This window comes from Amorphoplanes friuliensis DSM 7358, from assembly GCF_000494755.1.
Classification (GTDB): domain Bacteria; phylum Actinomycetota; class Actinomycetes; order Mycobacteriales; family Micromonosporaceae; genus Actinoplanes; species Actinoplanes friuliensis.
Genome location: NC_022657.1, coordinates 6,484,252 through 6,537,500, shown reverse-complemented (window position 1 = coordinate 6,537,500; position 53,249 = coordinate 6,484,252). Strand labels below are relative to the sequence as shown.

52 protein-coding genes, 2 rRNA genes and 1 pseudogene (1 of these 55 running past the window's edge) are annotated in these 53,249 nt (G+C 69.3%); 33 read left to right on the top strand and 22 right to left on the bottom strand.

Going from position 1 to position 53,249, the window contains the following annotated elements; genetic code table 11:
- Window positions 1-6 precede the first annotated feature (6 nt).
- The 4 genes from AFR_RS30140 (at window position 7) to AFR_RS30120 (ending at window position 7,445) form a co-directional block, all read left to right on the top strand.
- Window positions 7-3,117: ribosomal RNA gene (locus AFR_RS30140) — 23S ribosomal RNA — on the top strand.
- A 92-nt stretch (window positions 3,118-3,209) separates the two neighbouring features.
- A 5S ribosomal RNA gene (gene rrf, locus AFR_RS30135) occupies window positions 3,210-3,326 on the top strand.
- 2,215 nt (window positions 3,327-5,541) lie between these two features.
- Window positions 5,542-6,465 (top strand): tetratricopeptide repeat protein, encoded by a 924-nt coding sequence (locus tag AFR_RS48500; RefSeq protein ID WP_023560596.1) that lies wholly within the window; start codon window positions 5,542-5,544, stop codon window positions 6,463-6,465.
- Window positions 6,462-7,445 (top strand): HAD-IIA family hydrolase, encoded by a 984-nt coding sequence (locus tag AFR_RS30120; RefSeq protein WP_023560595.1) that lies wholly within the window; start codon window positions 6,462-6,464, stop codon window positions 7,443-7,445. The genes AFR_RS48500 and AFR_RS30120 overlap by 4 nt, the downstream gene beginning before the upstream one ends.
- Before the next feature lie 78 nt (window positions 7,446-7,523).
- Here AFR_RS30120 and AFR_RS30115 read toward each other — a convergent pair whose 3' ends face one another.
- The 5 genes from AFR_RS30115 to AFR_RS30090 form a co-directional block, all read right to left on the bottom strand.
- Window positions 7,524-8,198, bottom strand: a complete 675-nt coding sequence (locus AFR_RS30115; protein ID WP_041841250.1) for a response regulator transcription factor — start codon at window positions 8,196-8,198, stop codon at window positions 7,524-7,526.
- 149 nt (window positions 8,199-8,347) lie between these two features.
- Window positions 8,348-9,631 (bottom strand): sensor histidine kinase, encoded by a 1,284-nt coding sequence (locus AFR_RS44125; protein WP_023560593.1) that lies wholly within the window; start codon window positions 9,629-9,631, stop codon window positions 8,348-8,350.
- A 5-nt stretch (window positions 9,632-9,636) separates the two neighbouring features.
- Entirely contained in the window at window positions 9,637-10,458 is an 822-nt protein-coding gene (locus AFR_RS30100) for an ABC transporter permease (RefSeq protein ID WP_023560592.1), read from the bottom strand.
- Window positions 10,451-11,341, bottom strand: coding sequence for an ABC transporter ATP-binding protein (locus AFR_RS30095; protein ID WP_023560591.1), 891 nt, complete (start codon window positions 11,339-11,341; stop codon window positions 10,451-10,453). Before AFR_RS30095 ends, AFR_RS30100 begins: the two co-directional genes overlap by 8 nt.
- Window positions 11,342-11,430: 89 nt before the next feature.
- Window positions 11,431-11,766, bottom strand: coding sequence for an SCP2 sterol-binding domain-containing protein (locus tag AFR_RS30090; protein ID WP_023560590.1), 336 nt, complete (start codon window positions 11,764-11,766; stop codon window positions 11,431-11,433).
- Between the two features lie 122 nt (window positions 11,767-11,888).
- On the opposite strand from AFR_RS30090, the pseudogene AFR_RS47335 reads away from it, so the two are divergent.
- The 14 genes and pseudogenes from AFR_RS47335 to AFR_RS30020 all read left to right on the top strand — a co-directional run.
- Window positions 11,889-12,383, top strand: a pseudogene (locus AFR_RS47335) (phasin family protein); the annotation flags it as partial.
- Between the two features lie 341 nt (window positions 12,384-12,724).
- A complete protein-coding gene (locus AFR_RS30080) occupies window positions 12,725-13,084 on the top strand; it encodes a hypothetical protein (protein WP_023560588.1) in 360 nt (119 codons plus the stop codon).
- Window positions 13,085-13,113: 29 nt separating this feature from the next.
- Window positions 13,114-13,974 (top strand): TlyA family RNA methyltransferase, encoded by an 861-nt coding sequence (locus AFR_RS30075; RefSeq protein WP_023560587.1) that lies wholly within the window; start codon window positions 13,114-13,116, stop codon window positions 13,972-13,974.
- Complete coding sequence (locus AFR_RS30070) at window positions 13,971-14,858, top strand: NAD kinase (RefSeq protein WP_041841249.1); 888 nt, start codon at window positions 13,971-13,973, stop codon at window positions 14,856-14,858. Before AFR_RS30075 ends, AFR_RS30070 begins: the two co-directional genes overlap by 4 nt.
- 133 nt (window positions 14,859-14,991) lie before the next feature.
- Window positions 14,992-16,749 carry a DNA repair protein RecN gene (gene recN / locus AFR_RS30065; protein WP_023560585.1) on the top strand — a complete coding sequence of 586 codons (1,758 nt, stop codon included), beginning with the start codon at window positions 14,992-14,994 and terminating at the stop codon, window positions 16,747-16,749.
- Between the two features lie 73 nt (window positions 16,750-16,822).
- Window positions 16,823-18,142 carry an IS607 family element RNA-guided endonuclease TnpB gene (tnpB, locus tag AFR_RS30060; protein ID WP_052359509.1) on the top strand — a complete coding sequence of 440 codons (1,320 nt, stop codon included), beginning with the start codon at window positions 16,823-16,825 and terminating at the stop codon, window positions 18,140-18,142.
- Between the two features lie 212 nt (window positions 18,143-18,354).
- Window positions 18,355-19,533 (top strand): putative cytokinetic ring protein SteA, encoded by a 1,179-nt coding sequence (gene steA / locus AFR_RS30055; protein ID WP_023560583.1) that lies wholly within the window; start codon window positions 18,355-18,357, stop codon window positions 19,531-19,533.
- Window positions 19,534-19,560: 27 nt separating this feature from the next.
- Window positions 19,561-20,490 carry a copper transporter gene (locus AFR_RS30050; protein WP_023560582.1) on the top strand — a complete coding sequence of 310 codons (930 nt, stop codon included), beginning with the start codon at window positions 19,561-19,563 and terminating at the stop codon, window positions 20,488-20,490.
- A gap of 267 nt (window positions 20,491-20,757) precedes the next feature.
- Complete coding sequence (locus tag AFR_RS30045; RefSeq protein ID WP_023560581.1) at window positions 20,758-21,624, top strand: hypothetical protein; 867 nt, start codon at window positions 20,758-20,760, stop codon at window positions 21,622-21,624.
- Window positions 21,621-23,279, top strand: a complete 1,659-nt coding sequence (murJ, locus tag AFR_RS30040; RefSeq protein WP_023560580.1) for a murein biosynthesis integral membrane protein MurJ — start codon at window positions 21,621-21,623, stop codon at window positions 23,277-23,279. Before AFR_RS30045 ends, murJ begins: the two co-directional genes overlap by 4 nt.
- The gene (locus AFR_RS30035; RefSeq protein WP_023560579.1) at window positions 23,276-24,406 is read left to right on the top strand and encodes a glycosyltransferase family 4 protein; all 1,131 of its coding nucleotides are present in this window, start codon (window positions 23,276-23,278) and stop codon (window positions 24,404-24,406) included. The genes murJ and AFR_RS30035 overlap by 4 nt, the downstream gene beginning before the upstream one ends.
- Window positions 24,403-27,159: a hypothetical protein gene (locus tag AFR_RS30030; protein ID WP_023560578.1), complete on the top strand. Its 2,757-nt coding sequence runs from the start codon at window positions 24,403-24,405 to the stop codon at window positions 27,157-27,159. The genes AFR_RS30035 and AFR_RS30030 overlap by 4 nt, the downstream gene beginning before the upstream one ends.
- 129 nt (window positions 27,160-27,288) lie before the next feature.
- Entirely contained in the window at window positions 27,289-29,007 is a 1,719-nt protein-coding gene (gene pyrG, locus AFR_RS30025; RefSeq protein WP_023560577.1) for a CTP synthase, read from the top strand.
- The gene (locus AFR_RS30020; protein ID WP_023560576.1) at window positions 29,004-29,600 is read left to right on the top strand and encodes an NUDIX domain-containing protein; all 597 of its coding nucleotides are present in this window, start codon (window positions 29,004-29,006) and stop codon (window positions 29,598-29,600) included. Before pyrG ends, AFR_RS30020 begins: the two co-directional genes overlap by 4 nt.
- Window positions 29,601-29,619: 19 nt before the next feature.
- Here the strand turns inward: AFR_RS30020 and AFR_RS47515 are convergent, their stop codons facing one another.
- Entirely contained in the window at window positions 29,620-32,022 is a 2,403-nt protein-coding gene (locus AFR_RS47515; RefSeq protein WP_023560575.1) for an MsnO8 family LLM class oxidoreductase, read from the bottom strand.
- 208 nt (window positions 32,023-32,230) lie between these two features.
- Between AFR_RS47515 and ald the strand changes: the two genes are divergently transcribed.
- The 6 genes from ald (at window position 32,231) to AFR_RS29980 (ending at window position 37,361) form a co-directional block, all read left to right on the top strand.
- Window positions 32,231-33,346, top strand: a complete 1,116-nt coding sequence (ald, locus tag AFR_RS30005; protein WP_023560574.1) for an alanine dehydrogenase — start codon at window positions 32,231-32,233, stop codon at window positions 33,344-33,346.
- Between the two features lie 8 nt (window positions 33,347-33,354).
- Window positions 33,355-34,266, top strand: a complete 912-nt coding sequence (locus AFR_RS30000) for a site-specific tyrosine recombinase XerD (protein ID WP_023560573.1) — start codon at window positions 33,355-33,357, stop codon at window positions 34,264-34,266.
- Between the two features lie 112 nt (window positions 34,267-34,378).
- Complete coding sequence (locus AFR_RS29995; RefSeq protein WP_023560572.1) at window positions 34,379-35,311, top strand: ParA family protein; 933 nt, start codon at window positions 34,379-34,381, stop codon at window positions 35,309-35,311.
- A gap of 1 nt (window position 35,312) precedes the next feature.
- Window positions 35,313-35,996 (top strand): zinc metalloprotease, encoded by a 684-nt coding sequence (locus AFR_RS29990; protein WP_023560571.1) that lies wholly within the window; start codon window positions 35,313-35,315, stop codon window positions 35,994-35,996.
- 16 nt (window positions 35,997-36,012) lie between these two features.
- Entirely contained in the window at window positions 36,013-36,621 is a 609-nt protein-coding gene (locus tag AFR_RS29985) for a YdcF family protein (RefSeq protein ID WP_023560570.1), read from the top strand.
- Between the two features lie 38 nt (window positions 36,622-36,659).
- Complete coding sequence (locus tag AFR_RS29980; protein WP_023560569.1) at window positions 36,660-37,361, top strand: glycosyltransferase family 2 protein; 702 nt, start codon at window positions 36,660-36,662, stop codon at window positions 37,359-37,361.
- Here AFR_RS29980 and AFR_RS29975 read toward each other — a convergent pair.
- Together AFR_RS29975 and AFR_RS29970 are read right to left on the bottom strand one after the other, a co-directional pair.
- Window positions 37,339-38,025: a hypothetical protein gene (locus AFR_RS29975; protein ID WP_148308109.1), complete on the bottom strand. Its 687-nt coding sequence runs from the start codon at window positions 38,023-38,025 to the stop codon at window positions 37,339-37,341. The genes AFR_RS29980 and AFR_RS29975 overlap by 23 nt on opposite strands.
- Before the next feature lie 57 nt (window positions 38,026-38,082).
- Entirely contained in the window at window positions 38,083-38,589 is a 507-nt protein-coding gene (locus AFR_RS29970) for a hypothetical protein (protein ID WP_023560567.1), read from the bottom strand.
- A 19-nt stretch (window positions 38,590-38,608) separates the two neighbouring features.
- On the opposite strand from AFR_RS29970, the gene AFR_RS29965 reads away from it, so the two are divergent.
- On the top strand, window positions 38,609-39,427 hold the full coding sequence (locus AFR_RS29965) for a transglutaminase-like domain-containing protein (RefSeq protein WP_041841247.1): 819 nt from the start codon (window positions 38,609-38,611) through the stop codon (window positions 39,425-39,427).
- Here AFR_RS29965 and AFR_RS29960 read toward each other — a convergent pair.
- Together AFR_RS29960 and AFR_RS29955 are read right to left on the bottom strand one after the other, a co-directional pair.
- The gene (locus tag AFR_RS29960) at window positions 39,399-39,866 is read right to left on the bottom strand and encodes an HAD domain-containing protein (protein WP_202964102.1); all 468 of its coding nucleotides are present in this window, start codon (window positions 39,864-39,866) and stop codon (window positions 39,399-39,401) included. The genes AFR_RS29965 and AFR_RS29960 overlap by 29 nt on opposite strands.
- A gap of 121 nt (window positions 39,867-39,987) precedes the next feature.
- Window positions 39,988-40,653: a hypothetical protein gene (locus tag AFR_RS29955; protein ID WP_148308108.1), complete on the bottom strand. Its 666-nt coding sequence runs from the start codon at window positions 40,651-40,653 to the stop codon at window positions 39,988-39,990.
- A gap of 412 nt (window positions 40,654-41,065) precedes the next feature.
- Between AFR_RS29955 and AFR_RS29950 the strand changes: the two genes are divergently transcribed.
- Window positions 41,066-41,434, top strand: a complete 369-nt coding sequence (locus AFR_RS29950) for a DUF4259 domain-containing protein (protein ID WP_023560563.1) — start codon at window positions 41,066-41,068, stop codon at window positions 41,432-41,434.
- A gap of 155 nt (window positions 41,435-41,589) precedes the next feature.
- On the opposite strand, the gene AFR_RS45450 is transcribed toward AFR_RS29950, so the two are convergent.
- The 3 genes from AFR_RS45450 to AFR_RS29940 all read right to left on the bottom strand — a co-directional run bounded on the left by AFR_RS45450 (window position 41,590) and on the right by AFR_RS29940 (window position 43,448).
- Window positions 41,590-42,255: a hypothetical protein gene (locus AFR_RS45450; protein WP_148308107.1), complete on the bottom strand. Its 666-nt coding sequence runs from the start codon at window positions 42,253-42,255 to the stop codon at window positions 41,590-41,592.
- A gap of 354 nt (window positions 42,256-42,609) precedes the next feature.
- Window positions 42,610-42,789 carry a hypothetical protein gene (locus tag AFR_RS29945; protein ID WP_041841246.1) on the bottom strand — a complete coding sequence of 60 codons (180 nt, stop codon included), beginning with the start codon at window positions 42,787-42,789 and terminating at the stop codon, window positions 42,610-42,612.
- A gap of 305 nt (window positions 42,790-43,094) precedes the next feature.
- Complete coding sequence (locus AFR_RS29940) at window positions 43,095-43,448, bottom strand: antibiotic biosynthesis monooxygenase (protein WP_023560561.1); 354 nt, start codon at window positions 43,446-43,448, stop codon at window positions 43,095-43,097.
- Between the two features lie 328 nt (window positions 43,449-43,776).
- Here AFR_RS29940 and AFR_RS45440 point away from each other — a divergent pair, with 328 nt between their 5' ends.
- Complete coding sequence (locus AFR_RS45440) at window positions 43,777-44,046, top strand: hypothetical protein (protein WP_084298194.1); 270 nt, start codon at window positions 43,777-43,779, stop codon at window positions 44,044-44,046.
- A gap of 105 nt (window positions 44,047-44,151) precedes the next feature.
- On the top strand, window positions 44,152-44,631 hold the full coding sequence (locus AFR_RS29935) for a hypothetical protein (RefSeq protein ID WP_023560559.1): 480 nt from the start codon (window positions 44,152-44,154) through the stop codon (window positions 44,629-44,631).
- Between the two features lie 114 nt (window positions 44,632-44,745).
- Here the strand turns inward: AFR_RS29935 and AFR_RS29930 are convergent, their stop codons facing one another.
- On the bottom strand, window positions 44,746-45,282 hold the full coding sequence (locus AFR_RS29930) for a hypothetical protein (protein ID WP_148308106.1): 537 nt from the start codon (window positions 45,280-45,282) through the stop codon (window positions 44,746-44,748).
- Window positions 45,283-45,564: 282 nt separating this feature from the next.
- Here AFR_RS29930 and AFR_RS29925 point away from each other — a divergent pair, with 282 nt between their 5' ends.
- Together AFR_RS29925 and coaD are read left to right on the top strand one after the other, a co-directional pair.
- Window positions 45,565-46,203: a DUF5984 family protein gene (locus AFR_RS29925; protein ID WP_023560557.1), complete on the top strand. Its 639-nt coding sequence runs from the start codon at window positions 45,565-45,567 to the stop codon at window positions 46,201-46,203.
- A gap of 4 nt (window positions 46,204-46,207) precedes the next feature.
- On the top strand, window positions 46,208-46,609 hold the full coding sequence (gene coaD / locus AFR_RS29920; protein ID WP_023560556.1) for a pantetheine-phosphate adenylyltransferase: 402 nt from the start codon (window positions 46,208-46,210) through the stop codon (window positions 46,607-46,609).
- Between the two features lie 52 nt (window positions 46,610-46,661).
- Here coaD and AFR_RS46895 read toward each other — a convergent pair whose 3' ends face one another.
- From AFR_RS46895 to AFR_RS29905, 3 genes are read right to left on the bottom strand one after another with little or no spacing between them, the layout of a single operon-like run.
- Window positions 46,662-47,036 (bottom strand): hypothetical protein, encoded by a 375-nt coding sequence (locus tag AFR_RS46895; protein ID WP_158510583.1) that lies wholly within the window; start codon window positions 47,034-47,036, stop codon window positions 46,662-46,664.
- An 8-nt stretch (window positions 47,037-47,044) separates the two neighbouring features.
- The gene (locus AFR_RS29910; RefSeq protein ID WP_023560554.1) at window positions 47,045-47,962 is read right to left on the bottom strand and encodes a DNA-3-methyladenine glycosylase family protein; all 918 of its coding nucleotides are present in this window, start codon (window positions 47,960-47,962) and stop codon (window positions 47,045-47,047) included.
- Window positions 47,959-48,324, bottom strand: coding sequence for a VOC family protein (locus AFR_RS29905; protein ID WP_023560553.1), 366 nt, complete (start codon window positions 48,322-48,324; stop codon window positions 47,959-47,961). The genes AFR_RS29910 and AFR_RS29905 overlap by 4 nt, the downstream gene beginning before the upstream one ends.
- 57 nt (window positions 48,325-48,381) lie before the next feature.
- Here AFR_RS29905 and AFR_RS29900 point away from each other — a divergent pair, with 57 nt between their 5' ends.
- Window positions 48,382-48,852 carry a MarR family winged helix-turn-helix transcriptional regulator gene (locus AFR_RS29900; RefSeq protein ID WP_023560552.1) on the top strand — a complete coding sequence of 157 codons (471 nt, stop codon included), beginning with the start codon at window positions 48,382-48,384 and terminating at the stop codon, window positions 48,850-48,852.
- Window positions 48,853-48,917: 65 nt separating this feature from the next.
- Here the strand turns inward: AFR_RS29900 and AFR_RS29895 are convergent, their stop codons facing one another.
- A complete protein-coding gene (locus tag AFR_RS29895; RefSeq protein ID WP_023560551.1) occupies window positions 48,918-49,532 on the bottom strand; it encodes a TetR family transcriptional regulator in 615 nt (204 codons plus the stop codon).
- 63 nt (window positions 49,533-49,595) lie between these two features.
- Here AFR_RS29895 and AFR_RS29890 point away from each other — a divergent pair, with 63 nt between their 5' ends.
- Window positions 49,596-50,516 carry an NmrA family NAD(P)-binding protein gene (locus AFR_RS29890; protein WP_052359508.1) on the top strand — a complete coding sequence of 307 codons (921 nt, stop codon included), beginning with the start codon at window positions 49,596-49,598 and terminating at the stop codon, window positions 50,514-50,516.
- A gap of 20 nt (window positions 50,517-50,536) precedes the next feature.
- On the opposite strand, the gene AFR_RS29885 is transcribed toward AFR_RS29890, so the two are convergent.
- On the bottom strand, window positions 50,537-51,295 hold the full coding sequence (locus tag AFR_RS29885; RefSeq protein WP_023560549.1) for a hypothetical protein: 759 nt from the start codon (window positions 51,293-51,295) through the stop codon (window positions 50,537-50,539).
- Between the two features lie 275 nt (window positions 51,296-51,570).
- Between AFR_RS29885 and AFR_RS46890 the strand changes: the two genes are divergently transcribed.
- The gene (locus tag AFR_RS46890; RefSeq protein WP_158510582.1) at window positions 51,571-51,726 is read left to right on the top strand and encodes a hypothetical protein; all 156 of its coding nucleotides are present in this window, start codon (window positions 51,571-51,573) and stop codon (window positions 51,724-51,726) included.
- 48 nt (window positions 51,727-51,774) lie between these two features.
- On the opposite strand, the gene AFR_RS29880 is transcribed toward AFR_RS46890, so the two are convergent.
- The 3 genes in view from AFR_RS29880 to AFR_RS29870 are tightly spaced (at most 33 nt apart) and all read right to left on the bottom strand, a layout consistent with a single transcriptional unit that may run on beyond the window.
- Window positions 51,775-52,209: a hypothetical protein gene (locus AFR_RS29880; RefSeq protein WP_023560548.1), complete on the bottom strand. Its 435-nt coding sequence runs from the start codon at window positions 52,207-52,209 to the stop codon at window positions 51,775-51,777.
- Window positions 52,206-52,640: a MarR family winged helix-turn-helix transcriptional regulator gene (locus AFR_RS45435; protein ID WP_023560547.1), complete on the bottom strand. Its 435-nt coding sequence runs from the start codon at window positions 52,638-52,640 to the stop codon at window positions 52,206-52,208. The genes AFR_RS29880 and AFR_RS45435 overlap by 4 nt, the downstream gene beginning before the upstream one ends.
- Window positions 52,641-52,673: 33 nt before the next feature.
- A protein-coding gene (locus tag AFR_RS29870) for a quinone oxidoreductase family protein (protein ID WP_023560546.1) crosses the window boundary here: on the bottom strand, window positions 52,674-53,249 show its 3' portion. 414 nt of this gene lie beyond the right edge of the window; the window shows 576 of its 990 coding nt (coding positions 415-990); its start codon lies off the right edge, out of view — the gene reads right to left on this strand; its stop codon occupies window positions 52,674-52,676.

Genomic DNA, 53,249 nt, shown 5'->3' with positions numbered 1-53,249 from the left:
TCTGTAGGTTAAGTTGTCAAGGGCGAACGGTGGATGCCTTGGCACCAGGAGCCGATGAAGGACGTGGGAGGCCGCGATAGGCCTGGGGGAGCTGTCAACCAAGCTATGATCCCAGGGTGTCCGAATGGGGAAACCTAGCACGAGTCATGTCGTGTTACCTGCATCTGAATTCATAGGGTGTATGGGGGGAACGCGGGGAAGTGAAACATCTCAGTACCCGTAGGAAGAGAAAACAACAGTGATTCCGTGAGTAGTGGCGAGCGAAAGCGGATCTAGCCTAAACCTGTGGCGTGTGATACCTGTCAGGGGTTACGTCATGGGGGTTGTGGGACCCAATTATCGCATCTGACAGTGTGGTGAAGAGTTATAAAGTCGCATGTTAGTCGAACGACGTGGGAAAGTCGGCCGTAGACGGTGAGAGCCCGGTAGACGAAAATGTGTGGCCTCTTTTTGGTGTTCCCGAGTAGCGGCGGACTCCTGTAATCTGCCGTGAATCTGCCAGGACCACCTGGTAAGGCTGAATACTTCCTGGTGACCGATAGCGGACGAGTACCGTGAGGGAATGGTGAAAAGTACCCCGGGAGGGGAGTGAAATAGTACCTGAAACCGTTCGCCTACAATCCGTCAGAGCCTTTCGGGGTGATGGCGTGCCTTTTGAAGAATGAGCCTGCGAGTTAGTGGCATGTGGCGAGGTTAACCCGTGTGGGGTAGCCGTAGCGAAAGCGAGTCTGAAGAGGGCGTTTTTAGTCGCATGTTCTAGACCCGAAGCGGAGTGATCTAGCCATGGGCAGGTTGAAGCGTGGGTAAGACTGCGTGGAGGACCGAACCCACCAACGTTGAAAAGTTGGGGGATGACCTGTGGTTAGGGGTGAAAGGCCAATCAAACTCCGTGATAGCTGGTTCTCCCCGAAATGCATTTAGGTGCAGCGTCGCGTGTTTCTTGCCGGAGGTAGAGCACTGGATGGTCTAGGGGGCCCACAAGCTTACCGAAATCAGCCAAACTCCGAATGCCGGTAAGTGAGAGCGTGGCAGTGAGACTGCGGGGGATAAGCTTCGTAGTCGAGAGGGAAACAGCCCAGATCACCAGCTAAGGCCCCTAAGCGTGTGCTAAGTGGAAAAGGATGTGGGGTCGCACAGACAACCAGGAGGTTGGCTTAGAAGCAGCCATCCTTTAAAGAGTGCGTAATAGCTCACTGGTCAAGTGGTTCCGCGCCGACAATGTAGCGGGGCTCAAGCACACCGCCGAAGCTGTGGGATTCACATATTAACTTAGCTTCAATCCTTGAGGTTGTTGTTCAGGTGTGTGGATCGGTAGGGGAGCGTCGTGTGGCGGGTGAAGCGGCGGAGTGATCCAGCCGTGGACGCTACACGAGTGAGAATGCAGGCATGAGTAGCGAATGAAGGGTGAGAAACCCTTCCGCCGGATGACCAAGGGTTCCAGGGCCAGGCTAATCCGCCCTGGGTGAGTCGGGGCCTAAGGCGAGGCCGAGAGGCGTAGTCGATGGATAACGGGTTGATATTCCCGTACCCGCAAAGGAGCGCCCAAGACGAACCTTTCCATGCTAACCGCTTGATTTGCCGGCGGCCTTCGGGTCAATGGTGAGGAGACCGGGACCCTGGTTGGTAGTAGTTTAGCGATGGGGTGACGCAGGAAGGTAGCTGATCCCGGCCGGTGGTTGTGCCGGGGTAAGCGTGTAGGCCGTGCCATAGGCAAATCCGTGGTGCATTAAGGCTGAGACGTGATGCCGAGCCGATTCAGGTGAAGTCAGTGATCCTATGCTGCCGAGAAAAGCCTCTAGCGATGTTCCGAGCGGCCCGTACCCCAAACCGACACAGGTGGTCAGGTAGAGAATACCGAGGCGACGGGCGAACTGTGGTTAAGGAACTCGGCAAATTGCCCCCGTAACTTAGGGAGAAGGGGGGCCGGACGCGTGAAGCCCCTTGCGGGTGGAGCGTGGTATGGCCGCAGAGAGCAGGGGGAAGCGACTGTTTACTAAAAACACAGGTCCATGCCAAGTCGTAAGACGATGTATATGGACTGACGCCTGCCCGGTGCTGGAACGTTAAGGGGACCTGTTAGCCGGCAACGGCGAGGCGGAGAACTTAAGCGCCAGTAAACGGCGGTGGTAACTATAACCATCCTAAGGTAGCGAAATTCCTTGTCGGGTAAGTTCCGACCTGCACGAATGGCGTAACGACTTCCCCACTGTCTCAACCACAGGCCCGGCGAAATTGCAGTACGAGTAAAGATGCTCGTTACGCGCGGCAGGACGGAAAGACCCCGGGACCTTTACTATAGCTTGACATTGGTATCCGAATGTAATTGTGTAGGATAGGTGGGAGCCTGTGAAGTCCGGACGCCAGTTCGGGTGGAGGCAATCTTGAAATACCACTCTGTTGGATTTGGGTATCTAACTTGCGGCCCTGATCGGGTCGAGGGACAGTGTCTGGTGGGTAGTTTAACTGGGGCGGTTGCCTCCTAAAAGGTAACGGAGGCGCCCAAAGGTTCCCTCAGCCTGGTTGGCAATCAGGTGTTGAGTGTAAGTACACAAGGGAGCTTGACTGTGAGACTGACAGGTCGAGCAGGGACGAAAGTCGGGACTAGTGATCCGGCACTTGCGTGTGGAAGCGGTGTCGCTCAACGGATAAAAGGTACCCCGGGGATAACAGGCTGATCTTCCCCAAGAGTCCATATCGACGGGATGGTTTGGCACCTCGATGTCGGCTCGTCGCATCCTGGGGCTGTAGCAGGTCCCAAGGGTTGGGCTGTTCGCCCATTAAAGCGGTACGCGAGCTGGGTTTAGAACGTCGTGAGACAGTTCGGTCCCTATCCGCCGTGCGCGTTGGATACTTGAGAAGGGCTGTCCCTAGTACGAGAGGACCGGGACGGACGAACCTCTGGTGTGCCAGTTGTCCCGCCAGGGGCACGGCTGGTTGGCTACGTTCGGAAGGGATAACCGCTGAAAGCATCTAAGCGGGAAGCTCGCTTCGAGATGAGGTATCCCACCACCTTGAGTGGGTAAGGCTCCCAGCTAGACTACTGGGTTGATAGGCCGGAGATGTAAGCCTAGTAATAGGTTCAGTCGACCGGTACTAATAGGCCGAGGGCTTAACTACCCTAAACTTTGTGCTACGCGTCCACTGTGTGATTCACAGCAAACAACCACCCCAAGTGTTTTGGGTTGGATGGTTGTGTCGCTGATAGCTGTTTCGGTGGTTATAGCGGAGGGGAAACGCCCGGTCTCATTCCGAACCCGGAAGCTAAGCCCTCCAGCGCCGATGGTACTGCACTCGGGAGGGTGTGGGAGAGTAGGACGCCGCCGGACTCAACGTACAGTCGAGGGCCTTCCCCATTGGGGTTGGCCCTCGACTGCTTTTGTGCGTCCGGCCCCTAGTAGCGTTGGATGGGCTCGCGCGCAGCGCCCCCATCAGCAAGTTGATCCACCCCGTTGTGAACCTTGATGTGCTCCGGCGGCCCCGTGAACTGAGGGCCACGCCGAACTTGGAAGGACTTGACCCGTGAACCCAGGACCGCAGGACGGCGGCTCCAGCAACCGCGACGACGAAGGCCGGAACGGCCGCGGTCGCGACGGAGGCTCCGACGCGAACCCCCGTGGTGACCGGGGAGACCGAGCCCCGCGCAGCGAAGGCGGCTTCCGCTCCGGCAGCGATCGGGGCGCCCCGCGCAGCGGCGACCGTGACCGCGGCGGTTACTCCGGCGGCGGCAACCGCGCCGGCGGCGACCGGGGCGGCTACCAGGGTGGCGGCGACCGCGGTGGTTACCGCGGCAGCAGCGACCGTCCCCAGGGTGGTGGCTCCCGTGGCGGTGGTGACCGTCCCCAGGGCGGCGGGTTCCGCAGTGGTGGTGACCGTCCGCAGGGTGGTGGCTTCCGTAGTGGTGGCGACCGTGACCGTGGTGGTTACCAGGGTGGCGGCGACCGGGGCGGCTTCCGTGGCGGCGACCGCGACCGCGGTGGTTCGTCCGGCGGCTATCAGGGTGGCGGCGACCGTGGTGGTTACCGCGGCAGCGGCGACCGTCCCCAGGGCGGTGGCTTCCGTAGCGGTGGTGATCGTCCGCAGGGTGGCGGCTTCCGTAGCGGTGGCGACCGTGACCGTGGTGGTTACCAGGGCGGCGGCGACCGCGGCGGCTTCCGTGGCGGAGATCGTCCCCAGGGTGACCGTCCCCAGGGTGGCGGCTTCCGCAGTGGTGGCGACCGTCCCTCGGGCGGCGACCGTGGTGGCTATCAGGGTGGTGGCGACCGGGGCGGATACCGCGGTGGTGACCGTCCGCAGGGTGACCGTCCCCAGGGTGGCGGCTTCCGCAGTGGTGGCGACCGTCCCTCGGGCGGCGACCGTGGTGGTTACCAGGGCGGTGGCGACCGTGGCGGCTTCCGTAGTGGTGGTGACCGTGACCGTGGTGGTTACCAGGGTGGCGGCGACCGCGGTGGGTTCCGTGGCGGCGATCGTCCCTCGGGCGGCGACCGTGGCGGGTACCAGGGTGGTGGCGACCGGGGCGGATACCGCGGTGGTGACCGTCCGCAGGGTGGTGGCTTCCGTAGTGGTGGCGACCGTGACCGTGGTGGCTATCAGGGTGGCGGCGACCGCGGCGGCTTCCGTGGCGGCGACCGTCCCCAGGGCGACCGTCCTCAGGGTGACCGTCCCCAGGGCGGTGGCTTCCGTAGCGGTGGCGACCGCGGCGGCTATCAGGGCGGCGGCGACCGCGGTGGGTTCCGTGGTGGCGACCGTCCCTCGGGCGGCGACCGTGGCGGGTACCAGGGTGGCGGCGACCGCGGCGGCTTCCGCAGTGGTGGCGACCGTGACCGTGGTGGTTACCAGGGTGGCGGCGACCGCGGCGGGTTCCGGGGCGGAGACCGCTCCGAGGGTGGCCCGCGCAGCAGCTTCCAGGGCGGGTCCGGTGGTGGCTACCGCGGCGACCGGCCCCAGGGTGACCGTCCGCAGGGCGACCGTGGCGGGTACCAGGGTGGTGGCGACCGGGGCGGCTTCCGTAGCGGTGGTGACCGGCCGGGCAACCGCACCGGTGGCGGCTACCGCGGTGACCGTGACCGTCCGCAGGGCGACCGTCCGCAGAGTGACCGTCCCCAGGGCGGCGGCTTCCGTGGTGGCGACCGTGACCGTGGTGGTTACCAGGGTGGTGGCGACCGGGGTGGCTTCCGCACCGACCGCGCCCCCCGCGAGGACCGTGGACCGCGCGAGGACCGTGGACCGCGCGACGGCGGCTTCCGCTATGACCGCGGACCGCGTGACGACCGTGGACCCCGGGACGACCGTGGACCGCGCGACGATCGCGGACCCCGTGACGATCGCGGACCGCGTGATGACCGTGGGGCCCGGGACGACCGCGGACCACGCGACGAGCGTTCGCGTGACGACCGTGGGCCTCGGGGTGAGGGCACGTTCGTCGAGCGCGAAGAGCAGGCCGCCTTCCAGGCGCCCGAGCTTCCCGAGGACATTGCGGCGACCGACCTCGACAAGGAGGTGCGCTCCGAGCTGCTGAGCCTCTCGCGGGACACCGCCGACCGGGTGGCACGGCACCTCGTGGCCGCCGGGCAGATCATCGACGAGGACTCGGAGCTGGCGCTTCAGCACGCCATCGCGGCCCGGCGCCTCGCGTCGCGAATCGCGGTTGTGCGGGAAGCCGTCGGGCTGGCCGCGTACGCCGCGGGGGACTGGACCACGGCGATCGCGGAGCTGCGGACGTACCATCGGATGACGGGCCGGCAGACCCACCTGGCCGAGCTGGCCGACTGTGAGCGGGCGCTGGGACGGCCGGAACGGGCGATCGATCTTTACCGGGGTGCCGACAAGGAGACCCTGGACAAGGACGGTGCGATCGAGCTCCTGATCGTGGCGGCCGGCGCCCGTGGTGACCTCGGTCAGCACGAGGCGGCCGTGGCGATGCTGCAGGTGCGCGAGCTGACCTCGGACGAGAACGCCGAGTGGGCGGTCCGGCTGCGGTACGCCTACGCCGACGCGCTGCTGGCCGCCGGCCGGCGCGACGAGGCGCGGGAGTGGTTCGCCCGGGCGGCTGCCGCCGACCAGGACAGCCTGACCGACGCGGCCGAGCGTCTGCTCGAACTCGACGGCGTCACCATCGAGGGTGACGACAACGACGACGACGAGGAAGAGCTCGCCGAGGCCACCGCCTCCGCTGCCGACGTCGACGACGACGAGCAGGGTTCCGGCGACGAGCAGGTCGAGGACGAGAGCCAGCCCGGCGAGGCGTTCCTCGACGACAACGTGGCCGACGACGATGACGCCCTCGACGAGGATGACGAGGACGATCTGGTGGTCGAGGCCAAGGCGGACGACGACCTGGTCGACGCCGCGGAGGGTGACGAGGACCTCGACGAGAACCCCGAGGACGCCGACGTCGCCGACGAGGACCTGAGCCGGACCGAGCCCGCCGCCGACGTGGCGAAGGGTGACAAGGAGACCGGGGCGTGAGCCTGGTCGAGACGTACGACCTGGTCATCTTTGACCTGGACGGCGTCATCTACCTGATCGACAAGCCGATCGACGGTGCGGCCGAGGCGGTCGAGCGACTGCGCTCGGCCGGCACGGCGATCGCGTACGCGACGAACAACGCGTCGCGGCGCGCCGCCGACGTCGCCGCCCTGCTCGAGGGCATGGGCGTGTCCGCCGCCGCCGGCGAGGTCCTCACCTCGGCCGGCGCGTCGGCCGCGATGCTCGCCGAGCGGCTGCCCGCGGGTGCGCCCGTGCTGGTGGTCGGGGCGGAGGCGCTGCGGGCCGAGGTCCGCGACGCCGGCCTGACCGTGGTGGACAAGCTCGAGGACAAGCCGGTCGCCGTGGTGCAGGGCTTCGGCCCGGACGTCGGCTGGAAGCTCCTCGCCGAGGCGTCGCTGGCCGTTCGTGCCGGTGCGCTGTGGATGGCGACCAACACCGACCGGACCCTGCCGAGCCCGCGGGGTCCGCTGCCGGGCAACGGTTCGCTGGTCGGCGTCCTGCGCACGGCCCTGAACCGCGAGCCGGACGTGGTCGTGGGCAAGCCGGCACCGGCGCTGTTCGAGACGGCGGCGTCGCTGTCGAAGTCGCAGCGTCCGCTGGCCGTCGGCGACCGCCTCGACACCGACATCGAGGGTGCGGTCGGTGCCGGCATGGACAGCTTGCTCGTGCTGACCGGTGTCAGTGGCCCCGCCGAGCTGCTCCAGGCGCCGCCGGAGCGTCGCCCGACGTTCGTGTCGGCCGACCTGTCGGGTCTGTTCGGCGACGCCGACGCCGCCCGCATCCCGGTCACCGCCGACACCCTCGGCGGCTGGCAGGTGGCGGACGGCAAGCTCACCGGATCGGGTACGCCGGTGGATGCCCTGCGCCTGCTCACCGGCGTGTACTGGAACGGTGGTGAGGTCAAGGCCTGCTCCGACGAGGCCCGCGACCTGCTCACCGGCTGGGGTCTGCCCGCCTGATCGACGCTTCACCGACGGCCTGTTCCGCGCCCCCACCCGGGGCGCGGGACAGGCCGTCTGTCGTCAAGCGCGTCAGCGCTAGTCGACCAGACCGGACTGGTACGCGAAGACGACGAGCTGGGCGCGGTCGCGGGCCTGGAGTTTGACCATCGCCCGGCTGACGTGGGTGCGGGCCGTGGCTGGGCTCACTACCAGGCGTGAGGCGATCTCCTCGTTGTTGAGACCTTCACCGACCAGGCCCACGATCTCCCGTTCGCGCTCGGTGAGGGCGCCCAGCCGCGGGTGCGGGCGCAGCACCCGCGCCGGCCGCGACGCGAACTCCCGGACAACCCGGCGCGTGACCGACGGCGACAGCAACGCCTCACCCGCCGCCACGAGGTGGATGGCCCGGATCAGCTCGGCGGGCTTGGTGTCCTTGGTGAGAAAGCCGCTGGCGCCGTGCCGCAGGGCGTCGAAGACGTAGGCGTCGATCTCGAACGTGGTCAGCACGATCACCCGGGTCCCGGTCAGCTCCGGGTCCGCGGCGATCCGGCGGGTGGCCTCGATGCCGTCGATGCCGGGCATCCGCACGTCCATCAGCACCACGTCGGGAAGCTCCTTCCGGGTGACCTCGACGGCGTCGAGCCCGTCGGCGGCCTCACCGGCGACAACCAGGCCGTCCTCGCTCTCCAGCAGCGCCCGCAACCCGATCCGCACCAGGTCCTGGTCGTCGGCGATGACCACCCGGACAGGCCTTCCCCCGGCGCCGCTCACGGCACGGCCTTCGTCCGTCGGTGGTGGTGTGCGGATGTCATCGCGCGCCCGGGGGCGTGGAGTTCACGGTGTTGCCTCCGTCTGGTCGGGATGGCTGCGGTGCTCATCGTGCGTTGCCATGCAGTCCGGTGATTGGCCGTCGATGGGGATCAAGGGGGAACCGGGAGTTCGGCGGTGACGGTGAAGCCGCCCTCGGGGGTGGGGCCCGCGGAGAGGGAGCCGCCGAGGGCGGAGACGCGTTCCTGCATGCCGGACAGGCCGTGGCCCGGGGTGACGGTGGGGTAGGCGTCGCGGCCGGTGTCGTTGACCGAGACGGTGACGTGGTCGTCGGTGCGCGTGATCGAAACCGATGCCGAGGCGGGGCCTGCGTGGCGCAGGACGTTGGTCAGGGACTCCTGCACGATGCGGTAGGCCGCCAGGTCGATCGCCACCGGCAGGTTGGCCAGCGGCCCGATCACATCGACCTTCACCGGGACGCCCACGGCACGGGTGCGGTCGACCAGGGCGGGCAGGCGGGCCAGGCCGGCGACCGGCGAACGGTCGTCGAAGTCGTCGCCGCGGCGGACGGCACCGAGGGTCGCGCGCAGTTCATCGAGGGACTCACGGCTGGTGCGGCTGATCGCGGCGAGAGCAGCCTCCACCGGCGAGGGCTGCGAGGGCTGCGTAGGTTGCGTGGCCTGCGAGGGCTGCGAGGGCTGCGAGGGCTGCGAGGGCTGCGAGGGCTGCGAGGGCTGCGAGGGCTGCGAGGGCTGCGAGGGCTGCGAGGGCTGCGAAGGTTGCGGGGGCAGCGGGGGCTGGGAAGGTTGCGGGGCCAGCGGGGCCTGTGAGGACTGCTTGGCCAGCAGGTGTAGGGCGATCTCCGCTTGCATCGTGATGGCTGCTAGGCCGTGGCCGACGACGTCGTGGACCTCCTGGGCTACGCGCAGGCGTTCGGCGTCGGCTTGGCGGCGGGCTTCGTCGCGGCGGCTCTGGAGCTGTTGCTCGCGTCCGGAGCGGACTGTCACGCCGACTGCGAGGGGGCCGGCGATCCAGGCCAGCTGGGGGATCACTGCGTCCAGTCCGAGGCCGCCGCCGGTCAGGCCGCCGATGGCGACTGCGGCGTACACCGCGGAGGCGGCGATGGCGGCCTGGCGGAACGGGCGGTGCGCCCCGACGGTGTAGACCGCCACGGCCAGGCTGAGCAGGATCGGCCCGAACGGGTAGCCGCCCACCAGGTAGACGCTGACCGCCGCCGCGCAGACCGTCAGGGCCGTGGTCGGGGCCAGCCGCCGCAACGCCATGGCGAGCGCTGCCGTGATCACCAGGGCGTAGGCCCACGCGGAGATCGACGTGATGTCCTGGTTGCGGCCGGCGGGTGCCGTGCCGACCAGACCGATGGCCAGCAGTCCCGTGGCCAGCAGCCCGTCGAGCAGGTAGCTCCGCGCACCTCTCATGGCGTTCACAGGATGTCACGACGGCGCAGCAGCAGGCCGCCCAGCGCGGCGAAGGCCAGCAGGTAGGCGATCAGGACCACCACCGCCTGCCCGCTGCCGACGACGGCCTCGACGCCGGGGGTGTCCGCGCCGGCTCCTAGCGCGGCGACCAGGGAGCCGGCGTTCGGGCCGGGCAGGACCTTCTGGGCCTGGGCGACCCAGTCGAGCAGGGGTGCGGCGATCAGCGCGAGCAGGTTCTGCACGGCGAGCAGCCAGACCAGGCCCAGGCCGACCGGCAGTGCCACGCCGCGCAGGGCGATGCCGAGCAGCGTGCCGAAGACCGTCCACATCGCCGCGATGAGCCAGCCGGCGGCGATGCCGGCCAGCAGGTCACCGGCGCCCGGCCAGCTGATCGCCCGGTCCTCGGCCAGGGCGATGACCACACTGGCCAGCGCGCCGGCGGCGAAGACGCTGAGCACCCCGGCCAGGGCCGCCCCAACGACGGTGACGAGTTTGGCGGCGTGGACCCGCAGGCGGGACGGGTCCTGGGTCAGCACGGTCTTCCAGGTGCCCGAGGCGTATTCGCCGCCGGCCGTGAGCACACCGAGGATCAGCATCAGCGCGCCCAGGAAGACCGGCAGACCACCGATCGAGTTGCCCACCAGCTGATCCGGCAGCAGCGCCGCCAGGCCGCGGTCGGCGCGCGGGCCGCCGGTGCCGCCCGCGTAACCGGCCCACGGGATCAGGTAGGTGAAGGTCAGGCTCAGGACGACCGCGATCGCGAGCAGGGCCCAGGTCGCCGGGCGGCGTACGAGTTTGAGGGTCTCGGCGCGCAGGTGGTCAGTCATTGCCGTTGCCTCCGGTCAGGGCGAAGAAGGCCTGTTCCAGGCTGCGTTCCTCGGGGCGCAGCTCGCTGACTGCGATGCCCGCGCCGACCAGTGTGGCGTTCACCTCGGCCGCGCGGTCTGGTGTGACGGCCAGATCGAGGCCGCCGTCGGTGATGCGGACGGCGGCCGCGCCGAGCAGGGTTCGGGCGCGGGCCGCGGCGGCGTCCAGGGGAGTGGCGACCAGCCGCAGCGTGCGGTCACCGCGCAGCTCGGCGACGGTGCTCTCGGCGATCAGCCGCCCGCCCGCGATGATGCCGACGCGATCGCACAGCTCCTGGACCTCGGTCATCAGGTGGTTGGAGAGCAGCACCGTGCAGCCGGACGCACCGAGGCGGCGCACGAGCAGCCGCATGTCCGCCATCCCGGCCGGGTCGAGACCGTTGGTGGGCTCGTCGAGGATCACCAGGCGCGGGTCCTTGAGCAGGGCGGCGGCCACACCGAGACGCTGCTTCATGCCGAGCGAATAGGTGCTGTAGCGGTCGCGGGCGCGGCCGGTCAGGTCGACCTGCTCGAGCACCACGGCGACCCGGTCCGGTGTGACACCGGCATGACGGGCCATCACCCGCAGGTTGTCGCGGCCGCTGAGATAGGGATAGAAGGCCGGCCCCTCGATGAGGGCCCCGACGCCGTCGAGGCGCCCGGGTGGTTCGCCGAACAGCCGCACCTCACCCGCCGTCGGGCGGATCAGGCCGAGCAGCATGCGCAGGGTGGTGGTCTTGCCGGCACCGTTCGGGCCGAGGAAGCCGTAGACCTCGCCCGCGTGCACGGTCAGGTCCAGCGTGTCGACGGCGGTCAGGGCGCCGAAGCGTTTGGTGAGGCCGCGCGTCTCGACCGGTGGTGTCATGGGAGCCATCGTGGCCCCTGCCGCCGGGCGGCCGCGTCGTCCTCAGTGCGGGTTCTCGCGTACGCCTCCCGACGTACACGAGGGTGGGTCTAGAGGAGTTTGCGCAGCTTGAGCAGGTCGAAGGGGTTGGCCTTGATCGAGACCTGGCGGGACGCGACGGCCTTGGTCACGTCGAGCTTGCCGGTCACCAGGGCGATCAGGTCGTCGCTGGCGGCGGTCAGGGCGATCTTGGCCTTCGGGTCGTCGCCGTCGGTGATGTCGACCAGGCGGCCGCCGGTGAGCCGGGCGTGGAACGCCGTGCCGAGATCGGTCACGCGGCAGGCGAGGGTGCGGTCCAGATCGAGCTTGCCGCGGGTCTCCGCGTTGGCGTCCAGCCGGGCGGCAAGATCGTGCAATGCCTGCCGGCACTCGTCCACGCTGGCCACTTCGGTTACCTCCTGGTGCGACACGACCTCGACGCACCGCACGGTACCCCAATGCACCTGCGGGTAAGCCCGGTAGCGTGACAGCTGCGAAAAGCGTGGCGGGAGTTGGAGAGGAGCGACACATGCAGGACGCATGGCGGGCGTATCTGGAGCTGGCGCTCGGATTGACCGAGGCCCCCCGTAAGAAGGCCCAGCAGGTCGCGGGCGACCTGGTCAACCGCGGCGGCGCAACGGCGGTGCAGTTGCAGGGCCTGGTCGAGGACCTGATGTCGACCGGCGTGGCCAACCGCGAGGCGCTGACCAACATCGTGCGCTACGAGGTGGACCGTGCGCTCGGCCTCGTGGGGCTGGCGACGGCCGACGAGGTGTCCGACCTGACCACGCGTGTGCGTGACCTGGAGCGGCAGCTGCGCGAGGCGCGCTCGGGTGCCGCAGAGGCCGACGAGGTGACGCTGGCCGAGCCGGGCCCGGCCGAGGTGGTTCCGCCGGCGAAGAAGGCCGTGGCCAAGAAGGCGGTCGCGAAGAAGGCGGTCAAGGCGACCCCGAACGCGATGCCCGCGGCAGCGGCGGCACCGGCGAGCAACGCGCCGGTAAAGACGGCACCGGCCAACGCGCCAGTCAAGACGGCCAAGACGGCTGCGAAGTCGGCACCGCCGGCGAAGAAGGCAGCGGGCACGACCACGTCGGCGGAGACGCCGGCCGGGACCGCGGCCGCGCCGACCGCGGCGGTGAAGGAAGCCGCGGCCGCGACCGAGCTGCCGCCGGCCAGGAAGACCGCCGCCAAGAAGGTCCCGGCGAAGAAGGCGGTCGCCAAGAAGACGGCGCCGGCCGCCGAGGTGACGCCCGCGACCGTGGCCTCCAACGTCGCCCCGGGCAAGACCGCCAAGGCCGCGAAGGCCACCGTCGCCAAGAAGGCGGCTCGCAAGTCCACTGACCCCGCCGCGCCGGAGGCCACGCCGTGACGTACCCGAACCAGCAGCCGCCCGTGAACCCGCGTCCGGGCCCGCCGTCCGGCGGTTTCCGCCCGGGACCGCCCCCGGGAGGCTTCCGCCCGGGCCCGCCGCAGCCCCAGGCTCAGCCCCAGGCCCCGGCCTACCGCCCCGAGCCGCAGCACAGCCCGCAGCAGCCCCAGCAGTACAGCCCGCAGCAGCCCCCGGCGGTCAGCCCGCCGGACGGTGGCGGCACCGGCCATCCCGCCGTCGACGCCGTGCTGCAGTCGCTGGCCAATGCCGCCGCCCTCGCCCCGGCCGACCAGATCGCCGAGTACGAGGCTGCGCATCAGGTGCTGCAGGAGACTCTGGCGAGCATCGACCGCTGAGCCCGTACCGATGAGAAGGTTTTGATCTGATGGCCCGCCGTGCGCGTCTCGACACCGAGCTCGTCCGCCGCAAGCTGGCCCGGTCGCGGGAGCAGGCGGCCTCGCTGGTCGCGGCCGGCCGCGTGCAGGTGCGTGGCACCGTGGCGCAGAAGGTCGCCACGATGATCGACCCCGCCGATCCGGTGATCGTGACCGGCGACGATCCGGCCACTGAGTACGTGTCCCGGGGCAGCCACAAGCTCGCCGGGGCGCTCGCGGCCTTCGACGGCCTGGTGGTCAAGGGGCGGCGCTGCCTGGACGCGGGCGCCTCCACCGGGGGTTTCACCGACGTGCTGCTGCGCGAGGGCGCCGGGCACGTCTACGCCGTCGACGTCGGCTACGGGCAGCTGGCCTGGCCGTTGCGCACCGATGAGCGGGTTTCTGTCATGGAACGCACCAATGTGCGCACTCTGACACCCGACATGCTCGGCGGGCCGGTCGATCTCACGGTGGCGGATCTGTCGTTCATCTCGTTGCGGCTGGTGCTGCCCGCGCTGGCCGCCTGCACCGGGCCCGACGGTGATCTCGCGCTGATGGTCAAGCCGCAGTTCGAGGTCGGCAAGGAACGTGTCGGCTCCGGCGGGGTCGTGCGCGATCCGCTGCTGCGGGCCGAGGCGGTCCTCGACGTGGCCGCCACCGGCGCTCAGCTGGGGCTGGGTGTCGCCGGGGTCGCCGCGAGCCCGCTGCCGGGGCCGAGCGGGAACGTCGAGTTCTTCCTGTGGTTCCGTCGCGGTGCGCCGCCCGCGGACGAGAGTCACGTCCAGGCCGTGGTCGCCGCCGGCCCGTCCGGCGCGGTAGCCTCCGCCGGGCCGGCATTGCCGCCGGTTTCGCCCCCTCTGGAGGATTCGTGACGCGGTCCGCGTTGTTGGTCACCCACACCGGTCGACGGCAGAGCACACAGCATGCCCAGACCGTTGCCCGTGATCTGGTCGAGGCCGGTTTTGAGGTACGCGTCATCGCGCAGGAGGTCGCCGACCTCGAGCTGCCCGCCGGTGTGACCCCTGTCGACGACCCGACGGCCGCGGAGGGCGCCGAGATCGTCATCGCGCTCGGTGGCGACGGGACGTTCCTGCGCGCCGCCGAGCTGGCCCGCCCGGCCAAGACGCCGCTGCTCGGGGTCAACCTCGGCAAGGTCGGCTTCCTGGCCGAGGCCGAGCTGAGCACGATCGACCAGACGGTGCGCGACATCGTCGCCGGCGACTACACCGTGGACGAACGCCTCACCCTCGACGTCCGCGCCGAGTACGACGGGCGGCTCATCGCCGACTCGTGGGCGCTCAACGAGGTCAGCGTCGAGAAGGGCCAGCGGGCCCAGATGCTCGAGCTGCTCGTCGACGTCGACGGCCGGCCCCTGTCGCGGTACGGCTGCGACGGTGTCGTGTGCGCCACACCGACGGGTTCCACCGCGTACGCGTTCTCCGGTGGTGGCCCGGTCGTCTGGCCCGAGGTCGAGGCGCTGCTGCTGGTGCCGATCAGCGCGCACGCGCTCTTCAGCAAGCCGCTGGTGACGGCGCCGACGTCGGTGTTCGTGCTGACCGTCGACCCGTACACGTCCTTCGCGGTGCTGTGCTGCGACGGGCGCCGGACCTGGGATCTGCCGCCTGGTGCGCAGGTCACGGTCCAGCGCGGGGAGCTTCCGGTACGCCTGGTCCGGCTCGCGCCGCGGCCGTTCACCGACACGCTGGTGGCGAAGTTCGGTCTGCCGGTGGACGGCTGGCGGGGGAATCGACGCTGATCGAGCAGTAACCGTGGCCGGGCCCGGCCCGCACCCGTTCGCAGGCCGGCCGCCCGGTCCGCTGCGTCGCGAACAGATCTCGGCGGCCGGGTGCGGTGGGCAATTGTCGGTGGGCACCGATACCCTTCGGCCTGTGCTGGAGGAACTGCGCATCACCGGGCTCGGCGTCATCGACGACACGACGCTGCGGCTGACCACGGGCATGAATGCCATCACCGGTGAGACCGGTGCCGGCAAGACGATGGTGGTGACCGGGCTCGGACTGCTCTTCGGTGGCCGCGCCGACGCCGGCCGGGTGCGCGCCGACCCCGGACGTGCCGTGGTCGAGGGACGGCTGCGCCTCGAGGGCACGCTGGGTGACGCGGTGCAGACGCGCATCACCGACGCCGGTGGCGAGATGGACGACGACGGTTCGGTGCTGCTCAGCCGCACGGTGACCATCGAGGGCCGCTCGCGGGCGCACGTCGGTGGCCGCAGCATGCCGGTGGCGATGCTCGGCGAGGTCGGCGAGCAGGTCGTGGCCGTGCACGGGCAGTCCGACCAGCTGCGCCTGCTGCGCCCGTCGGAGCAGCGCGCGGCGCTCGACCGTTTTGCCGGTCCCGAGCACGAGAAGCTGCTGGAGACCTACCGGGAGTCGTTCGCCCGCTGGCGGGCCGTGGTCGAGGATCTGGCCGACCGCCGCCGCCACGCCCGCGAGCGCAACCAGGAGGCCGACCTGCTCACCCTGGGTCTCGACGAGATCAGCCGGGTCGACCCGCAGCCCGGTGAGGACGACGACCTGCGCGCCGAGGTGCAGCGACTCGAGCACGCCGAGGGTCTGCGTACGGCCGCGGCACTGGCCGCCCAGGCGCTCGCCGGTGGGGAAGAGGCCACCGAGGAGACCCCCGACGCGACGTCGCTGCTGGGCACCGCCCGGCGCACGCTGGAAGCGCAGGCCACGGTGGATCCGGCTCTGGGGGAGCTCGCCGCCCGCGTCGAGGAGGCCGCCACCCTCGTGGGTGACGTCTCCGCGGAGCTGTCGGCCTACCTCAGCGCGCTGGACGCCGACCCGGCCCGCCTCGAGGTCATCTACGAACGACGGGCGGCGCTGCGCGCACTGACCCGCAAATACGCCGACGATGTCGAGGGCGTCATCGCCTGGGCGGAGAACGCCCGCACCCGGCTGGCCGCCCTGGACAACTCCGACGAGCTGCTCGAGGAGCTCGACAAGGAACGTGTCCGTCTCGCGGCGAGCGTCGGCGAGCTGGCCGGGCGGCTGACCGCCGCCCGCGTCGAGGCCGCCGGGCGCTTCGCCGGACAGGTCAGCGTCGAGCTGGCCGGTCTGGCCATGCCGCACGCACGGGTCGAGATCGCGGTGCAGCCGCGGGTGCCCGGCCGTGACGAGCCGACCGTGACCGTCGACGGCTCCGAGGTGGCCGTCGGCCCCGACGGCGGCGACGACATCGAGCTGCGGCTTATCGCCCATCCCGGTGCACCGGCCCTGCCGCTGCAGAAGGGTGCGTCCGGCGGTGAGCTGTCGCGGGTCATGCTGGCCATAGAGGTCGTCTTCGCCGGTGCCGGTGGCCCGCCGACGCTGGTCTTCGACGAGGTCGACGCCGGTGTCGGTGGTCAGGCCGCGGTCGAGATCGGCCGCCGGCTGGCCCGGCTGGCCCGCACCCACCAGGTATTGGTCGTGACGCACCTGCCGCAGGTGGCCGCGTTCGCCGACCGGCACCTGGTCGTCGCCAAGGACACCGGCGGCGCGATCACCACCAGCGGGGTGCGCATCGTCGAGGAGACCGAGCGGGCGCGCGAGCTGGCCCGGATGCTGGCCGGTCTGCCCGACTCCGACCTGGGTATCGCGCACGCGGAGGAGTTGCTCGCGGTCGCCGACCGGGAAAAGCGCGGCTGATCGTGCGCAACCGCCCGGCGCGGCAAGCCGTGTCCCGGCGTGCGGTCGAGGCCGTGACCGCAGGCGGGTCGGCGTGAAGGCGGTTCAGGCGTATCGGTTCGCGCTTGATCTCACTCCCGGTCAGGAACGTGACGTCCTCGCGCATGCCGGGGCTGCCCGGGTCGCGCACAACTGGGCATTGGCCAGGGCCAAGGCGGTGATGGACCAACGGACAGCCGAGAGTTCCTACGGCGTGCCCGGCGAGTTGCTGACGCCGCCTTTGTCCTGGTCGCTCGCCGGGCTGCGTAAGGCGTGGAACCAGGCAAAACCACAGGTGGCGCCGTGGTGGCCCGAGGTGTCCAAAGAGGCGTTCAACACCGGACTGGACGCACTGGCCCGCGGCCTGAAGAACTGGGCCGGCTCCCGCACCGGCACACGCGCTGGGCGGCCGGTCGGTTTCCCCCGGTTCAAGTCCCGGCGCCGCACCACACCATCGGTGCGGTTCACGACCGGGTCGATCCGGGTCGAGCCCGACCGCATGCACGTCGTCCTCCCGCGGCTGGGCCGGTTGAAGCTGCACGAGTCGGCCCGCAAACTCGCCCGGCGCCTCGACCTTGGGACCGCGCGGATCATGTCCGCCACGGTGCGTCGTGACCGGGGACGCTGGCACGTGTCGTTCACCGTCGAGGTCGAGCGGGCCGAACACATACCGGCCCGGCCCGCCAGCGTGGTCGGTGTCGACGTCGGGATCAAAACCCTCGCCGTGCTGTCCACCGGCGAACTCATCGACAACCCGCGGCACCTCGTGGCCGCGCAGCAGCGGATGCGCTCGCTTGCCCGGGCCCTGTCGCGCAAGACCGGACCGGACCGGCGTACCGGCCGCCGCCCGTCGAAACGCTGGGAACAGGCCGCGGCCCGGCTCGGAGGTGCGCACACCCGGGTGAGTAATCTGCGCCGCGACGGGCTGCACAAGCTGACCACCCGCCTCACCCGCGAGCACCACACGATCGTGGTCGAGGACCTCAACGTCACCGGCATGCTGCGCAACCGTCGCCTGGCCCGGCATATCGCCGACGCCGGGTTCGCCGAGATCCGCCGCCAGCTCGCTTACAAGACCGGGTGGAACGGCGGCCGGCTGCTGATCGCCGACCGCTGGTATGCATCCTCGAAAACTTGCTCGGCATGCGGCACGGTGAAAGCCAAGCTGGCCCTGTCCGAGCGCGAGTACCACTGCCAGGCATGCGGCCTGATCATCGACCGCGACCGCAACGCCGCACTCAACCTGGCCGCCCTCGCGGCGCAGTTCGACACCGCCGGGAGTGGCCCGGTGGCAGGACGTGGAGCCGACCAGAAGCCCCGCACACGCGGGCAGGTGGCTACGAAGCGTCAACCCGGCACGACACCAGTCGGTTAGACCGGGACCGTCCCTCCGCAAGGCGGGACTACCAACCGTGTGCTCACTAAAGCGCACTGAAAGGTAACGGCTCGCGAACGGTGACAACGACGACGACAAGAACCCCCATCACCACCACCGCCGCTCCGAGTGACGGCAATTTGTCGCATTTGTTGGTGACCTTGTGCATGTCGCGTGAGTGACGGGTGAACAGGCATGTCAGGATGGCATGGATGCGACTTCCCACCTTGCGCCGGACCCGGAGCGTCGAACCGGGAGCCTTCTCCGGCACCGCCCGCCTCGATCGCCGGACCAAGCGCCTGGTCGGACGACTGCGCCCCGGCGACATCGCGATCATCGACCACGTCGACATCGACCGGGTCGCCGCCGACTCGCTGGTCGCCGTCGGCGTCGCCGCGGTACTCAACGTCAAGCCCTCGATCTCCGGGCGCTATCCGAACCTCGGTCCCGAGGTCCTGATCCAGGCCGGCATCGTGCTCATCGACGACCTGGGCGAAGAAGTCTTCGACCGGATCAACGAGGGCGACCTGATCAGCATCGAGGGCGACACGGTGCTGCTCGACGGCGAACCCGTGGCCACCGGCATCCAGCAGGACACGCAGACCGTCGCCGCCGCCATGGCCGACGCCCGCGAAGGCCTGTCCGTGCAGCTCGAGGCGTTCGCCGCGAACACCATGGACTACCTCAAGCAGGAGCGCGACCTGCTGCTCGACGGCGTGGGTGTGCCCGACGTCGAGACCCAGATCTCCGGGCGCCACGTGCTCATCGTCGTGCGCGGCTACGACTACAAGGCCGACCTGGACGTGCTGCGGCCCTACATCCGCGAGTTCAAGCCGGTGCTCATCGGTGTCGACGGCGGGGCCGACGCGCTGGTCGAGACCGGGTACACCCCCGACATCATCATCGGCGACATGGACTCGGTCACCGACGACGTGCTGCGCTGCGGGGCCGAGGTGATCGTGCACGCGTACCCGGACGGGCGCGCGCCCGGGCTGGACCGTGTGCACGGGCTCGGGGTGCCGGCGGTGACCTTCCCGGCCGCCGCGACCAGCGAGGACCTGGCGATGCTGCTCGCCGACGACAAGGGCGCCACGCTGATCGTGGCCGTGGGCACCCACGCCAACCTCGTCGAGTTCCTGGACAAGGGCCGCGGCGGCATGGCCTCGACGTTCCTGACCCGGCTCAAGGTCGGCGGCAAGCTGGTCGACGCCAAGGGCGTGAGCCGGCTCTACAAGCAGAACATCTCCGGCTCGTCGCTGCTGCTGCTCGTGCTCTCCGCGGTCGCGGCGATGGCCTCGGCCGTGGCCGTCTCCACCGTCGGCCGGGCCTATCTCTCCGTGGTGTCCGAGTGGTGGGACAATCTGGTCTTCCAATTAGGACAGCTCTTCTAATCCGCGAGTGACCAAGAGGCTTTTGGCGTGATCAACTTCCGGTACCACGTGGTGTCGCTCACCGCGGTCTTCCTTGCCCTGGCCATCGGTCTGGTGGTCGGCACGGCCGCGCTCAACGGGCCGGTCGCCGACACCCTCAAGGACCGCGTCGACGCGCTGAGCAAGGACAACAGCAACTACCGCGAGCAGGCCAACCAGTACCGCGAAGAGCTCAACCGCACCCAGGACTTCGCCACCGAGGTCTCGCCCGCGCTGCTCAACGGCAAGCTCGCCGAGCGCAAGATCCTCATCGTGGTCATGCCCAGCGGCCAGGACTACGCCGAGGGTGTCACCGCGATGCTCAAGGTCGCCGGCGCCAAGATCACCGGCACGGTCACGGTCCAGGACAAGTTCTTCGACCCCGCGAATGCGTACGAGCTGCTCGACCTGGCCGACAAAGCCTCGCAGCCCACGGTGCCCGCGGAGGGCCTGCCGCTCAACAGCGACGGTGTCGAGACGTCCAGCGCCCTGCTGTCGATCGCGCTGCTGCAGCAGACGACGCCGGTGACGCCCAGCGACCTGACCGCGGTGCTGGCGGCGTACACGGAACCCAGCTATCTGTCGGTCTCCGACGACATCGTGCCGGGCGCGGAGGCGACCGTGGTCGTCTCGGGCCTGCCGCCCGTCGACCGCGACGCACCGAAGAAGAACCAGAACGCGCTGACCTTCACCACCCAGTTCGCCAACAACCGCCCACTGGTCGTCGGCGGCAACGGCATCGGCGACGGCAACCTGGTCGCCGGGGTCCGCGCCGACCCGAACCTGGTCAAGAAGATCTCCACGGTGGACAACGTCAGCACCGAGCAGGGCCGCCTCGCCACCGCGATGACGGTGATCGAGCGGGTCGTGGCCGGCAAGGTCGGCCAGTACGGTCTCTCGGCCGGCGCGACCTCCCAGATCCCCAAGGCCGCCGGCTGACCGGTCGGCGACGGTTGCGGCGGGCGGGAGCAAGTCACAAGGCTGCCGGCTGACCGGTCGGCGGGAGCAAGTCCCAAGGCTGCTGACCGGTCGGCGCTGGTTGCGCGGCCGGAAGCACGTCCCGCAGGCCGGTTGACCGGTCGGCGCCAGGGCTGCGCCACGTCCGTGACCGCACGGACCGCGTTGCGCGGGGTGGGGGCGGGCACCGCCTAGACTCGGCGGTCGGTCGCTTCAGGGTGCGGCCCGGCGAGTCAGGAGATCAGCCAGATGGCCAAGCGGGTCGTGAAGTCGTTCGGGACCGGTGCCCTCGTGGCCCGCGCCGCGCTGACCTGGATCCGCAGTGATCCCCGCGCCGCCCAGCTGGAACGCACCAACTTCCACGGCCGCACCGTCACTCTCGCGGGTGGTCCGGCACTGGCCGCGGGCGCGACGATCGGTGCCGTTGTCGGCTCAACCAGCCCGGCGGTGGCCGCGGCCGTGTTCACCGCGGGCGCTACGTCCGGCGCGGTCGGCTTCTACGACGACATCGCGGGCAACCGGCCCGAGCAGAAGGCCGCCAAAGGCTTCGCCGGCCACCTCGGCGCCCTGCGCGAAGGCCGGGTGACCAGCGGCCTCGTCAAGATCGCAGGCGTCGGCGCCGCCGGTCTGGCCGGGGCCGCCCTGCTCGCCGGCGACCCCGGCGTGCGCGCTCACCGCGGTCGCCGCAAGGGCGGCGCCGTGCGGCGCGCGACCGACGTACTGCTCGGCGCCGGAGTCATCGCCGGCACGGCCAACCTGCTCAACCTGCTCGACCTGCGCCCCGGCCGCGCGCTCAAGGCCGGAGCCCTGATCGGTACGCCGCTCGCCGTCGGACGTGGTGCCGGGGTCGCAGCGGGCACGCTCGGGGCGGGCGCGGCACTGCTGCCCTCGGACCTGGGCGAGGACATCATGCTGGGCGACTCGGGCGCCAACGCGTTGGGTGCGCTGCTCGGGGTGGCTCTGGCCGCGCGGACCGGGCCGGTGGGACGAGCGGTGGCGCTGAGCGTGCTGGCCGCGCTCACGGCCGCCAGCGAGAAGGTCAGCTTCACCAAGGTCATCCAGGACACGCCGTGGCTGCGCGAACTCGACGCGCTGGGCCGCCGGCCGGCGGAATGACCGACACCCCCGACCAGGGCCAGACCGCCACCGCCGGTTCCGAGCCTGCGGCAACCGCGCCGCGCAGCGGGGCGGGGCGCATCGTCGGTGCGGCGGCGCTGATCGCCGGGCTGACCGTGCTGGCGCGGATTGCCGGCTTCGGGCGCACGGTCGTGTTCATCAGCACCGTGCAGGCGAACTCGCTCGGTGACCTCTACAACGCCGCCAACACCGTTCCGAACATCGTCTTCGAGCTGGTCGCGGGCGGGGCGCTGGCCAGCCTGGTCGTCCCGCTGCTGGCCGGGGCCGTCGCCGCGGGGGACCGGAACAGGGTCAACGCCGTCGCGTCCGCCCTGCTCACCTGGACGCTCGTGCTGCTCGTGCCGCTGGCGGTCCTGGTTGCGCTCTTCGCCGGGCACATCGTGGGCCTGCTGCCGAACATGCCGCCCGAGGCGCACGAGATCGGCGCGCGGATGCTGCGAATCTTCGCGCCGCAACTGCCGCTCTACGGCGTGGGCATTGTGCTGACCGGTGTGCTGCAGGCCCACCACCGCTTCGCGTGGCCGGTGATCGCGCCGCTGCTGTCCAGCGTGACCGTGATGGGGGCGTATCTGACGTACGCGGTGGTCGACGGCCGGGGGACCGGCCTGGGCAAGCTGACCACCGGGGGTGAGCTGGCGCTCTCGCTCGGCACGACGCTCGGGGTGGTCGTGCTCAGCCTGTGCCTGCTGATCCCGCTGAAGGGCCTGCGGCTGCGGTTGCGCCCGGCGCTGCGGTTCCCCGGGGACGCGGGCCGTCAGGTGGTCCGGCTCGGCTGGGCGGGCGCGGTCACCGTCGGGTCGCAGCAGCTCATGGTCGTGGTGGTGCTCGCGCTGGCCGCCGGTGAGGGTGATCTGACCAGCTTCAACCTGGCGCAGGCGCTCTACCTGCTGCCGTGGGCGGTGCTGGCCGTGCCGCTCGCTACTGCCGCATATCCGACATTGGCCGCTACCGCCGAGCGTGGGGACGAGGACGGCTACCGCGCCACGCTGGCCGGAACCGCCCGGACCGTGGTGCTGCTGGCCTGCCTGGGTGCCGCCGCGCTGGTCGCGGTGGCCGGGCCCGTGGCCGACCTGCTGGACACGCCGCAGGCCGCGCCGGGCATCGCGGGCTTCGCGCCCGGACTGCTCGGGTACGCGCTGTTCGCCCTGCTCTCGCGTGCTCTCTACGCCCGCGGGGCGACCTCCTCGGCCGCAGCGGCGACCGCGGCGGGCTGGGCGCTCGCAGCCGGCGCGGCCCTGGTGCTGGTGGCCGTGCTGCCCGGCGACGACAAGGTCCTCGCACTCGCCCTGGCCAACAGCATCGGCATGCTCACGCTGGGCGCGTTGCTGGTCACCGCCGTACGCCGCCGCGCCGGGGCCGCCGCGCTCGCGGGACTGCCCCGGGCGGCCGGCGTGGGTATCGTGGCGGCGGTCGCGGCCGGACTGGCCGGCTGGGGTGTCGTCGAGGCGCTGAGCCCCGCGACCCCGGCAGGGTGGGTGAGCGTGCTCTCGGGCATGCTGGGCGGTGTTGTGGTGGCGGTCGTCTTCCTCGCGGTGACCTACCCGCTGGACCGCCACGACCTGCGGCCCCTGGTCACCAGGGTGACCGGGCGGATCCGCAGGACTTCGGCGCCGGACGGGAAGGACGCAGGGTGAGTGACGCAGCACAGGCCTGGCACGGCTCGGTGGCGCTGGTGCTGGGCTCCAGCACCGGTGGGGTCGGCCAGCACGTGGCGTCGCTGGCGCGCGGACTGCTCGCCGCCGGCTGCCGGGTCCTGGTCTGCGGTCCCGCCGCCACCGACGAGCTGTTCGGCTTCGCCGCCTCCGGCGCCGACTTCGCCCCCGTGGAGATCTCCGCCAACCCGGGCCCGCAGGACTCCGGCGCGGTCCGGGCCCTGCGCAAGGCCCTGACCGGCCGCGACCTCGACGTCGTGCACGCGCACGGCCTGCGCGCGGCCTTCGTCGCGTCGCTGGCCCGTCCCGCCGCGCCGCTCGTGGTGACCTGGCACAACGCCGTGCTCGCCCGCGGCCTGCGCGGCCAGGCGTCCGCGCTGGTCGAACGCATCGTCGCCCGTGCGGCGACACTCACCCTCGGCGCCTCCGAGGACCTCGTCGAACGCGCCAAGTCGCTGGGCGCCCGCAACGTGCGCCTCGGCGCGGTCGCCTCACCGATCGCCTTCGCCGCTCCCAAGCGCAGCCGGGCGGCCGTGCGCGCGGAGTTCCGGCTGACCCCGGACACCCCGCTGATCATCTCCGTCGGGCGGCTGCACCCGCAGAAACGCTACGACGTCCTGCTCGAGGCCGCCGCCCGCTGGCGTGACCTCACCCCGCCGCCGGTCGTGGTCGTCGCCGGCTCCGGCCCCAGCTACATGCTGCTGGCCCAGCGCGCCTCGGAACTCCACGCGAAGTTCTACCTCCTCGGCCACCGCCACGACGTCCCCGACCTGCTCGCCGGCGCCGACCTCGCCGTGATCACCAGCGACTGGGAAGCGCGCCAGCTCTTCGCCCAGGAAGTCCTGCTGGCCGGGGTCCCGCTGGTCAGCACGGCCGTCGGCGGCCTGCCCGGCCTCGTCGGCGACGCTGCGGTGCTCATCCCGCCGGGTGACATCGACGCGCTCGACACCGCCGTGCGCGAGCTGCTCGCCGACCCGGCCAAACGCGCCGACTACGCCGCCCGCGGCCCGCGCCAGGCCGCCGCCTGGCCGACCGAGGCCGACACGGTCGCCGACGTCCTCGCCGCCTACGCCTCGCTCACCACGGCCGCCCGGGCAGGCCAGGGGTGACCAACACCAACCCCGGCCCCGACCCGGCCGAGACCGACCCCCACGGCACGGACGCAGCAGCCGCTGACCAGCAAGCGCAGGATGCGCGGGCGACCGATCCCGCTGAGGTTGAGGCAGGGGCCGCCACGGACTCGGCCGACACAAGGCTGACTGACGCCGAGCCGGTCGGCGCGGAGACGGCTGAGGTCAAGCCAGTCGAAGCGAAGGTGGCCGGCGCGCCCGACTTCAAGGAAGTTGGGTCTCCGGCCGAGGCCGCGTCGGCTGATGTGAAGCGCGGGCCCGACTTCAAGGAAGTTGGGTCTCCGGCCGGGGCCACGTCGGCTGGTGGGAAGCGCGTGCCCGACTTCAAGGAAGTTGGGCCGCGGGCCGAGGCCGCGCCGGCTGATGTGAAGCGCGGGCCCAACATCAAGGAAGTTGGGCCGTCGACCGGGACCACGCCGGCCGATGCGAAGCGTGCCCCCGCCGCAAGGCCGACGACGCGAAGGCAATCCTGGACCACTCAGGTCTGGCGCAACCTACGACGCGGCCTGCGCCCCGACTCCGCCCCGCCCTCACGCTCACGCCGGGGCAAGACCTGGCTGCCCTACCTCTTGATCGTGCTCGCCGCCGGCGCCAGCATCGCCGGCCTCGCAGTCCGGCCGGCCACAGGCGCGCCCCAGGAGACCGCCGACTATGTGATCCTCGCGGGAGCGGCCGGCCTGCGCTGGGACGACCTCGACCCGCAGCGCACCCCAGCCCTCTGGCAGGAGGCGACCCGAGGTTCGATCGGCTGGCTCTCCGTGCGCTCGGCGCACCACACGACCTGCCCGGCAGACGGCTGGCTCACTCTGGGCGCGGGCAACTACGCGATCTGGAAGGACGAGCGCGTCGAGGGCCAGTGCCCACCGGTAGCGCCCGCCCTGGAGCAACCCGACGGCATCGGCGCCAACCTTCCCCAGCTCAGCGGGGTCGTCCGCGAAAACCAGGACAAGCAGCCGTACGGCGCGGTCCCGGGCGCGCTGTCGGAGTCCCTGCGCTGCACCGTGGCCGTCGGTCCCGGGGCGGCGGTGGCGGCGGCACGCCCGTTCGGCCGCGTCGACCGCTACGAGGACACCCTGCCCGACGATCCCCGCGATCTGCTGTCGCAGTGTGTGCTCAGCATGGTCGACCTCGGCACCGTCACCGGCTCGGGCCCGGCGCGGCAGTCACTGGTCGCCCAGGCCGACGCCACCCTCGCGCGGATCGTTGCGGCCAGGCCGGAACGCTCGGTGGTCATGGTCGCCGGCGTGTCCGACACCGACACCACCTCACGTCTGCACGTGGCGATCGCCGAAGGGCCCGGCTGGCAGGGCGGCTGGCTGACCTCCGCGGGCACCGGCCGCGACGGCTACCTGCAGCTGGTCGACCTGGCTCCGACCGTGCTGACCACGCTGTCCCGACCCGCGCCGGACAACCTGTTCAGCGGGCACAGCGCCTTCTCAGCCCTCGGGCGCCCCGCGAACCCCGCCGACGCCATGCTCGGTGACCACAACCAGGACAAGCGGGCCGGTGCCCAGCTCGGCATCGCCGGGACGTTCTTCACCGGTCTCGCCGCCGCCCAACTCGCGGTGTTCCTGCTGGTCGTGCCGTTGATGATCAGGGCGCGGCGGCATGCCGGGCCGACCGGGCCCGCCGCGGCGGCGCGGTGGCTCGTACGCGGCGTCGAGGTGCTGCTCATCGCGGCGGCGCTGGCGATCCCGGCCGCGCTGCTCGCCGATGCGGCGCCGTGGTGGCGGGCGAGCCGGCCGGGCATCGTCTTCGCGTTGCTGACGTTCGGGCTGGTCGCCGTCGGGACCGCCGCTGTGCGGTTCGCGCCGCGCTATCCGCGTACCTTGTGGCCGATGGGGTTGATCTCGGCCGTGTGCGCCACGGTGGTCGGGGTGGATCTGCTGACCGGGGCTCAGCTGCAGCTCAACGGGGTCGCCGGCTATTCGGCGATCGAGGGCGCCCGGTATTCGGGCGTGGGCAGCGTCGGCCTCGGTGTCTTCGTCGCGGGCATCCTGACCGTCGCCGGCTGCCTGGCCCAGTGGGTACGCCGCCCGTGGCGCCCGGCCGTCGTGGTGCTCATCGGCGGCTTCGGTGTGGTGATGGTCGGCAGCCCGTACCTGGGTGCGGACGCGGTCGGTGCGATCGCGGTGACCGCCGGGGTGTGTGTGGCCGCGGCGATCAGCACCGGCGGCTGGCTGACCTTCCCGCGGTTCGCCTGGGCGGCGATCGCCGGGCTGGCCGTGACCATCGGTTTTGCGGTGCTGGACCTGCGCCGCCCGGAGCAGGAGCAGGGGAGCCTGGGCCGGGCGCTGACCGCGCTCGGCGACGGCACCGCCGGACCGGCGATCCAGCGCGCCGCCACGTCCAACGGCCACGCCCTGGACAGCCCGCTGACGATGCTGGCGCTCATCGGTGTCCTGATGCTCGCCTTCTGCCGTTTCTCGCCGTGGGGCGGTCTCAACCGGGTCTTCGGGCTGCATCCGGCGCTGCGCGCGGCCATGGCCGGCGCGACCGTGGCGACGGTGATCGCCGGTGTGCTCGGCGGGGCGGCCTTCGCGGTCGCGGGTGCGGCGGCGGCCGTCGCGGTGCCGCTGGCGGTGCTCACCACGCTGCGGGTGCTCGAGCACGCGGCCGACCGTACGCGTCCGGAGGGCGAGACCGACGGCCCCGGCGGACCGGGGCTGTCCATGCGCCCCATCCTGGCCGAGGTGAACGACAAAACGGGCGTGACTGTCCGGGGTGGCTGAGGGGGACACGCGTGACGAGCAGCCCGAACGTGCGTCGCCCGGCGATGGTGTTACCGTGGAATCCCGTGGATGGTGCGATGAAACGCGCCGGTCTGCACGATCGTTTCTGACCGACCACGGGAGCAGGCCTTGGCAGCAACAGCACGCGAGACGCGGCACATCTTCGTCACCGGGGGCGTCGCCTCCTCGCTGGGCAAGGGCCTCACCGCCTCCAGCCTCGGCAATCTGTTGACCGCACGCGGGCTGCGGGTCGTCATGCAGAAGCTCGACCCTTATCTGAACGTCGACCCCGGCACGATGAACCCGTTCCAGCACGGCGAGGTCTTCGTGACCGAGGACGGTGCCGAGACCGACCTCGACGTCGGGCACTACGAGCGGTTCCTGGACCGGGCACTGGCCGGCAAGGCCAACGTCACCACCGGGCAGATCTACTCGTCGGTGATCGCCAAGGAGCGCCGCGGCGAATACCTGGGCGACACCGTGCAGGTCATCCCGCACATCACCAACGAGATCAAAGAGCGCATCTTCGCGATGGCCGATCCCGACGAGTACGGCCGCACCCCGGACGTGGTGATCACCGAGGTCGGCGGGACCGTCGGTGACATGGAGTCGCTGCCGTTCCTCGAGGCGATCCGCCAGGTCCGCCACGAGATCGGCCGCGACCACGTCTTCTACCTGCACGTCTCGCTGGTGCCGTACCTGGCGCCGTCGGGCGAGCTGAAGACCAAGCCGACCCAGCACTCGGTGGCCACCCTGCGCAACATCGGTATCCAGCCCGACGCGCTGGTCTGCCGCAGCGACCGCGAGATCCCCGAGAAGCTCAAGCACAAGCTGTCGCTCTACTGCGACGTCGACCGCGAGGCCGTCGTGGCCTGCCCGGACGCCCCGAGCATCTACGACATCCCCAAGGTGCTGCACCGCGAGGGCCTGGACGCGTACGTCGTGCGCCGGCTGGGCCTGTCGTTCCGCGACGTGGACTGGTCGAGCTGGGACGACCTGCTCGAGCGGGTGCACCACCCGCGCCGCACGATCACGGTCGCGCTGGTCGGCAAGTACGTCGACCTGCCGGACGCGTACCTGTCGGTGAGCGAGGCGATCCGGGCGGCCGGCTTCGCCAACCACGCCCGGGTCCAGCTGCGCTGGGTGCCCAGCGACGACTGCGACACCCCGGCCGGTGCCGCCGCCGCCCTCAAGGGCGTCGACGGCATCGTCATCCCCGGCGGCTTCGGCATCCGCGGGATCGAGGGCAAGATCAACACTTCCCGGTACGCGCGGGAGAACGGCATCCCGATCCTCGGCCTCTGCCTGGGCCTGCAGTGCATGACCATCGACGCCGCGCGCAACATGGCGGGCCTCGAGGGCGCCAACTCCCTCGAATTCGACGAGAAGGCACCGCACCCGGTCATCTCCACCATGGCCGACCAGCAGGACATCGTCGCGGGCAAGGGCGACCTGGGCGGCACGATGCGCCTCGGCGCGTACCCCGCGAAGCTGGTCGAGGGTTCGGTCGTCGCGGAGGCGTACGAGAGCACCGAGATCTCCGAGCGCCACCGCCACCGCTACGAGGTCAACAACGCCTACCGCGACCGGCTGGCCAAGGCCGGCCTGACGTTCTCGGGCACGTCGCCCGACGGGCGCCTGGTCGAGTTCATCGAGCTGGACCGCGACAAGCACCCGTTCTTCGTCGCGACCCAGGCCCACCCGGAGCTCAAGAGCCGGCCGACCCGGGCGCACCCGCTGTTCGCGGCGTTCGTCAAGGCCGCGGTCGAGTACGCCGCCGCCGACGAGCTCCCGGTCGAGGTCGCCGAGGGCGTCAAGGCCGAGAAGGCCGCGGTCGCTGCGTCATGACCGCTTTTCAGCACGAGACGTTGTCGCGCACCGAGCGCTACGACGGGCCGATCTTCTCGGTGCACACCGACGAGGTGACGATGCCCGGCGGGGGCACCGCCAAGCGCGACGTCGTGCTCAACAAGAACGCGGTCGGTGTGGTCGCCCTCGACGAGGTCGGTCGCGTCGCGCTGATCAAGCAGTACCGCCACGCGGTCGGCCGCAAGCTCTGGGAGCTGCCGGCCGGCCTGCGTGACGTGGCCGGCGAGGACCTGGTCGTCGCCGCGGCCCGGGAGCTGGCCGAGGAGGCGGACCTCAACGCCGCCCGCTTCGACCTGCTCATCGACCTGCACACCTCGCCGGGCTTCAGCGCCGAGACGATCCGGATCTTCCTGGCCCGGGAGCTCTCGGCGGTGCCCGACGACGAGCGTCACGACCGCCAGGACGAGGAAGCCGACATCGAGCTCGTCTGGTGCGACCTCGACGAGGCCGTGGCCATGGTCCTGCGGGGCGAGATCACCAATGCGGCCGCGGCCGGCGGCCTGCTGGCCGCCGCCCGCGCCCGTGACGACGGCTGGGCCACGCTGCGCCCGTCGGACACCCCGGCGATCTGAGATCACCGAGCCGGTACGCCTAGGAAGCGGGCGTACCGGCCTTGATCATCGCCTGGCCGGTCAGCTCGACCGAGCGCACCCGGTCGGCGACGTCGTTGGCGTAGTGCGCGACGATCAGCTCGTCGGCGCCACAGGACGCCGCGAAGTCCTCCAGGTACGCGCGGACCTCTCCGGGCGTACCGGTGGCGGTGTATTTGGTCATCGCGGCGAGCTGGCGGCCGTTCGGTGAGGCCAGGAACGCGTCGATCTCGGCGTCGGTGAAGTTCTGCCCGACCGAGCCCCGCGAGATCATCGCCCGCGTCCGCGCCCGGTAGGCGACCTTCATCTGCTGCTCGGCGACGTCGTGGTCGTCGGCGGCGAAAACGTTGGCGCCCGCGATCACGTACGGGTGCTCGAGCTGCGCGGACGGCTGGAACGTCTCCCGGTAGACCTCGACGGCCTGGTGCAGGTGCGTCGGCGCGAAGTGCGAGGCGAACGCGTACGGCAGGCCCAGCTGGGCCGCGAGCTGCGCGCCGAACAGCGACGACCCGAGGATGTAGAGCGGGACGATCTCGGGCGCGCGGGGGACCGCCTGCACGCCGGGCACCAGCGTCTTGCCGCTCAGGTAGCCCAGCAGCTCCTGGACGTCCTGCGGGAACGTGTCGGCCGACATCGGGTTGCGCCGCAGCGCCAGCATCGTGTTCTGGTCGCTGCCCGGCGCCCGCCCGAGCCCCAGGTCGATGCGCCCGGGGAAGAGCGTCGCGAGGGTCCCGAACTGCTCGGCGATCACCAGCGGCGAGTGGTTCGGCAGCATGATCCCGCCGGCGCCGAGCCGGATCGTGTCCGTGTGCGCGGCGATGTAACCGATGAGCACGCTGGTCGCTGATGAGGCGATGGACGCCATGTTGTGGTGCTCGGCGAACCAGACCCGCCGGTAGCCACTGCGTTCAGCAGCGCGAGCAAGCTCGACGCTGGCCTGGAAGCTTTCCCGGACGTCGTGGCCGGGGGCGATCGGTGCCAGATCGAGCAGGGACAGGGGTAGCGGAGTGGCGTCCATCCACCGATCGTCCGCCTGACCTGACCGGTTACCAACTGCTTGCTGTCCGGCGTGAGCATCGTCACCAGCCTTGCGGACCGGGTGACTTTCAAGCTGTGAAGTGTCCCCGTGCTGTTCGAATGTTGTGATGCTCGGCTTGACGTTCTCCCCGCCAGAAGGTCGGGGATTCCCGGCACGTCGCACGATCTGCACGGCGCCCGAGCGGATTTCCGCTTCACCGCGTGCTGCCGGCACAGATACCGGACTTACGCTCGCTCCACGGCCGTTTAGCCTGTCCGCCCGTCCGGCGGCCAGGATGTTCAGCGCGGCGTTGATGTCCCTGTCATGGCTTGTCCCGCAGACGCAATTCCACGTGCGGGTGCTGAGCGGAATCTTCTCGCCGACCAGGCCACATGCTGAGCACTGCCGCGTCGAGGGGAAGAACCGGTCAATCTTGGCGAAGGTTCGTCCGTGCCGGGCTGCTTTGTACTCAAGCATGGTGGTGAAGTTAGCCCACCCAGCGTCGTGGACGGACTTGGCGAGCCTCGTTCGCCCGATACCGGCAACACACAGGTCCTCGACGTACACCGCTTGGTTGTCGCGGATGATCGTCGTGGAGAGTTTGTGCTGCCAGTCCCGCCGGCTGTCGGCGACCCGGGCATGAGCGCGGGCCACCTTGACAACGGCCTTCTTCCGATTCGCGCTGCCCGGCTGCTTGCGGGCCAGACTTTGCTGTAGCCGCCGAAGCTTGCGTGCGGCGCGCCGCAGGAACTTCGGAGCTGTGATCTTCGTGCCGTCCGACAGCACGGCGAAGTGGGTCAGACCAAGATCGATGCCGACCTCAGTTGCGAGGGGCGGCAGGATGTCATTCCCGGCCGTCTGGACAACGAAGGACGCGAAGTATCGACCTGCCGCATCCCGGATGATCGTCACCGAGGTGGGCTCGGAGGGCAGACTGCGCGACCAGCGCACGGCAACGTCGCCGACCTTCAGCAAGCGCAGCCTGCCGTTGTCCAGGATCTTGAACCGGGTGTTTTTGGTGAAGCGGATCGCTTGCCGGCTGTCCTTGCGAGAGCGAAACCGGGGCGGAGCCATCTTCTGGCCCTTGTGCTTGCCTGACACAGAACCGAAGAAGTTGCGGTACGCCTCGTTGAGATCTCCGAGTGCCTGCTGAAGCACCGCGGTGGAGACCTCACTGAGCCAGGCCCGTTCCGGCGTCTTCTTCGCAACGGTAATCACCTGCTTGGACAGCTCGCTGTTCGTCACGAACGGAAGGCCCTGTTCCCACGCCTGACGCCGCATGCGCAGGCCATCGTTGAAGACCACGCGAGCGCAGCCGAACGCTCGAGCCAGTGCGAGGCGCTGGGCGGCGTCCGGGTAGATCCGAAATCGGTAACGCAGGTGCACCGGCACACATTCTCACCGGGGTACGACAAGAACTGATCGATGCCTGCAGTGACGGAGGAGCCGGATGGGGCATGGCCAGGTTAGTTCTTCTTGATCTTCAGGTAACACAGCGGCAGTATCTTCCACTTGGTGGGACGGTAGTCTGCGAAGCAGCCCGTCTCGGGTATGAGCCATCGACGTCTCTCCCGGAAAGGACGGTGTCGACTCGATGAAGGTCGGCATTCCGAGCGAAGTCAAGAACAACGAGTTCCGGGTCGCGATCACCCCCGCGGGGGTCTTCGAGCTGAACCGGGCCGGCCACGAGGTGTTCGTGCAGGCCGGCGCGGGTGCCGGGTCCTCGATCACGGACGCGGACTACACCGCCGCGGGCGCCACGATCCTCGAGGGCCCCGACGCGGTGTGGGCGACCGGTGACCTGATCCTCAAGGTCAAGGAGCCCATCGCCGAGGAGTACGCCCGCATGCGTGAGGGCCAGCTGCTCTTCACCTACCTGCACCTGGCGGCGTCGAAGGAGTGCACCGACGCGCTGCTGGACCGCCGGGTCACCGCCATCGCGTACGAGACGGTGGAGCTGCCCGACCGCAGCCTGCCGCTGCTCGCGCCGATGTCCGAGGTTGCCGGGCGCCTCGCGCCGCAGGTCGGCTCGTACCACCTGATGCGTTCCGGTGGCGGCCGCGGCGTGCTCATGGGTGGCGTCCCCGGCGTCTACGCCGCGAAGGTCGTTGTCATCGGCGCGGGTGTCTCCGGCATGAACGCCGCGGCGATCGCGCTCGGCATGCAGGCCGAGGTGCTGGTGCTCGACAAGAACATCGCCCGGCTGCGTGCGGCCGACGCCGACTACCGCGGACACCTGCAGACGATCGCGTCCAACGCGTACGAGATCGAGAAGGCCGTCATCGACGCCGACCTGGTGATCGGCGCGGTGCTGGTGCCCGGCGCGAAGGCGCCGAACCTGATCTCCAACGACCTCGTCTCGCGGATGAAGCCGGGCAGTGTGCTCGTCGACATCGCGATCGACCAGGGCGGCTGCTTCGAGGACTCCCGGCCGACCACGCACGCGGACCCGGTCTACAAGGTCCACGAGTCGATGTTCTACTGCGTGGCCAACATGCCGGGTGCGGTCCCGCACACCAGCACCTACGCCCTGACCAACGTCACCCTGCCGTACGCGCTGGAGCTGGCCAACCTGGGCTGGCGCGACGCGATCAAGGCCGACCCGGCGCTGGCCCTGGGCCTCAACACCCACGACGGGCACGTCACGTACGGGCCGGTGGCCGAGGCGCACGGCATGCAGGCGCTGAGCCTGGCCGAGGTGCTCAGCTGAGTTCAGCGGTGCTGCGACGGGCCGTGCAGACCTATCTCGATCACCTCACGGTCGAGCGCGGCCTGTCGCGCAACACCCTGGCCTCGTACCGGCGGGACCTGGACCGTTACCTGGAGACCCTGGAAGCGGCCGACGTCACCGAGCTGTCCGCGGTCACCGAAGCCGAAGTCTTCTCGCATCTCTCGCAGCTGCGCACCGGCTCGCCCGAGCATCCGGCGCTGTCGACCGCGTCGGCGGCCCGGGCGATGAGCGCGGTCCGTGGCCTGCACCGTTTCGCCGCCCGCGAGGGCATCGTCGCGCACGACGTGACCCGCGACGTCAAACCGCCGGCCCCGCCCAAACGCCTGCCCAAGGCCCTCGACGTCGACCAGGTCACGCGGCTGCTGGAGGTCCCGACATCGCTGCGCGACAAGGCCCTGCTGGAGTTCCTGTACGGCACGGGCGCGCGCATCTCCGAGGCGGTCGGTCTGGCTGTCGACGACCTGTCCTTCGAGGGCGATCCGGCGGTCACCCTGCACGGCAAGGGCGGGCGGACCCGGCTCGTCCCGCTCGGACGGTACGCCCGGACGGCGCTGGAGGCGTACCTGGTGCAGCAACGGCCGGAACTGGCGTCGAAGGGCCGGGGCACACCGGCGGTCTTCCTCAACCAGCGCGGGGGACCGCTGTCGCGGCAGAGCGCGTGGACGATCCTGCACCGCGCCGCCGAGGCCGCCGGGCTCCCGGTCGAGGGACCCCACGCCGTGTCCCCGCACACACTGCGGCACTCCTACGCCACCCATCTGCTCGACGGCGGCGCCGACGTCCGCGTCGTCCAGGAGCTGCTCGGGCACGCCTCCGTGACGACCACGCAGGTCTACACCCTGGTGACAGTGGACCGACTTCGCGAGGTGTACGCGACCTCGCACCCGCGCGCTCGTTGAAAGGTGAGCGTGAGTCGGCGCGACACGCCGAACGGCTGACCCCGGATGGGCGGTCTCCGTGGCGTACAGTCGGGCATCGGCTCCGGCTGCGGGTCGAGAGGGGGCTAGGTAGATGAGCGGGAACCACGATCGCGCGGAGGCGTGGACCTCGGCCCTGCGCGACCAGCAGAGCTCCCTCGATCTCGGTGCCGACCTCGGACCCGCCGACCCCACGGCGTACACGATGCGCCGCCCGATCCCCGAGCCCATGCCGACCGATCGGCACGGCCCGGCGCGGATCATCGCGCTCGCCAACCAGAAGGGTGGCGTCGGCAAGACCACGACGACCATCAACCTGGGTGCGGCGCTGGCGGAGTACGGCCGCAAGGTGCTGCTCGTCGACTTCGACCCGCAGGGCGCCTGCTCGGTCGGTCTCGGCGTCAACCCGCACAACCTCGACCTGAGCATCTACAACCTGCTCATGCAGGACGATGTCACCGCCGAGGACGTCATCATCAAGACCGATGTGGCCGGGCTGCACCTGCTGCCGGCCAACATCGACCTGTCCGCGGCCGAGATCCAGCTGGTCAACGAGGTCGCCCGCGAGATGGCGCTGGCCCGGGTCCTGCGCACGGTCCGCAAGGAGTACGACTTCATCCTGATCGACTGCCAGCCCTCCCTGGGCCTGCTGGCGATCAACGCCCTGACCATCGCGCACGGCGTGCTCATCCCGCTGGAGTGCGAGTTCTTCAGCCTTCGCGGTGTGGCGCTGCTGCTCGACACCATCGACAAGGTCCGCGAGCGGCTCAACTTCGACCTCGAGCTCGAAGGCATCCTCGCCACCATGTACGACAGCCGCACCACCCACTGCCGCCAGGTGCTGCAGCGGGTCGTGGAGGCGTTCGGCGACAAGGTCTACCAGACGGTCATCACCAAGACGGTGAAGTTCCCGGAGTCCACGGTGGCCGGCGCGCCGATCACCAGCCTGGACCCGGCCTCGTCCGGCGCCCGCAACTACCGCCAGCTCGCCCGCGAGGTCATCGCCGCGAAGGACGAACGAGGCTGACTTGCTCTTCGCCCTCGGCGAACCGGTCGCGTTCGTCGCGCTGGTCGGCGCCTTCCTGCTCGGGCTGCTGCTGCGCGCTGTCGCCATCCGCGTCACCGCCCGCGCCCTGCACCTGACCGAACGCCGCGAGCCCGTCGCCCCACGCCTGCGCGAGGACATCGACCCGTTCGGCGCGGTCGCCGCCGCCGTGGGCGGCATGGGCTGGGGCAAGACCATCTCGGTCGACGAGATCCCGCGCTATCAGGGCCGCGGCCGCGCGGCTCTGGTCTTCGCGTCGGGCCCGATCGTGTGCATCCTGGTCGCCCAGCTGCTGTTCCTGGCCTACGTGCTGCTCTTCCCGGACAACTACCTGTCCGCCCTGAACATGTCGGACGTGCTGCGCGGCTTCACGCTGCCACTGGCCGAGCAGGTGCTGTTGTGCCTGGCCGTGGGCCTGCTGGCCTTCGGCCTGCTCGCGCTGATCCCGATGCCGCCGCTGGACGGCTTCGGCATCCTGTGGTCGGCGCAGAAGCAGCCCGGCCCGGGTATGCAGGGCTACCGCCTGTGGTTCGAGGACAAGAACATCGGCGTGCTGATCCTGCTCGTCTGCTGCTTCTTCCCCCTGACCTACCCGTTCCTGCTGATGATCCTCGACGCGCTCGGCGTCCTCTTCCTGCGCCTGTGGGGCGGACCGGTCCCGCTCTGATCTACGCTGGGGAGCCATGCCGACCGCCTCCCTGCTGCTGGTCTTCGGGCGCGGGCTGACCTGCGCCGATGACCGGTTCTCGCTGACCGCGTCCAGCTCCGCCCGGGTCCGGGCCGCCGCTGCCTACGCCCGCGCGCACGCGTTCGCCGGGCGGATCGTCTTCACCGGCGGCTGGGCCGAGGCCTGCGAGGGCGCACCCGAGCCACCGGACGGCTCCCGCGAGGGTGACCTGATGCTGCGCGAGGCTCAGGCGGCCGGGCTGGACCGCTTCGCCGAGCTGCGGGCCGAGACGCGGTCGCGCAGCACGCTGGAGAACCTGCTGCACACCGTGGAGGACGGGCTGCTCGACGGGCACGTCTTCACACCCGCGCAGCCACTCGGGCTGGTCACCCATGCGTGGCATCTGCCGCGGGTCAGGTTCCTGGCCGGCAAGGTGCTCGGGCTGCGGGGTCCGGCGCTTCTGGGCGTACCGGTAACGGAGAACGACCAGGCCGGAGCACGCCGCGGCGAGCGGGCCGTGCACCTGGCCGCGCGGCTCGGTCTGCTCGGGACCCGCGACGCTGACCGGCTTCTGCGGCGCGAACGGAGGATGGTCGCCCTCCTGCGCGGATTGTCGGCTTCGTAAAAAGGGTAAGGCGACCGGGACCCGCCTAGGAGGCCCTGGTGATCCTGCTCTTCCCGGTCTACCAACCGAGCGACCGGCTGCCCAGCCTGCTCACCGAGCTGCGCGCCGCCGCCCCGGAGGCCGACCTGCTCGTCGTCGACGACGGCAGCGGACCACCGTCCACCCAGGTCCTCGAGACCTCCGAAACCCTCGGCGCGACGGTCCTGCGCCACGACCGCAACCGGGGCAAGGGCGAGGCCCTCAAAACCGGCTTCCGGTACGCGGCTGAGCACCGTCCTGGCCAGACGGTCGTCTGCGCCGATGCTGACGGCCAGCACAGTGTCGAGGACATCCTGCGGGTGGCCGCGCGGGCTGCGGAGACCGGCCATATCGTGCTGGGCGTGCGCCAGTTCGAGGACGATGTGCCGCTGCGCAGCAAGTTCGGCAACGCGGTGACGCAGACGCTGTTCCGGGCGGCGACCGGCCGTCCGGTGCAGGACACCCAGACCGGCCTGCGGGCATTCCCCGCCGATCAGCTCGAGTGGCTGCTGACGGTCCAGGGCGAACGCTTCGAGTACGAGATGAGCGTTCTGATCGAGGCGGTGCGGACCGGCCGGCCGATGGACGAGGTCGTCATCGACACGACCTATCTGAAGGACAACGCGTCTTCCCACTTCGGCGCTCTGTCGGACTCGGCCCGCATCTACTGGCCCTTGCTGCGCTCCCTGGCCCTGAGCCTCAGGGCACCTTCGCGGCGATGATCTTCGCGGCCGGGGCCTGGGCCTTCTCCAGCCAGACCCGGGCCCGGGCCGTCAGGTCGGTGTCGTTCACCCCGGTGAACGAGCCGGAGCCGTTGCCCCGGACCTCGAACATCATCGGACCCTGACGGCAGACGAGGTGGAACTCCGACGTGGCGTAGAGCCAGCTGTAACAGTCGTCGGGCCCGAGATCGCTCTGGTTCTCGAACTGCTTCCGGTCGTCCCGTTTGCTCTCGGAGGTGCGGGTCTCGGTGTAGTGCTCCTCGATCAGCTCGGGGTCGGCCACCGCGTCGATGGTGACGATCAGGCTCGAGATGAACTCCTCGGCCGCGGCGCCCTCGAGGCCGAACTTGTAACTGCAGGAACCCTCCGGGGCCACCGAGGTCTGGCTCTTGTCGGAGATCGACACGATGGAGACCCCCTGGGGTACCCGCTTGATGTCGGTGGCCTGCGGCAGTACCGCCTTGAGCTCTTCGTCGGTGAGGAACTTGCAGGCGCTGGGCCAGCTCGCGGCGGGCACGACGTCACCGGCGGGTGCCGTGATCTCCAGCTGGGAGGACACCGGCGGAGCCGCGCCGAACGCAACCGGCTCGTCGGGCACCGCCTCCTTGCCACAACCGCCGGCCACCACTGTCAGCGCAAGCGCAACAACCATCAAGCGACGCATGCCCGCCATCGTGGTCCGCCACGGCTTGTCATCGGGGGCGGTGGCCGCTTGCGGCCATCACACGTCGTCGCCCGACCAGCAGACCTCGTCGCCGTCGCCTTCCCGGTCCAGCACGAGGCGGGCGGCACCGACGGACTTGGCCAGCTCGGTGAAAGTGCCCCGAATGCTGGCCGACTGCTCGAACAACCGGCTCATGCTGGTGGTAGCTGCGGTGAAGTCCAGCCGTGAATATCCGGGACGCAGTCCGCTGTCCCGCCAGAAGTACAGATAGATCGAACCGACCCAGATCCGCTCCTGGGCGTCCTGCCGGCCTTCGCGTCGTTCCACTTCAGCCCACGCACGGATCGCTTCGTCGCCGAGTGGAAAGTACAGGCACGCGTCGAGCGACCAGTGGTCCACGTCGTTCGCCGGCTTCCCGCGGAACGGCAGGGTGATCCGCTCCCCGCCGGGCGCGACCACCTCCACCGACCCGATGTCTTCCCGGGCGATGGCAGCTACAGCCAGCAGGGCCTTCCCGACCGCGTGAGTCGGCAGGTAGAGGTCGTATCCGTAATCGATGCCCATCCTCACTAGTATCTCGCCCATGACGGGGACGATTGACTACGCGGCAGCCGGTCCATTGACAACGATCAGCGCGACTCACGCAGCCGGACTGGACGACCTGCCGGCCACGGGCTTCGAGATCTGCAACCTGGTACGCCACCTGGTGATCCAGCCCCACGACGCCCAGAAGCTCGGCATTGTCGAGAACCGTTTCGCCGAGAACCAGCTCCGGTCGACGGACAGCATCGTCGGCGCCCTGCTGGCGCTCAACCCGGCCCCGCTGACCGTCGCACGCGAGCCCGCCCAGCGGGTGATCGGCACCTGCCGGCACTTCGCGGTGCTCGCCGGGGCCCTGCTGCGCTACCGCGGGATTCCGGCCAAGGTCCGCTGCGGCTTCGGCACGTACTTCCAGGCCGGCAAGGGCCTGGACCACTGGGTCACCGAATACCGCGAGAACGACCGCTGGGTCCGCATCGACCCGGAGACCCTGGGCAGTTCGCTTGTGCCGAACCCCGGGGACCTGGCCGAGGGGGAGTTCCTGACCGGCGGCGAGGCGTGGATCGCGTTCCGCGAGGGCCGCATCGACGCCATGCAGTTCGGTGTGCCCGGCACGGAAAACTTCGGCCCGGGGGAGATCCGCGGCAACGCCATCCGGGACCTCGCCTGCCTCAACAAGGTCGAGATGTTGCCGTGGGACGAGTGGGGCCGCATGACCGACTCCTACCAGGGCAAGACCGGCGCCGACTACGACGAACTGATGGACACGATCGCCACGGTCTGCGCCGGCAACGACGAGGACGCGGCCGCCAATCTCTATGCCGCGCAAGACCTCACGGTCCCAGCCTCGCTCCTGCCCTGAGCACGGTGAAGTCGGCGTCGGTGAGGCCGGCCCGGGGATCCACGCGGTGAAGAAGCGCCGGGCCGGGGTGATGGGCGGCGACCCAGCGCCGGTCGGTGTCGGTGATCTCGTCGTCGATCCAGGTGAACGAACGTCCGGCAGCCCAGGCGACCAGACCGGCGGTCTTCCAGTGCAGGCCGGCCGGAGGTTCGTCGTCGGGCCAGTCCGCCACCGGTAGCTGGGGCAGGCCGAGCAACGGGGCGATGATCTCGTTCGCCTCACGCATCCAGGTGGTCGCCCAGACGAGTTCAGCGCCCAGCGCCAGCAGGCGCGGACCGTCGGCGGGGTTCAGCCGGTGCAGCAGCGGATGGTCGGCGGTGGCATGCGGTGGCGGCCCACGATGGCCGTCGGGGCGTGGCCCGAACGGAATCAACGGCCCGTCAACATCGAGAAAAATCAGCGTGGACACTTGGTCATACTGCCTTTGACGCCGTGAAACCGCGGCTGCCGCTGGCCCGCAGGACCTGGAGCGCGGTCGGCGGCATGAGAGTCAGCCGCGCCTGGTTCGCGGTAGCCTTCCATCACTTACCAGTGGGCAGACGGGCGGGATCGACTCCGTCCACGCCGGTCCAGAACCGCACGGGGTACGCCCATTCCTTCTTGTAGAACTGGCTGGGCATTCGCGTGTTTGCGTCGTCGTACGATACGAACTCTGTCGCATAGCTCGGGTATTCGGCCGTGGGCAGGGCGCCGGCGTAGCCAAGAGCTTCGAGCAGAACTGTCCGCTCCCGCTTGTTCGACTTGAGTTTGCCGATCAGGGCTGCGTTAAGTTCCGTCAACTGTGCGGACCCGGGCAGCGACCGGATCGCATCAACGATATCTTCCAGCACTGCTCGGCCCCGGTGGACATCGTGGTCATCGTCTGCTCCGTCGAACTGCTCCACCGCGGCGCCGGCCCACAACGTATCTATCGGCCGTAACCAGAAGGCATCGCCGGCGAGGCATTCGGAGGTGACAACCTCTTCGCTCTCGCGCATACCGCACACCCCACAATACGTGGGATGGAAGTACTGCGACGGCATGAAGCCGTGCTGGGGCATGTGCCGCAGGAACGTCAGCCGCGGCCAGACACTGCGCCGAATCTGGTTCCTCGTAACCAGGCTCGCAAGCCACGCCTGCTCGATCGCGCGCCGGTCAGCGGCAGCGACCACCGCGACCGCTGTTCGGACAAGGTCATCATGATCCACGCTCGCCAATCTAGGCCACTCGGCTCAGCGCGCGCAGGGCCCATAGTCACCCTGAAGTCATGCTCGCTGAATTCCTCTGGTGGAATCAGCTCGAAGTACTCCCAGAAGTCGAACGGCGGTTCTTCGTCCAAGTTCCTTCTCCGGCACGGCGGTGGCTTTGAACTCGTCTTCCGTAAGCCTGCGCATCGCACCAGGGCGCCGGCCCCCGTGCGGGCCACCGCGGCTTCAACTGCCTGCCACCCGCCCGGGAGGGATGCCTACTGGCGGACTTTCCTGGCCAGCGGGCGTCCGCCGTGACTCTTGGTTGCGAGCTGATCGCGGCAGGAGAGTGCGAACCGACAGCGACGGCAGCGGATTACCGGCACAGCCGAGGTGAACGTGCCGTGTTCCTGTGCGTCGTTAGGGTGTGGACGTGGGCACCTGGGGAACCGGCAACTTTGACAGCGACACGGCTGCGGACCATCTGTCAGTTCTGACCGCACGGCTGGTGCGTGAGGTCGAGGACGCCGTCGCCGGCGATCCGGTCGAGTTGGAGCCCGACGAGTACTGGGGCGTTGCGGTCCCCTGCAATCTCGAGATCCTGCACTTGCTGGCGAGCCAACGCTGGGCCGGTGTCATGCTGCCCGACATCGCGATGGTCCAGGCATGGAAGGCGACCTACCTGGCCGTGTGGGACGCGAACATCGAAGAGCTGGAGCCAACCCCGGAGCACAAGATGCACCGACGAGCGGCGCTGGAGCGCACGTTCGACCAGCTTGCCGAGGCGATCCGCACCAGATAGCCGCACGGGCAAGCAGCAGCTCTCACCGCGGCTGTTCGGCGTGCGGGGGCAATACATGTCGTCTCATGCCCGGCAGCGACCGGATCGCGGCATGAGAGCGTGTCCTCCTCGAGCGCGATAGGCCGCGCCGCCGTCGACGCACGGAGGTGAACGCGCTAAATAGCAGATGGTGGACTTCCCGTTTCTACACGTCGCCCTACTCTACGCACGTGATCGATGACTTTTATATAAGCATTCACCGCTTCTGCGAACTTCGGGTCCGCAGGATCAGCAAAGTCTAGGAGCCTCCGGCCTTCGTCATAGAAGTCAGACTCCTGCTGCCGGAAGCCCTGATATTTTTCTTCCGATTTTAGCGTATAAGCCAGAACCGAAATAAATCCCGTCCATGTTGTAAATATGGTCATGAAAAGTATAGCTCCGGGTGCATCCTTATCGAACCTCTGGACAAGCAAAGGAAGACTAACGCCAGAGATGAGGCTCCACATCACTCGGGCCTGATGTAGTCGCTGGTGAGCCGCTGCCTTGTTTTTCCAAAACATGAGCGTGCCTACGATGCGTTCGTAGTGTGCTTCGAGCCTCGATGCATGCGGGCCGAGGTTCGCGGCTTGCTTGAACCATGGACCAGGATCGTTCAACGGGACAAAACCAAGAAAAGACCAAATGATGGGAATGCCGGTTGTGACAATTCCAGTCGTAAGAGCGGCAAGGCCCCCGTACCACCAGCCCTGACCTGAACCGACACCTATCAATGTCACCAAGCCGAGCACGATCATCAATAAAAGGGCCAACTGCTTGCCATGACCTGTCCATTGTCGCGCCAACCACTTAGGCTTCGGCGGTGGTGGTGTGGCGGTGGAAGTGCTAGGCGGCGGAGGAGGAGGAGGAGGAGGAGGAGGAGGAGGATTCCCAGAGGTCATGCCGTGTTGCCTCTCTCTCCTGGCGTCGCTCGCCTCCAGCGCTTGAGCGATATCCTATCAATGGGCGGCATCTGTAAGGCTGAGGCAGCCTTACGCAGACACAGCGAATCGCCGGCGCGATCGCGGCAACCTGAACGCACATGGTCATGACCAAATGCACTCATCTCGGCATGACAGTGCACCTATAAGTAGAGCTGACGGAGGTTGCGACCGGCTGTGGTCAGCTCACTTCTCGGAGACAGCCTTGTGTCGTAGCCATCAGTTAGTGCAGCTTAAGGACCCGTCGAGGACCGACTCAGTGTTGGTGCCCCAAATCTTTGACAGCACCCAGGTCTCACCGTCGTCGTGCAGCGGCGCTTCGACGAACCATCGCCCGAGCCGCTTGATCGACCCGGGGTAGGTGCTGGTGAGGGCATCCGCGAGTTTGATGTCCGCCACCGCGGCCGCTCGTCCGACATGGCGGCGGGGTCGATCTCGCGTGTGTTCGCGCCCTGAGCGGGTAGACGGGCACCATGCGCATCGGAAACTCGCAAGTCAGGTTCCTCGGCGGCCCCGCCGGCTGCCTCGGCATGATCGTAGTGTCGATCTTGCTGTCGGTCGGATTGACCGTACTGCTCAACCTTCTCCTACGGTGACGCCGTCCGCGAGCATGCCCGGCCGGCACCCGACCGCCTCACTGTCTTGAACGTTTGCAGGCGGCAGATCCGGACATGATCGGAGGCCGGTGAGGCGTTGATCGGTCATCACTTGTTGATAGGCGCTGCAGCGTCTGGAGGACCGTTGAACGACAGGCCTTCGTCACGATCACCCGGATCCGATGAGGCGGCCAGGGGGACGGCAACCAGGTAGAGGAAGGTGGGCGGCTCCGCCCCGGCACTCTTCCGGATCGCAACGACCTCCGGCGACTCGAAGAACGCACGCGCCTCGGCGATCGTCGTCCACCGCGCGAGGTGCACGACCAAGTGAGGGTCGTCGTCGGCGTGCAGCACCTCGAAGTCGAGCTCACCGCCCGCGGCGCGAAGGTCGGCGGCCGCGTCGAAGGCTGCGCGCCAGCGGTCGACGTCAGCAACGCGATGGATGACCACGACACGGGTCATGCAACGTCCTTCCCCCGATGTCGGATGCCCTACGGATTCGGCCCAGGATCGGTAAATCTCACCCTGACCAGCTGAACGAGGCCCAGCCGAACGCTACCGCACGTCATCGCAATGCCCAGCCCCGCGCACGGCCAGCGGCAGGCCAGTGCGCAGAAAGCCGGACTCTGTCTGTGCTCGGCGTGCCAGCACCCGTCCGGAAGCTACCTGTTCGGCCAACGCGGCTGGATGGATGGGGCAGACGTCCAACGCGACAATCAGACATCATTCCTGTACGTCTGCACTCCCGTCCCGAACTGACCGCGCCACCACCGAACCCGCGGAGCCGACCATGGACACGCCCGAACGCCCTACCCGCGCGGGTGGCCTACGGGTAGCACTCCAGCGCCTCGTGCTCGGCGCGTTCATCTGCACCGCCGGGGTGATCGTGTTGCTCGTCGGCCAGGCAGTCCTCAGCGCCACCGGACTGTCCGCCGACCCGCACGGTTACGCAATCTTCGCCGGAATCCTGTTCGCGGCGGTCCTGACACCGGTCGCGCTCGCACTATGGCTGCTTTACCAATCAATGCGACGACGCCGCAATCGCATTCAACGACGATAGGGTCGATCGTCGGCCATCCCAAAATGCAGGCTCTGGCAGGCCGACCGTTGTGTGAAGCCGACCCGCGGCAGAGGCGACGGTTCGGACCTTGATTAGAGTGCGATCGTGACCGACGCATCCGTGCACCTCGCCGCCCAGCCTCGCCTCGACACGCTCGTGACGGAGTTCCACTCCGACGCTCAGCGACTGCGTACCGATTTCGCTGGAACGGCCTGGATCGGCGACATCCCCGATCCGGCGTCCGGAATGATGGGAGCGAGCTACCAGCGGCGCTCTGTCGACTCGCAGCTTTTTCTGCCTGACACCCACTGGTACACCGCCGAAGAGCTCGACGACGCCGAGGTTCAGGTTGCCGTCGGCCTGCTCCAGGTGCCTGGCACTACGCAGGGCACACAAGGGCTCGTCGGCGCGATCGCGGATCCGGGGGTGGACTTCTTCGAGCATCCCGAGCAGGACGACCGGGTGGGCATCTGTCTCACGCTGCGGGGCCAGATCTGGTCCAACGTCGGGCTGTCGTACCGCATCACCGTGCTGTGCCGGCCGGAGTCGCTGATCCGCTCATCGACGACTGTCACGCCTGCGTGAAAGGGCTGGTCGCACCATGGCGCGACGACCAACGGATTCGCCCCGGCAGGCGAATGTAACGGGATTTCATGACTATCGCTGGTGATGCGAGCCGGGTGGTGGCGAGCGAGAGCGTCACGGGCCGAACGGCAGGCCGGTGGCCTGGGATGCGGTGGCCCCGGGCGCGTCAGCGAAGAAGTCGTCCTCCTTGGAGGTTCGTTGCCGTTGCAGGCGTACTGCGGCTTCCCTGCTCTGGTCGGTGGTCAGGGCGTAGACGCGGCCGGTGCGGTCGGCCTGCTGGGTGGCGTCTGGAGGGATGTCGATCACGAGGGTCTGCGTGGCGCCGGTGAGCTTCTCGCGGGGGTAGTAGTCGGTGTTGCCATCGCGCCAGTCGATCTCGACGAAGAACCAGTAGTCCCGTCCGGCGGCCAGGCCGGTGGGTGGTGTCACGGCGACTTCGACGGTGCGTGCGTCGAGGGGCTGGGCGGTGAGTTGGAAGGCGCCGTTGCGCTGTTTCGGCTTCGTGGCCGGGGACGGGCCCGGTGCTGCGGTGGAGGGCGAGGCACTCGGCGTCGCTGAGCGGCTCTGGACCGGAGACGCTGGTGCCGCCGCTACGTCGTCGGGCTGCCAGCGTTCCTGGACATCGCCGATGTAGGCCAGCAAGCCGATCACGGCGCTGACGATCGCGATGAATCCGGCAAACTTCGGCAGGCCCAGGAAGCGAAGCCGGTCGGATCCGCTCGGGGACGGGGTGGTGGAAATAGGGAACACCTCACATCAAGTGACAACGCCGTTCCTCAATGCTCTGTGGTCCCTCACCCGGCGCCCATAGGAGGTGCGGCCAGACAGCACGGCTCTGCGGTCGAGTTTGGATGGACAATCCGGCAATTCGGTGTGACGGCCACCAGCGGGTGACGTCCTGACCCGGACGGGACAACAGTTCATACTTTTCCCATGATCCGGTTCCACTTCGAACTGACGCCGCTCGACGGCTCCCTTCGCAGTAAGCCGTACTGGTTCGTGCTGACCGACGGCACCTATGGGATCCGGGTGGGGGATCAGGAGGTGCTGGAGCCGGTCGCCGACTACTACGTGGCGCGGCTGTGGGAGGACCTGGCGCTCTTCACCACGATCGTCCTGGAGCCGGTGCCCGAGGACCTGGTGCCGTTTGCCGCCAGTGAGCCGGAGGACTGGGCCGTCGATCCGGGCGAACTTCCGCTGGACGGGTCGGCGATGAACGCCGTTGTCTGGCACAGCGAGCACTATCTGGACCTCGGTTATCTGCGGCGGCCGCCACTATTTCGCATCTGGCGGGCCGGGGACCTCGTCACGGCCCGGTGGCAAAAGCCCGACGGCCTGGCACAGAGCGCCACCATGCCCGCCGCGGCGCTTCTCGACGCTGTGCGACAGCTGAACGCCGAGCTGATGAAGGCCATGGACGAGCGGGTCACGGAGCTGGAACGCACCGAGTCCGACACCGATTGGCTGCGCAAGGAACACCGTGACCGGACGACCTGGCTGGCCCAGCGGTTGCGTGACGAGCCCCGGACCGACTGGGACGACATCCGCGCCGGCGTCCGCTGGCTAATCTGAACCGATGCATGCGGTTTACCCGGGGACCTTCGACCCGTTCACCGCCGGGCACGCGGATGTGGTGGACCGGGTGCGGCGCCTGTTCGACCGCGTCACCGTGCTGGTGGCGGTCAACGGCGAGAAGCAGCTGGCGGCAACGCTGCAGCAGCGGTCGGAAGCACTTCGCCGCCTGCTCCCGGAGGACTGGAACAACGTGACCGTGACGGCGTGGGCGGGGCTGACGGCCGCCTTCTGTCACGAGCACCAAGCAGGCGTGATCGTCCGCGGCATCCGCAACCACGACGACCTGCGGCACGAGTCTGAGCTGGCCGCGATGAACGAGCACCTGGGCATCCCGACGTTGCTCGTCCCGGCCCGCCCGGAGCTGGCCACGGTGTCCTCCACGGCTGACCGGAGCCGCCGGTGATCACCGATCCCACACTCGTCCGTATCGGCGAGGCTGTGGCGCTGCACCACCATCAAAAGCGCGGGAGTTCAGCCTGATCTGGGCCGAGATCGGCGGCGAGCAGGGCGACCCCCTGCACATCTGCGTCCTCGCTCACGCGATCGCCGACGTCCAGGACGACGTGCACCAGGAACTGCTGTGGGATCAGCGGGCTCTGGCCGCAGCCGACGTGCTCACCGACGAGCGGAACGCGGAGGCCGGCGTGGCGCTGCCGGTCGCCGGCCTGTATCCGTCCCTGCACCTCAACCTCGCGGACTGCTACCGAAAGGTCGGCGACCTCGAGCACGCCCGCGAACACCTGCAGCACGCCAGAGCCGGGATCGGCGCGCTCGGCGACGACGAGTACGGACAGCTGATCCGCGACGGCCTGGACCGGCTCGCCGAGCAAGTAGATCCTTAGATGGTGTCGGGCAGGACATCCACGCGCCGCCCGCCGGCGATCTCGTGGGTCACGTCCTCCAGCCAGACCTGCAGCAGCAGCGCAACCCAGGTGCGATACGGCTGCCAACCCAAAGCGATCTTCTGCAGCGTCGCCAGATCCGGGTCGTCGCCGAGGTGGTAGACGGCCGCCATGGCCCGATGCAGGCGCTTCTCGGTCACAGGGAAGCCGTCAGGGTGCCCGGCTCCGCGCAGCAGGATCAACTCAGCGGCAAACGGCCCGACGCCGGGCAACTTCTGCAGCTGCACCAACGCCTCCTCGGGCGGCATGCTGCGCAGGTCGGCCGCGTCGAGCTGCCCGTCGGCCGCAGCCCGCCCGAGCGCCTGCAACTGCGTCACCTTGCGCTCGGTGAGCCCCGGAAATCCGTCCAGCGCCGCGAGCCGCTCAGGGGAGGGGAACGACGGCAGCTGCCGGTCACCGAAGTCGATGCTGTCGCCCAGCTGCTGCGCGAGCCGGGTACGGATGCCGGCCGCCTGGGTCATCCGGATGCGCTGCCCGATGATCGACCAGGCCGCTGCCTCGTACGGGCTGTGGAACTGCACCGGGCGCAGGCCAGGAAACCGGGCTTGCAATGCAGCCACGACCGGATCCCGAGAGCCGATCGCGGCGAAGCCGGAGCCGTCCACGTCGAGCGCCAGGATGCGCTCGACCTGCCCGCGGATCCGCGAGACCGGCACGCCACCGGGGTTGGCCACCACGTCGACGCCGAGATCAGCGTTAACGCGCACGCCGACCGGCGTCCAGCTCCCGTCGGCCGGGAACGCGAGGTCGAGCCGGGCGTCCTCACCGCCGCCCTGACCAGCCGGGAACTCCTCAGAAAACCGGGCCGAGGCCGCCAACGAGAACGGCCCACGCGCCCGCAGAGTGAAGGTCATCGCTTGTCGTGGATCGTCACGGCGTACCCATCAGGGTCGGAGAAGGTGAACGTGCGGCCGAACGGGCTGTCGAAGGGCGGGGTCACGATCGGCACGCCGGCGCTCTGGAGCGTGTCGTGCAGGGCCTGGGCGTCCGGGGAGTGCAGCCAGAGGGCGACGCCGAGGCCGGGCCGGCCTGCGTCGAGGTCGACGCCGGGCAGCGGGTTGCGCACGGCGAAGGCGATGGGCTCGGTCGCGAAGACGATCGCGCCGGGCGGGCTCTGCGGGATGCGGCGCAGGCCGAGGTGTTGCTCGTAGAAGCCGGCGGCGCGTTCGAGGTCGCGCACCTGCAGGGCGAGGAAGTCCGGTCCGGTGACGGTCATGCTGCTCCTTCGATATGTCAAAGTCCTGACACGCAAAGCGTATGTCAAACTACTGACATGACGCAACCGGAAACCCTCGGACCCGTCGAAAGTGCGGTGGGATACGTGCTCAAACAGGCCGCCGTGGCCCTGCGCGGCGCGATGGACGCTGTGCTGCGGCCGATGCAGCTGACCGTGCCGCAGTACTCGTGCATGGAACTGCTCGCCCAGCGCCCCGGCCTGTCCAACGCCGAGCTCGCGCGCGGCACGTTCGTCACCCGCCAGTCGATGAACGTCGTCCTGCAGGGCCTCGAGGAACGCGGCCTGGTCACCCGCCCGGCCAAAGCCGTCAAAGGCCGCGAGCTCCCGGCGGCTCTGACCGAGGCCGGCCGCAGTCTCCTGTACGCCGCCAGCGCCGCAATCCGTTCGGTTAACGAGCAGATGTGCGCCGGCCTGACCTCCGCTCAGGAGAAGGCGCTGCTGGAGACGCTGACGATGCTCATCCGCAATCTTGATCCCGCGTCCACAGGCCCAGACCTCGCTCAATGAGCTGGGCTCGGTGGGCGGGTCGCCGGACCGCCGTCATCCAGGCCGTCCGTCGGCGCCGTAGTGGGCTAGGAACTGCCTTCTTCGTGGCGTAGCCGGGCGAAGGCCTGCTCGGCGTCGGCGATCGCCTCGGGTCTGACCTCGTGTGCGGTCCGCCCGTCGGCGATCTTCTGCCAGTTGGTCCGGGCGAGTACACGTTGAACGGCGATCACCTGCGCGGCCTGCAGTCGCCCTGTGATGCCGTGGCCGAGGGCTGCGGCCAGGGCGTCCTCGTCGTCGAGCAGGTACTGGGTGAGCCGCCCGGTCAAGCTCGCGGTGGCGAACACCAGCTGGTGGAACGCGACCACCTCGGGATGATCGTTGAGGCCGGTGACCGGCTCGAAACGATCGAGACCGGCCCGGAAATGGCTGTGCAGGGCTGCCATCGGGGAGACGTCAGGGTGCCGGCCGCTCACCACACGTGCGGCCTCGCCCTGGTGGTCGGCAAAGCGGTGCAGGACCAGGTCTTCCTTGGTCGGGAAGTAGCGGAACAGCGTCGGTTTTGATACTTCGGCCGCTGCGGCGACATCGGACACCGACACCTGGTCGAATCCACGCGCCAAAAACAGGGAGATCGCCGCGTCCGCGATCGCATCCCGTGTTCGTAGCTTCTTGCGCGCGCGCAGTCCGGCAGACTCGATCACTGGAACACAGTATCATTCGTTACCGAGTTGCTTTTTTAACTCGGTAACGTTTCACTGGGGCCCATGAAAAATTCCCTGGACGACGGCCGACTTGCTGAGAGATCCGTAGCTGCATCCCCGGTGCTCGTCACCGGGGCGACCGGCCGGATCGGCCGCGCCGTGGTCGACCAGCTGACTGAGGCAGGGGTGCCGGTCCGCGCCCTCGTCCGCCGGTCCGAGTCGGCGGCGACACTGCCCGCCGGCGTCGACGTGGTCACCGGCGATCTCACCGTGCCCGAGTCGCTCGACGCCGCACTGATCGGTGTCAGCACGGTGTTCCTCGTCTGGACCGCGCCGCCCCCGACCGCAGCTGCCGTGATCGATCGGCTGGCCGCCGAGGCGCAGCGCGTCGTCTACCTGTCGGCCCCGCACCGGACCCCGCACCCCTTCTTCCAGCAGCCGAACCCGATGGCAGCCCTGCACGCCGAGATCGAGCGGCTCATCGCGGCCACAGGACTCGAGTCGACCATCATCCGGCCGGGGATGTTCGCATCGAACGCCTTGTTCTGGTGGGCCGCCTCCATCCGTGACGACGGCCTCGTCCGATGGCCCTACGGCGCAGCAGAGACGGCTCCCGTCGACGACCGGGACGTCGCCGCGGTCATCGCGCGAACCCTGTACGAGGACGGGCACGCCGGCGGTGACTACGTCCTGACCGGACCCGAGTCACTCAGCCAGGCCGAGCAGGTGGCAATCATCAGTGCTGTTCTCGGTCGGCCGGTCACTTTCGAGGAAGTGTCACCGGACGATTTCCGGCGCCAGGCTCCGGAAGCCTTGCACTCGGCAGCGAACATGCTGCTGGCCGCATGGCAAGCGACGATGGGGCAGCCCGCATATGTCACCTCCGCGGTGTCCGACCAGCTTGGGAGACCGGCGCGGACCTTTCGCCAGTGGGTCACGGACCACGCCACCGCATTCTCCGCGCCACCCCAACCAGCAAGTTGACCAGCAAGGTGTACCGGCAACTACGCCCTGCTGGAAACGCGATCTCGATCCCGCGTCCACAGTCCCAGATCCCGTTCGACGAGCCGGGCTCGATGGGCCAGCAGCCGCTGCCGCCAGAACGGCACGCTCGACGGCAGCGCGGCGAAAACCTCGGGCGCCAGCCGTACGTGGCTGGTGACCTCCGCGCCGTCGACCATCCGCAGCAGCAACCGGCAGAGCAGTTCCGCGCTCTGGGCGTCGTACGGCGACGGGTCCGGAAAGACGTAGTGCTCGACCCCGGGATCAACCAGGCCGGCCAGCTGTGGGGAGTGCGCGGCGAGGGTGGTGTTGTCGTAGACCTTGAGCACCCGCTGTTCTCGCGGAGTCCCCACCGGCCACCGCGCCAGGAACCGCATCCGCTGTTGCAGGGTGAACGGCGGAAGCACCACGTACGGGGTCGGCAGCGGCGGCGGGGGAGTCCAGTCAAGATCCAGCTTCGCCACGTGCGCCAGGATCCAGGCTTGGCCCTGCGGCCCGGCGGTGTTCCAGGTCCAGCTCATCGGCCGCTCCCGCATCGCGACCTCCCGCCGGCTCGGCGGTCTGGTACGCGAGCGATCCGGGCGGCGGCCTTCGCCGAGCGGCAGGTTGTGGCACAGGTCGGACAGAAACCGGATGTGGGTCAGCGCCTCCGCCGGCGTGGTCTTGGCTGGTGTCCGGGTGGGCCCGCCCGCGGCCGAGCGGATTTCGATGAACGCCAGATAGGCGAGATGCCTGGCCAGCACCCGGTCAACGCTCTGCATACCCTGCGACGCTAACCCCCGCGCGCGACCCGATCAGGTCCTGCGCCAGACCGCCATCATCTCGGCCAGGCGGCATCTGCGAGACCGGGCGGGCGGTTTGTCGCTTGGCGAGGGCCAATCCGCCGCAGGTAGAGCGGCGTCGGCGGCACCCATCGCAGGCTTGTCGTCGCGGTTGGCCCAGTGATCGAAGACCATGCCATCGCGCATCCGGCGGCCCCTGAATCCGGCAGTCGGGTGGCTTTGCTCTGGACTCACGGTTCACCGCGTCGGGATGGATGACCTCGCTCAAACTCGGCCAGGTCGCCGAACGCGCCTGCGACATCGTCCGGGCCCGGATCGCGCCCGAGCTGCACGACTTGTTGATCACCACGATCGGCACGAGCATTGGCTCGCCCGGGCCCTCAACAACGCCCTGGCCGAGTGACCTGTAAGCAACGGCCGAGAAGACGACTGACGCTTGCCCGGGTCGTATCGCGTGATCAACCCCGCCCGGGCCCGTGGGCGTCGAGACTCTGCCAGGGAAACGGGACGAGGTCGGGCGGGACCCAGCCCTGCTTGGCCTGAACGCTGGCCAGCGTCGCCGATCGGTAGAAGCGAAGGAGCAGGCGCTTGTCGAGGAGGGCGGGATGCTGGTCGGCGAACCCGGCGAAGTCCTCTTGCCGGGTTTCGGAGGCGTGGTGTCCGATGAGTTCAACCCATGCGCGGCTGACCGTTGCGTGGTATTTCTGCGGCGCGCCGGCGTATCGGGCGGTGCGCTGGATCCCGTCGCTGATGAGATCGATCGCTTCGGAAACTCCGTAGTGCCGCACGGCCAGCCACGTCAGGTGGACATGTTCCCGGTGACCGAACTGTTCGGCAGTGGTCATCACCTGGGCCATCAGTGCTTCGAAGGCCGGTGAGTCCGGCGTTGTCATGAGGACATTCCCGCCAGAGCTTCCAGCGCCTGTCGCAAGACAGCCATCTCACCGACCGGCAGGCCGCCCAGCGCGCGGCGCTCTGTACGGGTGATGGATTCGCGGACTGCGGTGGCGGCTTTGCGGCCATCCGAGGTGAGCTCGACAACGACAACCCGGCGGTCTCCCGGACGACTGCCCCGGGTGATGTGTCCGCGTCGTTCGAGGCGGTCCAGCACGCTGGTGAGTGTCGTGGGGCGTACACCCACGGCCTTGCCGAGTTCGGAGATGGTGAGGCCTCGGGCGTCGGCAAGGTTGGCCAAGGCGTTGATCTCGGAGGCGGTGAGATCGAGATCGACGAGTTCGGCCGCAAGAACCTGCAGGGTGGCATGGGTAGCCCGTTGTAGAGCAAGCAGGGCGGACCAGTCAGAAGGCGCGGCTTCAGATATCACGATTTCGGACTATACGATTTCGTCGTATCTTCCTCAAGTGCTTCGGGCATCCGGGAGTAGCAGGATGCGGCCGGTGTGAGAGCGGGTCTCGATGAGTTCGTGGGCGGTCGCGGCCTGAGTGAGTGGGAGGCCGGCGTGCACGGTGGTGCGCAGCCGGCCGGCTGCGAACAGGTCGGCGATCTCGTCCATCTCGTGGCGTGCCTGGTCCGGGCTCGCGTGGCGCCAGGCGGTGAGGTTGAACCCGGTGACGGATCGCAGCGCGAAGAGTTTGACGACCGGGATCTGCTCCAGTTCTCCGGTCGCGGCGCCGTAGACCACGGCGCGGCCGAAGGGCGCAAGCAGGTCGAGACTGGACTGCAGGATCGTTCCACCGACCGCGTCGAGCACGATGTCGACACCACCGGGGGCGGCTGCGCGGACCTGGTCGGGCCAGTCAGGTTGTGCGTAGTCGATGGCGACGTCAGCGCCGACGGCCCGGACGAAGTCGAGCTTGCTTGATGATCGGGCCGTGCCGATGACGGTTCCGGCGCCGAGGAACTTGGCGAATTGCACGGCGAGGTGTCCGATGCCGCCGGCGGCGGCGTGGATCAGGACGGTGTCGCCGGGGTT

Excerpts from the sequence above, each read along its gene's own strand:
- AFR_RS44125 (WP_023560593.1), bottom strand. The coding sequence starts at position 9,631 with ATGAGAGGTGCGCGGAGCTACCTGCTCGACGGGCTGCTGGCCACGGGA.
- AFR_RS30100 (WP_023560592.1), bottom strand. The coding sequence starts at position 10,458 with ATGACTGACCACCTGCGCGCCGAGACCCTCAAACTCGTACGCCGCCCG.
- AFR_RS30095 (WP_023560591.1), bottom strand. The coding sequence starts at position 11,341 with ATGACACCACCGGTCGAGACGCGCGGCCTCACCAAACGCTTCGGCGCC.
- AFR_RS30075 (WP_023560587.1), top strand. The coding sequence starts at position 13,114 with ATGGCCCGCCGTGCGCGTCTCGACACCGAGCTCGTCCGCCGCAAGCTG.
- steA (WP_023560583.1), top strand. The coding sequence starts at position 18,355 with ATGCGACTTCCCACCTTGCGCCGGACCCGGAGCGTCGAACCGGGAGCC.
- AFR_RS30045 (WP_023560581.1), top strand. The coding sequence starts at position 20,758 with ATGGCCAAGCGGGTCGTGAAGTCGTTCGGGACCGGTGCCCTCGTGGCC.
- murJ (WP_023560580.1), top strand. The coding sequence starts at position 21,621 with ATGACCGACACCCCCGACCAGGGCCAGACCGCCACCGCCGGTTCCGAG.
- AFR_RS30020 (WP_023560576.1), top strand. The coding sequence starts at position 29,004 with ATGACCGCTTTTCAGCACGAGACGTTGTCGCGCACCGAGCGCTACGAC.
- ald (WP_023560574.1), top strand. The coding sequence starts at position 32,231 with ATGAAGGTCGGCATTCCGAGCGAAGTCAAGAACAACGAGTTCCGGGTC.
- AFR_RS29995 (WP_023560572.1), top strand. The coding sequence starts at position 34,379 with ATGAGCGGGAACCACGATCGCGCGGAGGCGTGGACCTCGGCCCTGCGC.
- AFR_RS29985 (WP_023560570.1), top strand. The coding sequence starts at position 36,013 with ATGCCGACCGCCTCCCTGCTGCTGGTCTTCGGGCGCGGGCTGACCTGC.
- AFR_RS29975 (WP_148308109.1), bottom strand. The coding sequence starts at position 38,025 with ATGCGTCGCTTGATGGTTGTTGCGCTTGCGCTGACAGTGGTGGCCGGC.
- AFR_RS29970 (WP_023560567.1), bottom strand. The coding sequence starts at position 38,589 with ATGGGCATCGATTACGGATACGACCTCTACCTGCCGACTCACGCGGTC.
- AFR_RS29965 (WP_041841247.1), top strand. The coding sequence starts at position 38,609 with ATGACGGGGACGATTGACTACGCGGCAGCCGGTCCATTGACAACGATC.
- AFR_RS29940 (WP_023560561.1), bottom strand. The coding sequence starts at position 43,448 with ATGACCCGTGTCGTGGTCATCCATCGCGTTGCTGACGTCGACCGCTGG.
- AFR_RS45440 (WP_084298194.1), top strand. The coding sequence starts at position 43,777 with ATGGACACGCCCGAACGCCCTACCCGCGCGGGTGGCCTACGGGTAGCA.
- AFR_RS29925 (WP_023560557.1), top strand. The coding sequence starts at position 45,565 with ATGATCCGGTTCCACTTCGAACTGACGCCGCTCGACGGCTCCCTTCGC.
- coaD (WP_023560556.1), top strand. The coding sequence starts at position 46,208 with ATGCATGCGGTTTACCCGGGGACCTTCGACCCGTTCACCGCCGGGCAC.
- AFR_RS29910 (WP_023560554.1), bottom strand. The coding sequence starts at position 47,962 with ATGACCTTCACTCTGCGGGCGCGTGGGCCGTTCTCGTTGGCGGCCTCG.
- AFR_RS29905 (WP_023560553.1), bottom strand. The coding sequence starts at position 48,324 with ATGACCGTCACCGGACCGGACTTCCTCGCCCTGCAGGTGCGCGACCTC.
- AFR_RS29900 (WP_023560552.1), top strand. The coding sequence starts at position 48,382 with ATGACGCAACCGGAAACCCTCGGACCCGTCGAAAGTGCGGTGGGATAC.
- AFR_RS29890 (WP_052359508.1), top strand. The coding sequence starts at position 49,596 with ATGAAAAATTCCCTGGACGACGGCCGACTTGCTGAGAGATCCGTAGCT.
- AFR_RS29885 (WP_023560549.1), bottom strand. The coding sequence starts at position 51,295 with ATGCAGAGCGTTGACCGGGTGCTGGCCAGGCATCTCGCCTATCTGGCG.
- AFR_RS46890 (WP_158510582.1), top strand. The coding sequence starts at position 51,571 with ATGACCTCGCTCAAACTCGGCCAGGTCGCCGAACGCGCCTGCGACATC.
- AFR_RS29880 (WP_023560548.1), bottom strand. The coding sequence starts at position 52,209 with ATGACAACGCCGGACTCACCGGCCTTCGAAGCACTGATGGCCCAGGTG.